Annotated in this window: 45 protein-coding genes and 1 riboswitch (1 of these 46 running past the window's edge); of the genes, 24 read left to right on the forward strand and 21 right to left on the reverse strand. The window is 35.1% G+C overall.

All coding sequences use genetic code 11. The annotated features are described in order from the left end of the window. The 3 genes from J3U14_RS10215 to J3U14_RS10225 form a co-directional block, all read right to left on the reverse strand. The coding region (locus tag J3U14_RS10215; protein ID WP_267369670.1) for an ESPR-type extended signal peptide-containing protein at positions 1-1,327 on the reverse strand (1,327 nt) is incomplete at its 3' end. 599 nt (positions 1,328-1,926) lie between these two features. Next, on the reverse strand, positions 1,927-2,820 hold the full coding sequence (locus J3U14_RS10220; RefSeq protein ID WP_267352165.1) for a hypothetical protein: 894 nt from the start codon (positions 2,818-2,820) through the stop codon (positions 1,927-1,929). A gap of 280 nt (positions 2,821-3,100) precedes the next feature. Then, the gene (locus J3U14_RS10225; protein ID WP_267352166.1) at positions 3,101-3,967 is read right to left on the reverse strand and encodes a YicC/YloC family endoribonuclease; all 867 of its coding nucleotides are present in this window, start codon (positions 3,965-3,967) and stop codon (positions 3,101-3,103) included. A 159-nt stretch (positions 3,968-4,126) separates the two neighbouring features. Between J3U14_RS10225 and rph the strand changes: the two genes are divergently transcribed. The 3 genes from rph (at position 4,127) to J3U14_RS10240 (ending at position 6,805) form a co-directional block, all read left to right on the forward strand. Continuing rightward, positions 4,127-4,843: a ribonuclease PH gene (rph, locus tag J3U14_RS10230; protein ID WP_220215281.1), complete on the forward strand. Its 717-nt coding sequence runs from the start codon at positions 4,127-4,129 to the stop codon at positions 4,841-4,843. A gap of 13 nt (positions 4,844-4,856) precedes the next feature. Then, positions 4,857-5,504 carry an orotate phosphoribosyltransferase gene (gene pyrE / locus J3U14_RS10235; RefSeq protein ID WP_267352167.1) on the forward strand — a complete coding sequence of 216 codons (648 nt, stop codon included), beginning with the start codon at positions 4,857-4,859 and terminating at the stop codon, positions 5,502-5,504. Positions 5,505-5,698: 194 nt separating this feature from the next. After that, positions 5,699-6,805, forward strand: coding sequence for an SIMPL domain-containing protein (locus J3U14_RS10240; protein WP_267352168.1), 1,107 nt, complete (start codon positions 5,699-5,701; stop codon positions 6,803-6,805). Positions 6,806-6,997: 192 nt separating this feature from the next. Here J3U14_RS10240 and J3U14_RS10245 read toward each other — a convergent pair whose 3' ends face one another. Further along, a complete protein-coding gene (locus J3U14_RS10245) occupies positions 6,998-7,702 on the reverse strand; it encodes a GntR family transcriptional regulator (RefSeq protein ID WP_267352169.1) in 705 nt (234 codons plus the stop codon). Positions 7,703-7,879: 177 nt separating this feature from the next. Here J3U14_RS10245 and J3U14_RS10250 point away from each other — a divergent pair, with 177 nt between their 5' ends. Together J3U14_RS10250 and J3U14_RS10255 are read left to right on the forward strand one after the other, a co-directional pair. Then, entirely contained in the window at positions 7,880-9,754 is a 1,875-nt protein-coding gene (locus tag J3U14_RS10250) for a glucose PTS transporter subunit IIA (protein WP_267352170.1), read from the forward strand. A gap of 14 nt (positions 9,755-9,768) precedes the next feature. Beyond that, entirely contained in the window at positions 9,769-11,205 is a 1,437-nt protein-coding gene (locus tag J3U14_RS10255) for a 6-phospho-beta-glucosidase (RefSeq protein WP_267352171.1), read from the forward strand. A gap of 91 nt (positions 11,206-11,296) precedes the next feature. On the opposite strand, the gene dinB is transcribed toward J3U14_RS10255, so the two are convergent. The 5 genes from dinB to thiB form a co-directional block, all read right to left on the reverse strand. Then, on the reverse strand, positions 11,297-12,352 hold the full coding sequence (gene dinB, locus J3U14_RS10260; RefSeq protein WP_267352172.1) for a DNA polymerase IV: 1,056 nt from the start codon (positions 12,350-12,352) through the stop codon (positions 11,297-11,299). Between the two features lie 81 nt (positions 12,353-12,433). Continuing rightward, positions 12,434-14,140 (reverse strand): phosphoethanolamine transferase CptA, encoded by a 1,707-nt coding sequence (gene cptA / locus J3U14_RS10265; RefSeq protein WP_267352173.1) that lies wholly within the window; start codon positions 14,138-14,140, stop codon positions 12,434-12,436. A 187-nt stretch (positions 14,141-14,327) separates the two neighbouring features. Continuing rightward, the gene (gene thiQ / locus J3U14_RS10270) at positions 14,328-14,987 is read right to left on the reverse strand and encodes a thiamine ABC transporter ATP-binding protein (RefSeq protein WP_267352174.1); all 660 of its coding nucleotides are present in this window, start codon (positions 14,985-14,987) and stop codon (positions 14,328-14,330) included. Positions 14,988-15,009: 22 nt separating this feature from the next. Then, positions 15,010-16,587, reverse strand: coding sequence for a thiamine/thiamine pyrophosphate ABC transporter permease (gene thiP, locus J3U14_RS10275; RefSeq protein ID WP_267352175.1), 1,578 nt, complete (start codon positions 16,585-16,587; stop codon positions 15,010-15,012). Positions 16,588-16,601: 14 nt separating this feature from the next. Next, positions 16,602-17,594: a thiamine ABC transporter substrate binding subunit gene (gene thiB / locus J3U14_RS10280; RefSeq protein WP_267352176.1), complete on the reverse strand. Its 993-nt coding sequence runs from the start codon at positions 17,592-17,594 to the stop codon at positions 16,602-16,604. Between the two features lie 40 nt (positions 17,595-17,634). After that, positions 17,635-17,737: riboswitch (TPP riboswitch) on the reverse strand. Between the two features lie 311 nt (positions 17,738-18,048). Here thiB and J3U14_RS10285 point away from each other — a divergent pair. The 3 genes from J3U14_RS10285 (at position 18,049) to argS (ending at position 25,946) form a co-directional block, all read left to right on the forward strand. Beyond that, positions 18,049-18,666, forward strand: coding sequence for a hypothetical protein (locus J3U14_RS10285; protein WP_267352177.1), 618 nt, complete (start codon positions 18,049-18,051; stop codon positions 18,664-18,666). 345 nt (positions 18,667-19,011) lie between these two features. Further along, positions 19,012-24,006, forward strand: a complete 4,995-nt coding sequence (locus J3U14_RS10290) for an AAA domain-containing protein (RefSeq protein ID WP_267352178.1) — start codon at positions 19,012-19,014, stop codon at positions 24,004-24,006. Between the two features lie 206 nt (positions 24,007-24,212). Next, a complete protein-coding gene (argS, locus tag J3U14_RS10295; protein ID WP_267352179.1) occupies positions 24,213-25,946 on the forward strand; it encodes an arginine--tRNA ligase in 1,734 nt (577 codons plus the stop codon). A 193-nt stretch (positions 25,947-26,139) separates the two neighbouring features. On the opposite strand, the gene J3U14_RS10300 is transcribed toward argS, so the two are convergent. After that, positions 26,140-26,430 (reverse strand): putative quinol monooxygenase, encoded by a 291-nt coding sequence (locus tag J3U14_RS10300; RefSeq protein WP_267352180.1) that lies wholly within the window; start codon positions 26,428-26,430, stop codon positions 26,140-26,142. 454 nt (positions 26,431-26,884) lie between these two features. On the opposite strand from J3U14_RS10300, the gene J3U14_RS10305 reads away from it, so the two are divergent. Beyond that, positions 26,885-27,901, forward strand: coding sequence for an amidohydrolase family protein (locus J3U14_RS10305; RefSeq protein ID WP_267352181.1), 1,017 nt, complete (start codon positions 26,885-26,887; stop codon positions 27,899-27,901). A gap of 144 nt (positions 27,902-28,045) precedes the next feature. Here the strand turns inward: J3U14_RS10305 and guaB are convergent, their stop codons facing one another. The 3 genes from guaB to ubiG all read right to left on the reverse strand — a co-directional run bounded on the left by guaB (position 28,046) and on the right by ubiG (position 31,941). Continuing rightward, entirely contained in the window at positions 28,046-29,512 is a 1,467-nt protein-coding gene (gene guaB, locus J3U14_RS10310; protein WP_220215297.1) for an IMP dehydrogenase, read from the reverse strand. A 162-nt stretch (positions 29,513-29,674) separates the two neighbouring features. After that, positions 29,675-30,997 (reverse strand): gluconate transporter, encoded by a 1,323-nt coding sequence (gntT, locus tag J3U14_RS10315; protein WP_267352182.1) that lies wholly within the window; start codon positions 30,995-30,997, stop codon positions 29,675-29,677. Positions 30,998-31,236: 239 nt separating this feature from the next. Further along, positions 31,237-31,941 (reverse strand): bifunctional 2-polyprenyl-6-hydroxyphenol methylase/3-demethylubiquinol 3-O-methyltransferase UbiG, encoded by a 705-nt coding sequence (gene ubiG, locus J3U14_RS10320; RefSeq protein WP_267352183.1) that lies wholly within the window; start codon positions 31,939-31,941, stop codon positions 31,237-31,239. 207 nt (positions 31,942-32,148) lie between these two features. Here ubiG and J3U14_RS10325 point away from each other — a divergent pair, with 207 nt between their 5' ends. The 9 genes from J3U14_RS10325 (at position 32,149) to J3U14_RS10365 (ending at position 43,612) form a co-directional block, all read left to right on the forward strand. Then, positions 32,149-32,445 carry a hypothetical protein gene (locus J3U14_RS10325; RefSeq protein WP_267369671.1) on the forward strand — a complete coding sequence of 99 codons (297 nt, stop codon included), beginning with the start codon at positions 32,149-32,151 and terminating at the stop codon, positions 32,443-32,445. Between the two features lie 190 nt (positions 32,446-32,635). Further along, positions 32,636-34,009, forward strand: a complete 1,374-nt coding sequence (locus J3U14_RS10330) for a sodium-dependent transporter (RefSeq protein ID WP_220215301.1) — start codon at positions 32,636-32,638, stop codon at positions 34,007-34,009. A 297-nt stretch (positions 34,010-34,306) separates the two neighbouring features. Then, on the forward strand, positions 34,307-36,181 hold the full coding sequence (gene htpG / locus J3U14_RS10335) for a molecular chaperone HtpG (RefSeq protein WP_267352184.1): 1,875 nt from the start codon (positions 34,307-34,309) through the stop codon (positions 36,179-36,181). Positions 36,182-36,360: 179 nt separating this feature from the next. Continuing rightward, positions 36,361-37,200, forward strand: a complete 840-nt coding sequence (gene licT, locus J3U14_RS10340; RefSeq protein ID WP_267352185.1) for a BglG family transcription antiterminator LicT — start codon at positions 36,361-36,363, stop codon at positions 37,198-37,200. A 186-nt stretch (positions 37,201-37,386) separates the two neighbouring features. After that, on the forward strand, positions 37,387-39,282 hold the full coding sequence (locus tag J3U14_RS10345; RefSeq protein WP_267352186.1) for a beta-glucoside-specific PTS transporter subunit IIABC: 1,896 nt from the start codon (positions 37,387-37,389) through the stop codon (positions 39,280-39,282). A 3-nt stretch (positions 39,283-39,285) separates the two neighbouring features. Continuing rightward, positions 39,286-40,680 (forward strand): glycoside hydrolase family 1 protein, encoded by a 1,395-nt coding sequence (locus J3U14_RS10350; protein WP_267352187.1) that lies wholly within the window; start codon positions 39,286-39,288, stop codon positions 40,678-40,680. 123 nt (positions 40,681-40,803) lie between these two features. Continuing rightward, entirely contained in the window at positions 40,804-42,144 is a 1,341-nt protein-coding gene (locus J3U14_RS10355; RefSeq protein ID WP_267352188.1) for an OprD family outer membrane porin, read from the forward strand. 26 nt (positions 42,145-42,170) lie between these two features. After that, positions 42,171-42,935: a histidine phosphatase family protein gene (locus tag J3U14_RS10360; protein WP_267352189.1), complete on the forward strand. Its 765-nt coding sequence runs from the start codon at positions 42,171-42,173 to the stop codon at positions 42,933-42,935. 137 nt (positions 42,936-43,072) lie between these two features. Further along, complete coding sequence (locus J3U14_RS10365) at positions 43,073-43,612, forward strand: methylated-DNA--[protein]-cysteine S-methyltransferase (protein ID WP_267352190.1); 540 nt, start codon at positions 43,073-43,075, stop codon at positions 43,610-43,612. A 125-nt stretch (positions 43,613-43,737) separates the two neighbouring features. On the opposite strand, the gene J3U14_RS10370 is transcribed toward J3U14_RS10365, so the two are convergent. Continuing rightward, positions 43,738-44,271, reverse strand: coding sequence for a hypothetical protein (locus J3U14_RS10370; RefSeq protein WP_267352191.1), 534 nt, complete (start codon positions 44,269-44,271; stop codon positions 43,738-43,740). Between the two features lie 413 nt (positions 44,272-44,684). After that, on the reverse strand, positions 44,685-45,014 hold the full coding sequence (locus J3U14_RS10375) for a nitrous oxide-stimulated promoter family protein (protein ID WP_267352192.1): 330 nt from the start codon (positions 45,012-45,014) through the stop codon (positions 44,685-44,687). A gap of 82 nt (positions 45,015-45,096) precedes the next feature. Between J3U14_RS10375 and J3U14_RS10380 the strand changes: the two genes are divergently transcribed. After that, the gene (locus tag J3U14_RS10380) at positions 45,097-45,918 is read left to right on the forward strand and encodes a shikimate 5-dehydrogenase (RefSeq protein ID WP_416380168.1); all 822 of its coding nucleotides are present in this window, start codon (positions 45,097-45,099) and stop codon (positions 45,916-45,918) included. Positions 45,919-45,975: 57 nt separating this feature from the next. Here the strand turns inward: J3U14_RS10380 and ycaO are convergent, their stop codons facing one another. After that, positions 45,976-47,742: a 30S ribosomal protein S12 methylthiotransferase accessory factor YcaO gene (ycaO, locus tag J3U14_RS10385; RefSeq protein WP_267352194.1), complete on the reverse strand. Its 1,767-nt coding sequence runs from the start codon at positions 47,740-47,742 to the stop codon at positions 45,976-45,978. 143 nt (positions 47,743-47,885) lie between these two features. On the opposite strand from ycaO, the gene J3U14_RS11745 reads away from it, so the two are divergent. Continuing rightward, complete coding sequence (locus J3U14_RS11745) at positions 47,886-48,173, forward strand: DUF4282 domain-containing protein (protein ID WP_267359269.1); 288 nt, start codon at positions 47,886-47,888, stop codon at positions 48,171-48,173. A 37-nt stretch (positions 48,174-48,210) separates the two neighbouring features. Here J3U14_RS11745 and tsaD read toward each other — a convergent pair whose 3' ends face one another. The 4 genes from tsaD to coaE are packed head-to-tail and all read right to left on the reverse strand — an operon-like array spanning position 48,211 to position 50,831. After that, a complete protein-coding gene (gene tsaD / locus J3U14_RS10390; RefSeq protein WP_267352195.1) occupies positions 48,211-49,233 on the reverse strand; it encodes a tRNA (adenosine(37)-N6)-threonylcarbamoyltransferase complex transferase subunit TsaD in 1,023 nt (340 codons plus the stop codon). Further along, positions 49,233-49,451, reverse strand: coding sequence for a DNA gyrase inhibitor YacG (yacG, locus tag J3U14_RS10395; protein ID WP_065557965.1), 219 nt, complete (start codon positions 49,449-49,451; stop codon positions 49,233-49,235). Before yacG ends, tsaD begins: the two co-directional genes overlap by 1 nt. 31 nt (positions 49,452-49,482) lie before the next feature. Further along, positions 49,483-50,220, reverse strand: a complete 738-nt coding sequence (gene zapD, locus J3U14_RS10400) for a cell division protein ZapD (RefSeq protein ID WP_267352196.1) — start codon at positions 50,218-50,220, stop codon at positions 49,483-49,485. A gap of 2 nt (positions 50,221-50,222) precedes the next feature. Then, positions 50,223-50,831 carry a dephospho-CoA kinase gene (coaE, locus tag J3U14_RS10405; protein WP_267352197.1) on the reverse strand — a complete coding sequence of 203 codons (609 nt, stop codon included), beginning with the start codon at positions 50,829-50,831 and terminating at the stop codon, positions 50,223-50,225. Between the two features lie 374 nt (positions 50,832-51,205). Here coaE and lexA point away from each other — a divergent pair, with 374 nt between their 5' ends. Continuing rightward, positions 51,206-51,829: a transcriptional repressor LexA gene (lexA, locus tag J3U14_RS10410; RefSeq protein ID WP_267352198.1), complete on the forward strand. Its 624-nt coding sequence runs from the start codon at positions 51,206-51,208 to the stop codon at positions 51,827-51,829. Between the two features lie 48 nt (positions 51,830-51,877). Further along, positions 51,878-52,243: a hypothetical protein gene (locus tag J3U14_RS10415; RefSeq protein ID WP_267352199.1), complete on the forward strand. Its 366-nt coding sequence runs from the start codon at positions 51,878-51,880 to the stop codon at positions 52,241-52,243. Positions 52,244-52,363: 120 nt separating this feature from the next. Here the strand turns inward: J3U14_RS10415 and ptrA are convergent, their stop codons facing one another. After that, positions 52,364-55,258: a pitrilysin gene (gene ptrA, locus J3U14_RS10420; RefSeq protein WP_267352200.1), complete on the reverse strand. Its 2,895-nt coding sequence runs from the start codon at positions 55,256-55,258 to the stop codon at positions 52,364-52,366. 327 nt (positions 55,259-55,585) lie between these two features. On the opposite strand from ptrA, the gene J3U14_RS10425 reads away from it, so the two are divergent. Continuing rightward, positions 55,586-56,776, forward strand: a complete 1,191-nt coding sequence (locus J3U14_RS10425) for a YaiO family outer membrane beta-barrel protein (protein WP_267352201.1) — start codon at positions 55,586-55,588, stop codon at positions 56,774-56,776. Next, on the forward strand, positions 56,764-57,671 hold the 5' portion of the coding sequence (locus J3U14_RS10430; protein ID WP_267352202.1) for a hypothetical protein. 16 nt of this gene lie beyond the right edge of the window; only the first 908 of its 924 coding nucleotides appear in the window; the start codon lies at positions 56,764-56,766; its stop codon lies off the right edge, out of view. The genes J3U14_RS10425 and J3U14_RS10430 overlap by 13 nt, the downstream gene beginning before the upstream one ends.

The raw sequence follows: 57,671 nt of genomic DNA on the forward strand, positions 1-57,671 counted from the left end.
TTTGATTATGATCTTCTAAATTAAGTGAACCTTTCTTATCAACGTTATAGTTAGATTTTTCGCTAAAGACATTCTCGGCTTTCGCATTCCAAGAACCACCAGTTATATTGGTGTTTCCTTCATAAGTATGTTTACCACTAATAAAGTTATCACCAGAGATTACATTGACATTGCCTTTTCCATTTGCTTTGCTATCAATATCCCAGCCTACTTGATAATCATTATTAGTATGATTGAAATTAAGCTCACCCGCTGGTAATGATGGATCTTGATTTGCAAAATGGATAACCGGCACATCAATTGCTCCCGCTTTTTGTGGCGCTTCATTTGGTTTACCACCAATATTTAATTTACCGCCCTCATTGATGGTTATACCATCATTTTCACCATTAGCGTTTTTAGTTGTGTTTATTTTGGCATCATTAGAAACCGTGATTTCACTTTTATTACCAATTGATATATCCTTAACCACATTCAATGCAGAATCAGTTCCATCAACAAATACTTTACCGCCATTTCTAACAACTAAAGTACCGTTGACTGTATCACCAATATTGGCTTTAGCACCATTTAAAATATTTAGCTCAGCATGACCCGTATTTACATTTTTTTCTGGCCCTACACGCATAGTGGCCGCATTTAATGTTGAATCCTTACCTATAACATTAAAAATTGCAGTACCATTTGCAAATCCAAGCAATAGCGTATTTTTTGCATCAAATAAGCCGCCCTCTATGACATCAACTTTGGCATTACCATTAGCGCCAACAAATACTTGAATTTTCGATTTTTGAATGAATGCGCTTCCTTTACCTTTCACTGTTAGGGTGGTATTAGAACCAGCTTCACTTCCTATACTTGGCGAAGCCCAAGCAGTATTAGTGAAAGTACCACCATTTGTGATTAATACATTCGCATCACCACCTTGGAAACCAAAGTATGCAACACCCTGAGCATTAATAAGATGTCCATTATCAAGAATTAATTCACCTGAATTTCCTGCGCCTCGACCAACTAAAATTCTTGCTAACGATAGCGTACCGCCATCACTAATCGTTAGACGTCCTTTTCCATTTATCCCTGATCCTAATGAATATTCCTCATTGGTTATTTGACCACTTTGAATTGTGCCAGTACCATTACCTTTGATTGTTTCATTCGAATTAATATGAATTGGTGCAGCTAATGCACTTTCAGACATAGCAGCTGTAATCATGATGGCTGCTGCAATTTTACTTACTGAAGATTTTGTTTTGCCTTTGGCTAGTTCCGATACTGCCAAGCTTATTCCTTGTCTATTTTTTAAAACTTTGTAGATTTTATTCATTTATTAAATTTCCTTGATTTTACGATATTAAACATAACCACTAGTCTTTTAGAAAGTTATGTAAAAATATTATTGATCGGATTAAATGATCAATCAATATTCAATCGATCGAAAATTTCTTATAAATATTGTAAGCATTATTTAATCTATTGTTTTTGTTTATTAAATATTAATTAATTCAATGAAAAAACAATGAAAAGTTTTGATGAGATAATTTTCAGATAAACGTAAAAACCGCTAATCTAATTTTCGCTTAAAAAGTGATAAACATTGGACCTATTTTGCACACCAAACTTCTCAATTTATAACGGTTGATAACTTGGCTAGCTGACATAGACAACGCAAATAAATTTTTAATAAAATTTCAATGGTAAGCCATTATTTTATTTTTTCTCTATAATATTTATTAAATTTTTTTAACATTTACAGCGCTATTTATTAAACGATTTTTATAACAACATTATTTTTTTAGATTTAACATTGGGAAGATAACATTTTCGATGTACTGAGTTGAGGAAATAGACTTCAGCTAAAATATGGGTTTTCAGGCACTCTTAAGAGTACCTGATTTTAAAAGAGAATAGTTAATCGTTGTGATGCTAGATTTTTGTTGAAAAAAGTTGATCTGTTTGGTGATCAAGATAAGCTTGATTGACAAGTATTCCATCATTCACACCTTCAACTTCAGGCCCTTTATCCGTTTGTTTTAACATTTTTTTCGTAATGGTTAAAATACTTTTTTGCTGACATTTTGGACATTGGCAATATTCATAATTTAGCATTGACATTTTATCGTCAGTCTTTTTAACGAGCAAATCCCGAATATCTTTTTGAAGTTCTACATTGGCTAATGCATCGGCATAATTACCTACACGACTATTATTAATATTGTTTTCTAATTCTTCACTAGACAAAGAATGGAAAAAATATTTTTTGTACCAAGTTTGGCAATCTTCACAAAAGGCATCTTCTATGAATAAAGCTGTTAAAATTGGGTAAAAGAAGACTAAGAATTCAATCAGATAAACGCCAGCTAATAACATCCCTGAAATTGAACCTTTTGATGAGCTACCTTTAGTAATCGTGATTTCACGATAAGGAATGATATCATCTATTAATAAAGTTATAGTATCAATAGGCGATAAAAACAGTGAAATCCAATTGGACAAATAATTAGTGTCAAATAACAAAACTTCAAAAGTAACCAAATTTGAATAATAGGCAAACAAGCAGATTAAAAAAGTCATTAATATATTGATTTTGACATTACGGATCTTCGCTAATTGAGATAAATTAGATTGCAACATGATTATCACATAACACATCCCCACAATAAGACCGATATCAATAAGAATTAGTGGAGAAAAATGAGAGATTATGGCATATACAACGCCAAGTAAAATAGCCACAAAAATACCCAGCAAAGTTAAAACAATCGTAGAGCCCAGATTGAATTTATTTGAAAATTGATAGTGTTCAGTTGAGGTGTTCATTATTTTTCCTTATATTTATAGATAAATCTACTTTGATTATTTCAATAGAAAAATTAGATAATTTATATTATTGACAGCAAGTGAAACCGTCATTATTTTCATAAAACATATCAAAGCTTTTTTGAGAGCGGCGTATTTTAGTATGAGTAAAAGGAAAGAAAAAGGGATTTTTTTAAATGTTGAAATCGAGCTATTTTTAAATTCATTAACTTCTCAATATTTTGATAATAAAATCAATTGATATTGAGAAGAATTACGTTGTTATATCTAATTAATAAAATTATTCGATATTTTGTACTTGTTCTCGAATTTGTTCTATTAAAACTTTTAATTCAATGGCACTAGCCGTGACATCGGCATTAATAGATTTTGAAGCAATGGTATTCGATTCACGGTTGAATTCTTGCATCATAAAATCAAGTCGACGTCCAACGGCTTCATTTTTCTTCAAAATTGCATAAGTTTCTTTAACGTGTGTCATTAGACGATCAAGCTCTTCAGCAACATCAATACGTTGAGCCATCATGACAATTTCTTGTTCAAACCTTGAGCTATCTAATTCGATATTGGCTTCAGCTAATTTAGTTTGTAGACGCTCTTTTTGCCATTCCAAAATCTGTGGCATCCATTGACGAATCTTTTCAACTTGTTCCGTTATCCCTTCAAGCCGTTGGATGATAAGCTCACCTAATGCTTTACCTTCACGTTCACGTACAGTAATAAATTCATCAATTGTCGAATCTAATATTGCTAAAAGTTCTTGCGATATGGTATCTAAATTTTGCTCTTTAGCTGATAATACACCTGGCCAACGTAAAACATCGATAGGATTGACTTCGCCGGATTTGTGCTCTGACTGAATCCAATTAGCTGCATTTAAAATTTGTTTAGCTAGATCTTGGTTTAAAGATAATTCTTGATGTTGAGCAGCAGGATCCAATTCAAAACGCAAATGGCATTCAATTTTACCCCGCGTTAAACGATGACGAAGCCGTTCACGAATAATAGGCTCAAGTGAGCGAAACTGTTCAGGCAAACGGATGTAAGTTTCTAAATAACGTTGGTTGACCGAACGAAGCTCCCAAGAAGCGGTCCCCCATGGTTGATTTACTTCTTTTCTGGCATAAGCGGTCATACTGGAAATCATAATGGCTTCCTAAATTTAGTAAAAAACTTGCTGGGCATTGTATCACAAATTCTGTATAATGCGCTCTTAGCTTAGGCTAAACATCAACCTTTTTCTTGTTGATGTCCTCCTAAATGGTAAATTCAAATAATTTTTTAAATATAACTGCTGGAGAAATGCATGCGCCCGTCAGGTCGATCTGCGGAACAAGTCCGCCCTATCAAAATTACCCGTCATTACACTAAGCATGCAGAAGGTTCTGTATTAGTAGAGTTCGGTGAAACAAAAGTACTGTGTAATGCAACTGTCGATGAAAGTGTTCCTCGTTTCTTAAAAGGTCAAAATCAAGGTTGGGTCACGGCTGAATATGGTATGTTGCCTCGTGCGACTAATTCAAGAACGCAACGGGAAGCGGCAAAAGGTAAACAAACAGGTCGCACAATGGAAATTCAACGATTAATTGCTCGTTCATTAAGAGCAATGATAGATCTTAAACTTTTAGGCGAATATACCATTACCTTAGACTGCGATGTCATTCAAGCTGACGGTGGTACAAGAACAGCTTCAATTACTGGCGCGTGTGTAGCGCTAAATGATGCGATAAATAAAATGATTGCCGAAGGTAAAGTTAAACAAAATCCGATTAAATCATTGGTCGCAGCGGTGTCTGTCGGTATTGTCGATGGTCAACCTGTATGTGATTTAGAATATATTGAAGATTCTAATGCTGAAACTGATATGAATGTAGTAATGACTGATGACGGACGAATTATTGAAGTTCAAGGAACAGCCGAAGGTGAACCTTTTAGTCATGACGAATTATTAAAATTATTAGAATTAGCTAAAAATGGCATTGCAACAATTATTGATGCACAAAGACAGGCCTTAAAAGATTAATTGGAGAGGATCGATGAAATCATACAAAAGTGAATTTATTGAATTTGCTTTAAATCGGCAAGCATTGAAATTTGGCGAATTCACCTTAAAATCAGGTCGAAAAAGTCCTTATTTTTTTAATGCGGGTTTGTTTAACACCGGTAAAGATTTAGCGCTTTTAGGTCGCTTTTACGCTGCTGCTTTATTAGATGCCAAGCTCGAATATGACGTAATTTTTGGTCCTGCTTATAAGGGGATTCCGATTGTATCATCAACTGTCGTTGCATTATCTGAACATCACAACGTTGATGTTCCTTACTGCTTTAATCGTAAAGAGGCAAAAGATCATGGTGAAGGAGGCAATTTAGTCGGCAGTTCGATTTATGAGCAACGTGTTATGCTGGTTGACGATGTTATTACTGCCGGAACCGCAATACGTGAATCGATGCAAATATTGGAAGATAATAAATCAAAATTAGCTGGCGTATTAATTTGCTTAGACCGACAAGAAAAAGGTCGTGCCGATCTTTCTGCAATTCAAGAAATTAAACAAACTTATCATTGCGAAGTGATTTCAATTATTACACTTGATGATTTGATCCAATATCTTTATCAAGATCCAACCAGACAAGATCAAGTAAAACTAGTTGAAGCTTATCGTGAGCAATATGGTATAAACTAAAGTAAACTCTTACACAATCAGCTAATGAAATAAAAGCGTTGAAAAACGCTTTTACATCTTTTTACAATCCCATACATTTTTTAGACATTTAATCTGCTTTTTATCTATAATCTAGATTAGATTTATTTAGCCTTTTATTAGCAATTCAACAAGTATTTTTATAAACAAATAAACCTTAACTGTAGGATAATAAGATGAAAAAAACAATTTTATTTGCCATGTTACTCAATATTGGTATCGCCTTTAATAGTTATGCTGCTAACTCAGTTAATCAAGAATTGAATGTCAATAATACTTATCTTCAATTACAAGAATTAAAATATGGCAAAAATTTAATACCTGTGGGAAAAGTTGAAGCCAAAATTTCTGAAACTGTCGTATTAAAACCTGACACAGTACAATTTTCTGTAACTTTACTAACTGATGCCGCAACACCTAACGATGCCTCAGATCTCAATGTAAATATAATGAAACAATTTAAAGATGAATTATTGAAGTTGGGCTTAACTGAAGACAATTTAGAGACAATTGGTTATCAAAACAATGTAAGAGAGATAAATCAAGAAAATAGTCAAGAAAATTCAAAATATCAAGCAAATATGAATATTGTTATAAAGATTGATAATAACGATAGCTTTGTTGATCTCAATAAAATATTAGATAAATATAATATCAATGATATTCATCAAGTAAAAAGCGATAAAGTTAAAAATCTCTATGCTTTCAATATTCGCGAAACAGCCCAAACTTTAAATAACGCCAAAGATAATCTTTATAAAAAATATTCAACCATTACCGATGAATTAAAAAAACTTCAATTAACTGATTTCACCATAACCAATTCAGATACGGATAAAATATCACCGGAAAGAATTACTGTAAAACAATATTATGTTCAGCATAATCTTATGGTCAAAACAACTAAGCTTGACCTTATTGGTAAAATTATTGCTAAAGCTCAAGAATTAAAAATGGTTGTCAATGATGATACTTATTACACCGTTTCGAAAGAAGCCGTTCAAAAAGCAGTTGAAGAGCATGAAGCAATATTATTAGCTAAACTTAAAAATAAAGTTGAAAGACTACTGGCGAAACAATATCTGTTAGGTGCACCAATACAACTTGATATAAGCGGTGGAGAATTTGATTTGCATTCCGAATACAATCCATCTCAACGTTATGCGAAAAGATTGTATGCTGATGGAAATATGAGGGCTGATGTTAATATTTATGCTCCAACAGAGTATAAAATAAATCTTGTTTTATCAGGTACTTTTGAAACACTTAAACCTATACAATAAACTTTGAAGATAAACCTATCATCAATTGAACACGCTCTCCTTAGTTAGCTCTTTAATTAAATGGTAAATAGTCGGAGAGCGTTTAAACCCGAATATACTTACCATTTTATTTATAATTTAAAGTATTTATTGTACAAATAGTTTACTACATCAATCATCCATTTTTTCAAGCTACTCTCTTAAAACTTCGATTCATTTAGAATGGCTCTGCACATAAAATTTAGCATTGTCGTAATGGTAGATAATTGTTGAAAAATCGAATGGTTCTCCTGCCGATGTATAAAATATCTCTTCAACACATAACGCCGGATCGCCTGCTTGTAAGCCTAAGTATTCCGCTATTTCAGCGTCTAATTTTATCGCTTTGAAATACTTATCTGAAAAACCAATGCTAATTTTACAGATATCTTTCACATAACTAAATATTGAATGCTCAGCAATTTCTTTATTCAAATATGAAACCAGTTTTTTGCGATAATAAGATTGTTCAAATCCATATATTTCGCCGTCCACATATCGCAAACGCTTGATGTAATAAATGTGTTCATCATCACTACATCTTAGATTTTCTTTTACTTTTTTGTCTGGTTCAATAACATCTACGTTAAATACTTGCGATGCACCAGGAAGATCATTTAAATCTACACTAAAGCCGTGACTCTCTAGAAAATTGAGATATCCACTTTTTTTAGGCTGTCTGACAAAAATACCACTACCTTGTATTTGATAGATTACGCCATGGCGTTCAAGTTGATTTAAGGCTTTAATAATGGTTGTCCGACTGACTTGATATTGGTTAATTAACCCTTCAATATTGGGTAATTGGGTATCTTTTGGCAATTTTTGTTGATAAATTGTTCGTTTAATTTTTTCTGCAACATCCTGATATTTTAACATTTATTTCCCTTCTCTGTTTTTTAGATAGGCATATCCCATTTTATACAGGTTATTTTAATATTAAAGCAAACAAATTTAAAATTAGATCTAGATCACAAACAATAAAATTGGTAATTAACAATTTTCAATTTGTCGATAAGATGAGCTAACTGTATTTTTTATAAGGAACTTTAAACAATGTCATCAAAGATTCGAGACTATAATAAGTTGGCTGTTGATATTTTGAATGAGCTGGGTGGTGAAGATAATATTGTCACAGTCGCTCGTTGTGCAACACGTTTACGTTTGGTAACCCAAAAAACACCCGAAAATGCTAAAGAAAATATTGCTAAATTCCCTGGCGTCATAACCGTTGTTGAAAAAGGTGGACAAATTCAGGTGGTGATTGGCACAAATGTCGATAAGGTCTACAATGCTTTTATACAATTAATTAAAACAGATAATAAAGTTGCAAGTTCCGAAAATAAAAATATATTAAATCTTATCATTGCAACTATGTCAGCCGTTTTTGCGCCTTTCGTTTATGTTTTAGCCGCATCGGGAATATTACAAGGGATTCTAATCTTAATTAAATTAGCCTTTCCTGATTTCGGAACGACAGGCACTTACCAAGTATTCAATTTCATTTCGTGGGCACCCTTCGCCTTTTTACCTATTTTTATTGCGATTACAGCATCACAACATTTTCGCTGTAATATTTATATCGCCGTGGCGTGTTGTGCAGCCTTGTTATCACCAACATGGGCTGAACTGGCTGCACTCATCAAATCAGGACAAGAAGTTAATTTATTTGGTTTGGCATTGTCTGAAACTATTTATACATCTACGGTTTTACCCCCTTTATTCTTAGTTTGGTTGTTATCTTATTTAGAACGATTTTTAGAGCCACGTTTACATAGCATCATCAAACCACTCCTGATGCCTCTTATTTGCTTAGTCATTATGGTTCCGCTTACTTTGCTTGCAATCGGTCCGCTGACTGCAAATGCTGCACATTATATTGCTAATGGGTATAACTGGATTGTTAATCTTGCACCATCTGTGGCAGGTGGATTAATCGGTGCAGTCTGGCAAGTATTTGTTATTTTCGGTGTTCATTGGGGAATCACACCCGTTATCATTGAAAATATTAATCAATACGGTCAAGATTCATTCCAAGCTTTCCAAACAATTGCTGTTATTGGTCAAGTGGGCGCGGCGTTAGGATTCTATATCAAAACCAAAAATAAAGATATGAAAGGGGTCTCTTTATCCGCATTTGTTACCGGTATTTTTGGTATTACTGAACCGGCTATATATGGTGTTAACTTACGTTTCAAAAAACCATTCATTTATGGCTGTGCATGTGCAGCAATAGGCGGAATTGTTGCTGGATTTTTTACACCTTATTACTATACCTATGCCGCTTTGCCGGGTCCGTTAACTATAGTTAATGCGATTAACCCTGAACACCCAGGATCATTTATTGGCGTATTACTCGGTTCAGCAATTGCCCTGTTTGGACCTGTATTATTGATACAAATTTTAGGGACGGGTGAAACAAAATTATCCTCAAACGATTCAATCGAAGATGATACGCCAAATGTTTTACTTGATGAGATTCAAATTACCAGCCCAATGACAGGGAAAGCGCTGCCACTGAGTGAAGTCCCTGATCCTGCCTTCGCGCAAAAGTTAATGGGAGAAGGTATCGCAATTGAGCCAACGGATAATCACGTTTATGCCCCTGATGATGCGCAAATTACTGCAGTATTTGAGCGTTCAAAGCATGCAATTGGTTTGACCTTAAATAATGGTGTAGAACTATTAATCCATTGTGGTATCGATACAGTTAATTTAACAAATAACGAATTTAATTATCATGTATCATTAAATCAACAAGTTAAAAAAGGTGATTTGCTTATCAGTTTTGATCCAGACGCAATTATAAAAGCGGGTTATCCATTAATCACCCCAATTATTATTGTTAATAGTACGCAGTATCAGCAAATCACTTTAACCGATAAAACAGACGTTACAACTCAAGATATCGTATTTGACATTAAGCAATAACAAGGAACACAGATATGAAGCAAAAAAATTTTTTATGGGGTGGTGCATTAGCTGCCCACCAATTTGAAGGCGGTTGGAATGAGGGCGGTAAAGGCCCAAGTGTCGTCGATGTTATGACAGCAGGTGCACACGGTGTGCCAAGACAAATTACGCAAGATATTGAAGCAGGAAAATTTTACCCAAACCATACCGCAATTGATTTTTATCACCATTATAAAGAGGATATTAAACTATTTGCGGATCTAGGACTTAAATGTCTTCGTACTTCGATTGCTTGGACAAGAATTTTCCCTAAAGGCGATGAACTGCAACCTAATGAAGAGGGATTACAGTTTTACGACGCGGTATTTGATGAATTAATTGCCAACGGAATTGAACCGGTCATTACCCTATCCCATTTTGAAATTCCTTTGCATATTGCTCGTGAATATGGGGGATTCCGTAATCGTAAAACGGTTGAGTTTTTTGAACGATTTGCGATCACCTGCTTTGAGCGTTATAAAAACAAAGTTAAATACTGGATGACATTTAACGAAATTAACAATCAAATGGATACGAGTAATCCTATTTTCTTTTGGACTAATTCTGGTGTACAAGTCAAAGCAGGCGAAAATCCGCAAGAAATCCTTTACCAAGTTGCTCATTACGAACTCTTAGCCAGTGCTAAAGCCGTGATCGCGGGTAAAAAAATCAACCCAGATTTTCAAATTGGCTGTATGATTTCTCATGTACCAATCTATCCATACTCATGTAATCCTGAAGATATGATGGCTTCAGAAATTGCAATGCATCAACGATTCTTTTTCCCTGATGTTCATGTCCGAGGTTATTACCCTGCTTATGCATTAAAAGAGTTTGAGCGTGAAGGTTATAAACTTGATATTACGCAAGAAGATTTAGCATGTTTGAAACAAGGCACAGTTGATTACATTGGGTTTAGTTACTACATGTCTACTGTCGTTAAAGCCGATGTCAAAAATGATAACCGTGACAATATCGTCAATGGTGCTTTACCAAATGCGGTTGAAAATCCTTATATTAAAAGCAGTGACTGGGGATGGCCAATTGACCCTGAAGGCTTACGCTATACATTAAACCGTTTATATGATCGCTATCAATTGCCGTTATTTATTGTAGAAAATGGTTTCGGGGCAATTGACCAACTTGAAAATGGTCATCAAATACATGACCAACCTCGAATTGAATATCTCGGTGCACATATCAAAGCAATGTTAACAGCAATGGACTATGACGGGGTCGATGTTATTGGGTATACCGCATGGGGAATTATAGATGTTGTATCCTTTACTACTGGCGAAATGAAAAAACGTTATGGTGTGATCTATGTTGATCGTGATAACGAAGGTAATGGTAGCATGAAACGGTATAAGAAGGATTCCTTTGATTGGTATAAACAAGTCATTCAGACCAACGGTGAAAACTTAAAATAACGACTTAGTTAAGCCAAACTTATTTATGGGGATTTTATGATATTTCAATCATCCCCATAAATTCAGCTTAACACCTTAGTGCTTTAAACAGCTAAAAAGGGAAGATTAACTGTTTGTCTAATTGTGGATCAATAAGGGTAACATGAAAGCCAATTAACCTAACCCCCCTATCATTTCGTCGTTCTTGCCAAACTTTGTACGCTTGTTCAATCAAATCTTGTTTATCCAACTTTGCCCAGACATGTTCTTGTGTCGTGAGTTGAAAATCATCAAATTTAAATTTTACCCCTTGTCGGGCAATCGATAAATCTGTTCTGACTTTACTTAATCGTTTTTCTAACTCATCATAAAGTGGATCGAGTTGCAGTAAACAGTCATCCCAAGTATGAATATCATCAACCAAAGTACGTTCAACACCCACTGATTTACGTTGCCTGTCATTACAGACTTCACGCTCATCAATGCCTTGACATCTTTCATAAAGCACTCGACCAAACTTACCAAATTGATTAAGTAATTTGGTTAAATCATACTTCACCACATCTCGACAAGTAAATAACCCTAGTTCAGCCAGTTTTTTTTCGGTGACTTTCCCCACCCCCGGAATCTTTTTAAGAGGGAGTTGCTGTATGAACGAATCAACTTCGTCAGGTGTAATCACATATTGACCGTTAGGCTTGTTCATATCTGAAGCAATTTTAGCTAAAAATTTAAGTGGCGCAACACCAGCTGACGCAGTTAAACCCAGTTCATTAAATATAGCTTGGCGAATGTCTTTGGCAATTAATGTTGCCGAACCATGGCAAAGTTGACAATCAGTCACATCTAAATAAGCTTCATCAAGTGATAAGGCCTCGATTGCTTGGGTATAACGCTGAAAAATTTGATGAATCTGGTTTGAAACTTCTTTATAAACAGCATGTCTACCCGGAATAACTTTAAGATTTGGACACAGTTTTACCGCTTGTGCCATTGACATAGCACTATGAATACCAAATTGTCGAGCAAGATAATTGGCTGTTGCAACAACACCTCTTTTTCGTGGGTCACCCCCAACAGCAATGGGGATATTACGGTATCGAGGGTTGTCCCGCATCTCAACTGCCGCATAAAAACAATCCATGTCAACATGAATGATTTTTCGCATAATCTGAATGATAGCATCTAAAATATAACTGTATAAATATACAATACCATACCTTAAATGCTTGTGCAATCAGGATATCAATTACTTAACCAATTTATCAAAATCCACTAAACCTTTTTTATCATAGGGATCGCCAATCCAACGTATTGATGGTTTAAAGTTAGGATTAACTAAACTTTTTTCAGGCTGATATAAATTGTAAGTTAAGCCCGCTAAATCAGACCAAGTGTGAATTAAATCTTGTGAGCTAAATTTGCGATCAACGTAAGCTTGATAATCATTAGGATGTGTTTTCAACCAACTTGGTGATTGCCAAAGTATAAAGGGAATGGTATACATCGGTTTGGTTGGTGCTTTTTCATTTCGTCCTAAGACATCATACGGTGGTGTTTGATAAACCTCTTCACCATGATCGGAAAAATACAACATAAAACCGTTATCATGGCTCTGTTTAAATGTATTAAACAATGTCGTTATTACATAATCATTATAGCTAATTGCATTATCATAGCTGTTGTAGACTTTGGCGTTATCATCGTCAATATTGAATGGAATGCCTGTCTTATCTTGAAAAACATTATATTCACTACTTTTCGGATAACGAAATTCATATTTCATATGCGTACCAAGTAAATGAATAACGATAAATTTCTTTTTAGCGGGATCGGTTAACACCTCTTTAAAAGGCTGAATCACAGCATCATCATATTGTCTGGCACTTTGGTTACGATCGTTATTCATATAATATTGTTTATCTGTTTGCTTAGAAAACATGGTTAACATCGTATTTCGTTTAGTCATTGTTTGTTGATTGGTAATCCAAAATGTTTTATACCCTGCTTGTTTCATAAGATGAATGAGTGAAGGTTGTGTTAAATACAAATCGGGATGCCGTTCATCGGCGAAAGTCAGGGCTTGTTCTAAAATTTCGATCGTATATGGTCTGGATGAGACAACATCGTTGAAAACCAATAAATTTGGATTTTCTTTTTTAAATTGTTCAATCATCGGGGTAGTATTGCGGTTATAACCATAAATTCCCATTCTTGTACGGGTAGTCGATTCCCCAATGATTAAGACTAATGTTCTTGGTGTCTCCCCATTACTATCTGTTAAATTTTCTAATGAAGGCAAAGATTGCAAATTATTCAAAATATTTTCCATATTAGAAAGTTGTGAACGGTATGCAATATAGCTGCTCATTAATTGCCAAGGTACTGTCGTTTCCATACGGCTTAATAAATGTGCTCCCGCTTTCTCTAAGGAGGTTTTTTTTACCATTACACTGATTACTAGTGGCATCAAAGCATAAATAGCAATCAATAGTGAAACCATCCACTTAGTTTTATTTTGGACATAAACCGGTTTTACTTGTTTCCAAAGAAATAGAGCCACTAAAATATAGACAACTAATACGGCAATCAATTTAAAACTCAAGTATTGCTGAATATATTCATTAGATTCATTGAAATTTGATTCAGCCATTATAAAAAAAACACTTTGTGAAAACTCCTGCCGATAAATCACAAAATACGCTAACGAAATTAAAGACAATCCGCCAACTATAATCCCATAAATGGCTGCAATTTTACGAGTATAATTAGGAAAAAATAACACCGGTATGAGCCAAATTAAGCTATAAATAATGGAATCTCTTAACCCAATAAAATTAGAGTGTCCCGACAGAGAAATATAGAGTTGCAAAGCGGATGAAAAATAGGTAAAAAATAATATAATCAAAAATAACGAGGAAAAACTAAATTTCTGATCTGCTTTCAAATTTTGCATAAATATCAATAAAGAATCATGATGAATAAGTTTTTATAAGATACATTGGGTAGATTAATAAAACCTTAAGCACTCACATTCGATATTGAAACTAACAAAAGCCAACGGTAATCATTAATGCTATGAAAGCAATATGAAGCATATTTTCAATGAATATACTGCTTAGCTAAAGATTAATTTTAGCGGATTAAATCGACTTCAAGCCTAATAGCTGAGCAACATGTTGATGTTCTGAACAGGTTAACTTTTTGGGTGAATGATTAAAAATAATCTGCCCTTCATCGACAACTAAACATCGTGAAAAATAGTACAATGATTCATCCAGATAATGGGACACCATCATTAATGTTAATTCAAATTCTTCACAGATTTGGTTAACTAATTCAAGCATTTCAAAACGTAATGATTGATCCAGCGCTGAAAAAGGCTCATCTAAAAGTAAAATCGGACGATGTTGAATTAGACACCGCGCTAAAGCAACCCGTTGACGTTGACCACCCGATAATTGTTCAGGATAACGTTGATTAAATCCTGTTAATCCAACTTTTTCTAAAATATCATCAATAATTTGCATTTGTGAAATATTCAGTTTTAAAGAAGGTTTTAATCCTAAAGCGATATTATCTTGAACCGTTAAATGGTCAAACAAATTATTATGTTGAAACAACATAGATACCGGGCGTTTTCCGGGAGTGACATTCGTCATATCTTGATCATCGAGTATTATTTTTCCTGAATCAGGTGAAATAAAACCGGCGATTAAACTCAATAATGAACTTTTACCCGCACCACTTGGCCCAACAATGACGACCCGTTCTTTTGCGGCAATACCAAAATTAAAAAACATTTTAAAATTATCATAATGATAATTAATATGATTGAGTGTGATCATCATCCACCAAAACCAATAAACTAAAAGAGATAATTAATAATATTGCCGCTGTGACACTACCATCTTGATAATGATAATGTGATAGCTGCTCATAGAGGTAATAAGGCAATGTGATGACTGACTGCCCACCAAATAGTGCGATAATGCCAAAATCCCCTAAAGATAAGATAGCCGAAAAAACAAAACTTTTTAACATTAATTTGTTTAACGCTTTATATTCAATCAAATAAAAATGGTTAACCCCGTCAATGCAAAGGGATTGGCTTAATAGCCAATAACGCTTAGTGACATCGAACATGGGGGTAGCCAGACTTTTAATGACAAAAGGTAATGCCATTAAAGCATTACACAATATTAATAAAATGCAGATAAACCAAGTATTACCTGCATACTGATAAAATAATATAAACAGTCCTGACGCTAAAATCATGCTGGGAATCGCTAAAATTAACGAACTGGCTAACATTAATCGATTACTCCACGTTACCTTTTGATAAATGAGCAATCGACTATTTGTCCAAAGAATAAATAGTGCCATTAACAGGGTTACGATGGCTGACCCCAATGCAATGAAAAGTGAAAACAGGGTTGCATGTTGAAAGGTTGGCGTAAACAGTGACAAACGGAAAAAATAAACACCATCAATCACGATATTTATCAAAGGAAGTAAAATAAATAATCCCCCCATAATAATCACGATTGAACTTAGCAAGGCAGCCAAGCCAGAAACAGGAAAACGGTAGTTTTGCTTTATAAAGCGCATTGTGACTTGTTTATTATTATTAAACTTTTGCATTATTCCCATAAAACCTACACAACAAAGCAATTGCAATAAGGAAAGCAAAACCGCTTGAATAAAATCAAAATCACGAATGGATTGATAAATTGCTACTTCAATGGTGGTATATTTGGGGCCACCGCCTAAAGCCAATACAATCGCAAAACTTGAAAAACAGAGCATAAAAATCAGCGAAGCCATAGGCAATATTTGCCGACGAAGATGTGGCCATTCAACCAATCGAAAAAAAGTGTAACCAGAAAAATTCAATTGAGCGGCTAGCTGTTTCTGTTCAACAGGCACACTCATCAGCGTACGGTAAAATAGACAACAAGCATAAGGAAAATTCAAAAATACGTGTGCTAATAAAATTCCTTGTAATCCATAAATTGACCATGAAAATGGCAAGCCGATATATCCAACAAAGATTGACAGTAATCCCTGTTGCCCATAAACGGATAAAAGCCCTGTCACAACAACCAGTGCAGGTAAAATAAACGTCACCGGCATTATTCGCAACAATAGACCTTTACCCCAAAACTCAACCATGGATAAAGCTTTTGCCATTAATATAGCCAAGAAAATAGAAAGACATGTTGATAGTGTGGCTTGATAAACAGTTATCCACAAAATATGTAATAAATAGCTGTCAATATAACTGTTTATCTCACCTGAAGTTATTGCGTAATAACCAATGGATAATAATGCACTACCCAGTACAACCATTATGCTACTGGAGGCAAGAATACCCGGTATTAACGTTCTAAAATTCAACATGTTAATGTCTATAATTACTTACTGATCGCTGATTGCCACTCACGAATCCAAGCTTTTTGTCCTTTTTCAACTTGCTCAGATCCAAATTCTAACGCCTTAGTGACAGGCTTTATTTGCTGATAAGCCTCAGGTAATGTCGTTTGAATTATCGGGTACATCACATTCTTTTCAGCAATCTGACGTTGTACTTCAGGTCTGAGTAAATACTGTAAAAACTGACGTGCTAACTCAGGTTGCTGACTGTATTTGATTATACCTGCTACTTCAACCTGACGGTAATGTCCTTCATCAAAAATGGCTGCCTCATAGCGAGGATCATTTTTCATAATATGAGCAATCGGCGATGTACTGTAGCTTAAAACAAAATCAGCTTCGCCTTTCAAAAACATACCATAAGATTCACTCCAGCCTTTGGTGACGGTTACTGTATTTTTAGCGATCTTTTTCCATACATTGGCAGCATCATCGCCATAGATATTTTTGATCCAAAACAGTAGACCTAGTCCTGGCGTACTGGTTCTTGGGTCTTGATAAATAATTCGCCAATTGCCTTTATTATCAACAAGTTGTTGCATACTATGGGGAGGATTTTTGATTTTATCTTTGTTATAAATAAAAGCAAAATAACCAAAATCATAAGGAAGAAAATCATTATCCCACCAATCAGTGTTAAGATTATCAGGTTTAATGATTTGATGAGGAATAACAATATTGGCTAACTTAGCTTGCTGTAAAATGTTATTGTCTAAGCCTAAAATAACATCGGCATTGGTCTTTTTCCCTTCGAGCCGGATCCGATTTAAAATAGATACACCATCCCCTAACGAAATGATATCCAACTGACAATCACACTCCGCTTCAAAACCTTGCTTAATGGCCTCACCTGGGCCCCACTCAGACATAAAAGAATTGTAACTATAAACGGTTAAAGTTGGCTTAGCATTGGCAGTATCAATCAAGAAAAAAGCTGAAAAAACAAAAAACAAAAGAAGATTCTTACGAAACATTTTGTCTCCAAAATAGTAAATAAAAGACAAAAGGTTTGAGCAGACACAATAACTCAAATCCCTCCGCTGGCATGATCCAGTTCAGGTTCGACGGGTTATGTTAACCAACATTCTCAGCCATTTGGGCACCCCGTTGAGAACGATAAATAGTTTAGTGTTTACCTCATTAATTGTAAACAGTTGTAATTGCGATAGCATGAATAATAACAAGCAAGTTTAATCACTGTTAAGGTAAAAAGGTAACGAATTAATGCTCCAAAATTAGATAATTTTAAAGCGATTTTAATTGTCTCTTATTATGATTATTACCTAAGTTTAATCACTGTTTAACGGATTGAGTATTCAAGAAATCTAAATAAAAATAAGTTATTAATTAAAAAAATAGTAGATGTTACTCAATTGCTTTGTATATAATAAAAACGTCAGTTATTTGATTTTTATTAAAGGATTAATTATGTCTCAATCTTTCAAGAGCCCTCGCTGGATGCGTGATTTAAATCGCTATCTAAATTCAAAACCTCAATTCGTTTTATCTGGAAACATTCATGATCGACAACAATCGAAAATTGATACTGAAACCATCATTTCCGAAACATTAGTCTTGTCGATTTATCGAATATTAAAAAATGCAAAATTTAATCACGTCTTATTGTGGAATTCAGATGTTGGATTCGAAGAAATTCAAACACCAGACTTACCCGCAATTAAAAGCGATACGTTGTTTAAACGCCTAAGATTAAATGCTGTTCCCAAAAAAGATTCCGCAAAAATAAATCATTTAAGTAACACGTTAGATCAACTAGTCAACTATGATCAACAGCCTGTTGCGTTGATAATTGATTATGAATCACATTTGTCTAAAAATCGTCATAATATGAGTTTTAGTGAGCATCAACTTTTTGCGCGTTCTTTAGCACTTTCACAACTTGAATACCCAAAACCTAAAGGTTCAAACGATCGATTATTTATAAATACCATTATTTGGCTAGTTGAAAAAGAAAGTAATTTACCCGATTGGTTACTCATTAATAACCCTAAGATTCGTCATATTCCTGTGACAGCATCCAGTTAAGCAATCCGTAAAAATATAAATGATGAATAACTAGAGTAGCTCGTTTTTTAAAAGATCATCGCACAAAGCCGGTTTACTTAAGAGGTCATAATGAATTCAAAATAGATTGATATTGATTTAATATAGATAACTTAAAAATCAATAAGAATTTTCGGGCTTTTTTTGAATTGTATATTTAACAAAATAATAGATGCCATTTGCTAACCCAAATCGGGCTAAAATGCGTGTTTTCTATCGACTGTATTAAAATTAGTCTTTATAAATAATCATTGTCATTCTACAATTCAATATAAATAAAAATGATAAAAATAACATCAACATTGAGTTGAATATAAGGAATACAAAATGGAGTTAGAGCGTCACTGTGGTCATTGCCAAACTGAACGATTCGATAATGAAATACTAAGTAAGCAAATGATCGATGATAAAACATATCATTATGACCTATTATCCGTTTCACTCAAAAATTCTATTGATACAAAACCATTAAAAAAATTTCAATTGATTAGTGAAACTATGCCTATTAAAGAGCATAAATCTAAACTAGGGTTATGGCAATTATCTATACGCGCCAATAATGTTCGCTTACGTGCATCAAATTTACAAATCAAATTGGATGAAAACCGACTAAAAACACTTCAAGTAGCCTGTTCTAAAAACCAATTAATGGTAATGTGGACTAAACGCTCATCTTGCTTTCCTGATGCCAATAATCTTGGATTATTATCATTAATGGAACGTAACAATATTAGTGAAGATGATCTAATCATTTTACTCAGTGCACAAGAAGATCAATTTAAAACGGCGAATAACGTCATCAATGAATGTAAACAATTAGCCAATGATTATAATATTGATATTTTAAGCGATGAAGAGTTAGCAAATTATTTTAAGCAACCTAGATTAAGACTATATCAACTATTGGATGAGCGAATAGAAGGATTTGCCGAACTGGGTCATGAAGAGCTTGATCAGTGGACACAGCAGTATCGTTTTGAAAAACGTATACCATTTTGTCGGCTCTTGGTTTTATTGAGCATTCCTAATGAACATTGGATTAAACCGCCATTAAAAAAATACTCATCTCGAATTATCGATTTCTTTCATAAAAAAGTATCAATGAGTATCTTGCAAGGCCCGTTAGTTAGGATGAACCTAGGTCGTTTTACACCACGTATTGATCTTAACTTATTAGGAACCGCATCTTTACCGTCAAATAAACTACTTGATCATATTCTTGCTCGACAACCTCGTCAGCAACAAATCGATATTAAAGCCGTATTCGAAACGAATGAACTTCTTGAAATTAAATTACGCAACTTATTTCGGACAACCACTATTTATCAACGGGATACGGGCATTGACAGTCTTTATATGGGCTTTCCTTTTTTAGTTTATCAAGAAACCAGTGGCAATCGGTTACCCAGAATAGCACCGTTATTACTTTGGCCCATAAAAATGAATGACGATATGGCATCAATGAAACGACTTACACTCGCCTTTGATCGTCAACGAGAAGAAATAAGAATTAATCCCGCACTTAAAGGGATTTTGGGCAAAACACTTTTTAATCAATGGAAACATGTTTTTGATGACTTATTATTACGTTCAACGTTAAATACCCTTGAGGTTATGAATGAATTAAAGTCGTTAGGACAAATTTTGTCGAGTCAAATCGATGATTTACCAACATCGTTTGAACCAGAAAAAGGTAAAATCTACTTTGCTTGTTCCGCTGTGTTATTTGATGCCAACTTTATAGGACAATCAATTGGTGAAGAACTCAGTCAATTAAAAAAACTCGACTACGACAACACAGCACTTGAAACCGCTCTAAAACTGAAATCCAATTCTCAAATCGATGATCAAATTGAAAAACCAGACGTACAAAATTGTTTTTTTTCGGTTGCCAGTGACCCAAGCCAAGAAAACGCTGTTTTACAAGCACGATTAGCGCCCGGTTTGTTAATTGAAGGCCCACCAGGAACCGGAAAAAGTCAAACCATTGTAAATATGGTTGGCGACGCAATTGGACGCCATAAAACGGTACTGATTGTTTGTCAGAAAAAAGCGGCCCTTGAAGTTGTTCATAAGCGTTTAACTGCCGAAGGCCTTGATACGCGCAGTATAATGATTAACGATATTAATGCTGATCGCTCCAAATTGATTAATAGTATTCGTCAACAGCTTGATTTGCTGGACAAAAACCTGCCTTCAGATAACTACATTAAAGCGCGCATCAAACTGGCAAAAACAGTAACAAAACTGGAAGCACAGCTCGATCAATATGATGAGGCATTATATACTCAACAGACCCACTTTGGTTTAAGTTATCGGGAGTTAATCGCTGATTTAATCACGATTGCCAACAATCCACCCAAATTAACCGTACCGGAATTAGGCAAAGTATTTCAGAATCTTGATGTCAAACAACTATCAATGATTAAAAATCAGTGTTCACCCTTACTTTCACTGTGGTTACCGGCAAAATTTGAACATAGTCCATTATCAGAATTAACAGAATTTTCAAATGATCCAATTACGATAAATTTATTTAATCAATCACTGACTCAATTTATTCAAGTTGAACACGTTAGAACAGCAAATCTTGATAACCAACCTATCCAATTTGATGTTGATGATCCCCTCCCTCATCAACAGTGGCTTAAAAAAGAGAGTGAAGCTTTTTTAAATATCACGGAAAATCTTCGGGAGCGGCTATTAAAATGGTTACCCTTGTTCAAAATTCAAAATATCCAAACAGGTAATTTAGAAGGTGATAGACTCATCAATGGGTTAAAATTTTTGCAAAATCAGCTATCTTATTTAAACTCAGAGGCTTGGTGCCACCTGTCTCAAAAATTTTGTTATTTAGAGCCAAAGATACTAGAAGATTTACTGAGTAAAGCAAGAAAACTCATAACCCCTAATGCTTGGTACAAATGCCTGAGTTTGCAACGCTATTTAGCAAAAAAAGGACTTTTTAACTTTTTAGCTATGCACGGTGAGGAAGCAAACATTAACCGCATTCCAATGCTTTATGAGTCGCTATTATTGGAGTCTGAATATCGGCCAATTCGCAAAACGTTACTGAGTATCTTTGTTGATTTGCAATTACCTCAACACAATTTAACGCTTAATCTTGATACCACTCAATACTTGATCGAGGAAACATTATCGGAACTTGAAGAAGTCAAAGCATGGGCTGATAAAATTCACCAAGCACCTTATAGTCAGTATGTGGAGCAATCATTATTGAAAAGTAGCGACGCTTTTCAAGATTTAATTAATGAATACGAAGCGGCCTTTGTTCGTTATCAATATCGTCAAGATTCAGAACAACATTTATCCTTGCTCAATCAATTTTTAAATGAAAACCTGTATCAAAACTGTTTACAGGCGATTGTTAAAAGTCAACCAACACCTTCAACTATTGACGCTATTTACCATGTTTTACCTTCATTAAAAGCGTATCAATCATTTCGTAAAGAAGCGATTCAATTATCTGAAACTGCACTTGAAGTATTGGCAAAACTAAGACCTTTTGAATCCGAACTAGCCTTATTAAGCCCAGAAAACCAACAATATCAATTTAGACAACTATTGGATTATGAAGCTAAAACGATTTGGAAATTGTACATCGAACAAGAAAACCCGATATTACAGATTGATCAGCAAGTTATCAATCAAACCATTGAACAGCTAAAATCTAACGACGAACAGCTGCATCAACTGAATAAACAGTTACTACTTAATAATATAAAATGTAATCAGATAGCTGATCCCAAAAGGTGGGAAGGAATAACAAGGCTAACAGGTCAACGCGCCAAACGATTACGTGAATTCATCGAGCAAGGTATACCGCTTGGATTAATGTTCTTAAGACCAATTTGGTTAATGAATCCCGACACCGCAAGTCGCTTATTGCCATTAAAAGCGGGATTATTTGATTTGGTCATCTATGACGAAGCCTCACAAATGCCCATTGAATACGCTATACCTACTCTTTATCGGGGCAAAATTGCCATAGTCAGTGGTGATGACAAACAGATGCCACCCACTACATTTTTTGGCGTACAAACAGACGCTGACATAGTCGAAGAGGCTGATGATGATACTATTCAAGCACTATCACAAGAAGTTAACGAAAATCCTCTACTCAATCGTTGGAATTTAAAAGAAATTATGGATTGTCCGGATTTATTACAACTTTCTCGCACTGTGTTGCCAACAACTTATTTACAAATTCATTACCGTTCCGCTTATCGTGAGCTGATTAACTATTCCAATACCGCTTTTTACCATAGCCAACTAAACGTACCTGTCAGACATTCAGCTAATATCATTAAGCAAATCAAACCACTTGAATATATTTGGGTAAATGGTCTATATGAAGATCAACGCAATTATAGTGAAGCAATAAAAGTTGTTGAAATGGTCGATAACATTTGGAAAAAAGATGCGACTCATCGTCCATCCATAGGCGTTGTAACCTTTAACAAAAAGCAGGCAGATTTGATTGAAAAGTGTTTTTATGAAAAAGCCAATTTAGATAAAAAATTTTCAGACATTTTTGAACAAGAAAATCAACGATTCGATCAGGGTGAAGATGTATCAATTTTTATCAAAAATGTTGAAAATGTGCAGGGCGATGAACGTGATGTTATCATCTTTTCAACGACATTTGGTCGTAATAAACAAGGTATTTTCAGGCGAAATTTTGGCATACTAGGGCAACAAGGTGGCGAAAGGCGCTTAAATGTAGCAATCACCCGAGCTCGCCAAAAAGTCATTTTGATCTCCTCAATGCCTATTGAAGATGTTTCTGATGCGCTAGCCAATAAACGTGCTCCAACCTCCCCTCGTGATTACCTACAATACTATTTAGCTTATTCTAAAGCATTATCTGAAGGTAATTTTACTTTTGCTGAATTATTACTTAACCTGATCGAACAGGCACATAAGCAATCTGATTTGCCAATACCAACACAACACGATGACGGACTGCTTGACGATGTAGAAACTTTTATTCGTTCGCTCAATTTATCCTATAGCCGCCACTCAGGCTGTGGCGTATTTACATTAGATTTTACTATTGAAGATCCGAGCACTAAACTTTATTGTATCGGCATTGAGTGCGATGCGCCAATTCACCCGTTATTATCCAATGCACGATATAGAAACATTTGGCGACAATCGGTATTATCTAGAACCATTCCGCATATATTTCGCCTATCTTCACGTAACTGGTATGAAAATAATGATCATGAAAAGCAACGACTACAACATTATATTGAAAATATATTGGGAACAAAGATCAAGCACACACTCAACGACTAGAATGTCAATCAAATTTTGACTCTGTTTATCACCAAATTGATCGATTAACATCGGTCATTTTTGTCAATCATGCTTTTGATTGAAAAATACCCTAATAGGAAATCAAAACCCTGTTAAACTAAAGTAAACGACATCATCTGAGCCGTGACAAGTGTTTACTTTATCGGTATTATATTGGGCATTTATGATAATTGATTAGGTTTAGTGTGAATATTCAACAATTACTAACTCAACGTGTTTCGCAAGCAATGATAATGGCCGGTGCTGATAATAACTGTGATGCCTTAATTAAACAATCAGCTAAAGTACAATTTGGCGATTATCAAGCTAATGGCATCATGGCAACCGCCAAAAAACTAGGAATGCCACCAAGAGCGTTGGCAGAAAAGGTTTTACAACATCTAGATATTGATGACATTGCCGAAAAAGTCGAAATTGCTGGCCCCGGTTTTATTAACATCTTTTTAAAAAATAGTTGGATTGCTCAACAAAATGAAGTTGCACTGAGTAGCGATAAACTGAATATTACCTTACCTGCAAAAGCACAAACGATTGTTGTAGACTACTCAGCACCGAATGTTGCCAAAGAGATGCATGTCGGTCATTTACGTTCAACAATCATCGGGGATGCCACTGTACGAGTTTTAACTTTTCTTGGTCATAATGTTATCCGTGCTAACCATGTCGGTGACTGGGGAACACAATTTGGGATGCTCATTGCTTATCTGGAAAAAATGCAAAATGAACATGCAAATGATATGCAACTATCCGATCTGGAATCGTTTTATCGAGCAGCCAAAAAACATTACGATGAAGACGAAGTTTTTGCTGAAAAAGCACGTAATTATGTTGTAAAACTGCAAGGTGGTGATGAATATTGTCGTGAAATGTGGCGAAAATTGGTCGATATTACCATGACGCAAAATATTGCGACTTACAAACGGTTAAATGTCACACTTTCCGTTGAAGACACCATGGGCGAAAGCATTTATAACAAAATGTTACCCGGCATTGTGGCAGACTTAAAACATAAAAAATTAGCGGTAGAAAGCGAAGGTGCAATCGTTGTATTTTTAGATGAATACAAAAATAAAGAAGGCGAACCAATGGGCGTGATTATTCAAAAACGCGACGGCGGTTACCTTTATGCAACAACCGATATCGCCTGTGCCAAATATCGTTATGAAACACTACATGCCGATCGCATACTTTATTATACCGACTCACGTCAGCATCAGCATTTAGAACAAGTTTGGACAATTGTACATAAAGCCAAATATGTGCCTGATTCTTTAAAACTCGAACACCATATGTTTGGTATGATGTTAGGAAAAGACGGTAAACCGTTTAAAACACGATCAGGTGATACGGTTAAATTAAATGATCTTTTAGATGAAGCGACCGAACGGGCAAAAGTCTTAATTCAAAGTAAAAATCCAGAACTCACTGAACAAGAGTTAGCCCAAGTCGTCGATGCCGTTGCAATTGGTGCGGTTAAATACGCTGATCTTTCTAAAAATCGTACCACTGATTATGTTTTTGATTGGGACAATATGCTCTCTTTTGAAGGTAATACGGCACCCTACTTACAATATGCTTATACTCGTGTGTTATCGGTATTTAGAAAATCCAATATTTCAGAAGATGACTTATCGGGAAGTATTATTTTAGAAACAGAAAAAGAACGCGCATTAGCCACTCGACTAATTCAATTTGATGAAACTATTTCAGTGTTAGCAAATGAAGGAACGCCTCACGTGCTTTGTGCTTATCTTTATGACATTGCAACGCTTTTTTCAAGTTTTTACGAAAACTGCCCTATTTTAACAGCTGAAAATGAAAACCTAAAATTAAGTCGCTTAAAACTGGCTTCTTTGACAGCTAAAACACTGAAAGTAGGATTAGATATGTTAGGCATAAAAACCGTTGAAAAAATGTAATTTCAACAGAATAGATGCCTGATGTTATAACGCCATTCATCACTTTATTAAATCGGTTGTCAACAAAAGTTTTGGCAACCGATTGACCTGATTAAACTGCTCCAAACTTTATCCCATCCGCGTTATTAATATAATATTTCTTGACCAATTTTCTTTCTCACACAATTTGGTTAATCGCTTGTTCGGTTTAATCTTATAACACAGGTTTCACAATACAAATTTCGAGTTTTTCGCAATGCTCTTTAGCAAATGCGGCGAATTCAATAAAATGTGGTGTATGATTGTGCAAATCAATTGCTTGTTTCGAAGCCCATGTTTCAATGACGACATAAACATCGGGATCATCGATGCTTTGATTAAGTTCATAACGAATACATCCCGCTTCTTTACGGCTTGCTTCAACAAGTTTTTTAAAAAGCGTTTGAAAAGCGGCATGATTTTCTGACTTGATTTTTAGCGTAGCAACAATATTTAACTGGCTCATAATAACCTCTTATCTTAGGCAAACTTTATCAACTTTATACTAACATAGGTTGTTTTAACATCAATAAAAAAGCATTATGGAAAATCTCATTTTTTTGACAATCGCTTATTGATAAAAATTAATCCGTTATCCTAATCATGTTACCCAAAATAAAACCAAAATTGTTAATGACCATCAAATGATGACAAGAAAATCTAAAAAATAATACTTTAACCATATCATTTATTTGCATATTTTCACTGTTATAATGCTTGATATTAATCAAGATAGGTTTAGAATTTCTGCTACTAAATAACCTGCTAGAGTCTTTAAACTATGAAGCCATGTGAATCAACAATCCAGATTTTAAACATTGTTGGTTCTATTTTTAATCCTCCTTTATGGAGGATTTTTTTTAGCTGTTATTTTTGAATTTTTAAACCAACTTTAGGTAATTTATTTGTAGAGGCATATTATGACAGACAACAAAAAGATGTTATTAACCAGTCGAGATCAAAGTTTAAAAGCATTTTTAATGAACAAAATCAAGCAAAATGGCGGTTGGGTTAATGCACATATGCACGCTGATCGTGCTTTTACAATTACCGTTGACAGTTTTGATGTGTACCAAAAACAGACATTGATTGAAAAATGGGATACGTTAGACAAAGTCAAAGCCGCCATGACCGAAGAAGACTATTATCGTCATTTTAGTATGGCTGTTGAACGAATGATTGAACAAGGTGTTAGTGCCATGGGATCATTTGTGGATATTGACCCTATCGCTGAAGAACGTGCAATCAAAGGCGCATTACGAGCACGAGAAACCTATAAAAACGATATCACCATTAAACTGGTGAATCAGACCTTAAAAGGCGTGATTGATAAAGAGGCTCGCTATTGGTTTGATAAAGGTGCCGATCTTGTCGATATTATTGGTGGCTTACCTCGCCGTGATGAACGTGATCATGGTGAAGGTATGGGACTTAAACATCTGGATGTATTAATGCAAACGGGCAAATCTTTAGGCAAAATGGTGCATGTTCATGTAGATCAATTTAATTCATCCGATGAGATAGAAACAGAGCAATTAACAGATAAAACCTTAGAACATTCAATGCATGGTCGTGTAGTGGCAATTCATAGTATTTCAATTACTGCCCATAGCTTAGAATATCGTCAAAAATTATACCAAAAAATGAAAGAAGCCCAAATGATGGTGATTGCCTGTCCGTTTGCGTGGATTGACAGTCCAAGGCGTGAAGAACAAGGCCCAACCCGTAACTCCTTAACCCCTGTCGATGAATTAGCCGCCGCTGGAATTCCTGTTGCGATTGGTACCGATAATGTCAGTGATTATATGCTCCCCTTTTCAACGGGTAATATGTGGGAAGAGCTAAAACTGCTTGTAACCGGATGTCGATATACCGATTTAGATAATGTGGTTAACGTCGCCACTCGGAATGGACGTAAAGTGCTGGGACTTGAGTAATTAACGCAAAACGTTATAAACCAAGTTTTTAAAGCAAACTATTCCCTTTAAAGATTAAAAATCCCAACAACGCTGAGATTGTTGGGATTTTTACTATTACTGAACAGCGTCAATGATTAACGACGCTTTAATATTGATAAAAAATTAAGATCCAGCTCGATAATTTGGTGGCTCTTTGGTTATTAGCACATCGTGAACATGGCTTTCTTTCATACCGGCACCGGTTATTCGATAAAATTTAGATTGAGTCCGTAACTCATCGATAGTGGCACAGCCAGTTAATCCCATACAAGAACGTAATCCTCCCATTTGTTGGTGAATGATTTCTTTTAATGGGCCTTTATAGGCAATACGGCCTTCAATACCTTCAGGAACTAATTTATCAGCGGCATTATCAGATTGGAAATAACGATCAGATGAACCTTTCGCCATTGCGCCAAGTGATCCCATACCTCGATAAGATTTATAAGCTCGACCTTGATATAATTCGATTTCACCAGGGGCTTCTTCTGTTCCAGCAAACATTGAGCCAACCATAACACATGATGCACCTGCGGCAATGGCTTTAGCAATGTCACCCGAAAAACGAATACCACCATCAGCAATAACAGGGATATTATGTCGTTGAGCCATTTCAACTGCATCCATAATGGCACTAATTTGTGGCACACCAACACCTGTCACAATACGCGTAGTACAGATAGAGCCTGGACCAATACCGACTTTAACTGCATTTACCCCTGCATCGATTAATGCTTTTGCACCTTCCGCAGTAGCAATATTCCCCCCAATAATTTGTAATTCCGGATACGCCTGCCTTGTCTGACGAATCCGCTCTAATACACCTTCTGAATGTCCATGAGATGAGTCAATCAATAAAACATCAACACCTGCTTCAACCAATGCCGCAATCCGTTCTTCATTGCCTGCACCAGCGCCCACCGCTGCCCCTACGCGCAAACGCCCTTTTTCATCTTTGCAAGCATGTGGTTTTTGTTCTGCTTTATTGTAGTCCTTAACCGTTATCATTCCTTTAAGGTGAAATTTGGAATCAACAACTAACACTTTTTCAACACGGTGTTCATGCATTTTTTTCAGCACAATTTCACGTTGTTCGCCCTCTTTTACCGTAACAAGTCGTTCTTTTGGTGTCATGACTGCCGTTACCGGTAACGATAAATCAGTCGCAAAACGAACATCTCGAGCGGTAATAATCCCGACTAACTCTTGAGATTGAGTAACCACAGGGAAACCGGCAAAACCATATTCTTTAGCAAGTTCGATAACATCTCGAATCGTGGCAGTAGGTAAAACGGTCACGGGATCTTGGACGATACCGCTTTCATGCTTTTTCACCCTTTTTACATGGTTAGCCTGAGCTTCGATTGACATATTTTTATGGATAAAACCAATTCCGCCTTCTTGCGCAAGGGCGATGGCTAAATCGGATTCAGTCACCGTATCCATTGCAGCTGACAGCATCGGAATATTGAGTTTAATTGTTTGGGTTAGCTGAGTAGAAATAACCGCAGTGTTGGGTAATACCGTGGAGTGGGCAGGAACTAATAACACATCATCAAATGTAAGTGCTTCTTTAACTATACGAGACATGACAATATTCACCATTGAGTTGAATTGTTGATAAAATATTGCCGATGTATTCTACTGACTTTTGCGATAAAAGACCAGCGGTATTTTGATTCTTGAAATAGTTTGAACAGTTATCCTTCTTATTATTTCATCAAAAATAATTATATCTCATACAAACTAACCTTATAAAAAAAGATTAATGATCAAACAGCCGATTAATCCACTGACAGATATCACTGTTTCGAGTAAAGACCATGATTTCAATGTTTCGGTAATGCTCAGATTAAAATATTCTTTAAATAACCAAAAGCCAGGATCATTTACATGCGAAAAAACGACACTACCCGCACCCGTTGCAATAACCATTAATTCTGGGCTAACACCCGTTGAAGCAATTAATGGGAAAACAATCCCACCTGCCGTTAGTGCTGCAACCGTTGCCGACCCTAAGGCTAATCTTAATAAGGCTGCAATTAGCCACGCCATAACAATGGGGGAAATAGTCGATCCATACATTATCTGTTCGATATAAACTTTCACGCCACTATCGACAAGAACTTGTTTAAATGCCCCACCACCACCAATAATCAATAACATCATTGCAATAATTTTAATTGAATCAACTAAGCTAGCATTGATGTCTGACATGCTACGGCCACGCAATAAACCAAAAGTGAATATGGCTATTAATACTGATATCAGCGTTGCAATGACTGGATCCCCAAAAAATTCAACATAGGGTAGCAACCAATGCCCATTATTTAACGTCATTTCACTTATGGCTCGGATTGACATTAATATAACTGGAATCAATGCGGTAATAAGACTGACACGAAAACTAGGCATCTGCTGTTCAGTAAATGTTTTAGTATTATATAAGCCTTCTTCAACAGGATGATTAATCGCACGAATAAAAGGTAATTTAGTTAAAATAGGCCCAGCTAGTATGACGGATGGAATACCTATAATTGTGCCATAAAGTAAGGTTTTTCCCATATCGGCTTTAAATATTTGTGCAATCGCTGTTGGTCCAGGATGAGGCGGTAAAAAACCATGTGTAACCGACAAAGCCGCCGCCATGGGAATACCAATATATAGCGGAGAGATACCTAAGGTTGCTGCTATAGTTAAAATTAAGGGTAACAATAAAACGAAACCAACCTCATAAAACAGAGCAAATCCAACAATAAATCCCGTAAGCGTCACTGCCCATTGAATCTTTTTATCGCCGAAAGTGGCAATGAGCGTTGTTGCTATCCGCTGTGCACCTCCACAATCGGCGAGTAATTTGCCTAACATTGCGCCAAATCCCATAATTAATGCTAAGCTGCCAAGCGTGCCACCGACACCATTTTTAATTGATTTGATGACCTCCATAACGGGCATCCCTTCCAGAACACCGACACTAAGTGCCACCAAAATTAATGCGATAAAACCATTAACTCGTAAAGGTAACATGAGAATCAATAACATCAAGACACCAAAAGCAATAATGATTAATGGCATAATCAACTCCTCTTAATCAACAACATCCAATCTGGTTAAATTGACACAGCTAGACTTAAATACTTTAAACATAATTAGTAAATTGCAAATCAATTAAGATTTGAACACATCGCATTTTATGGGTAAGTACGAATAAATTAACAATAAGTATTTACCCACATAGTATCGATATATGTGGGAATGTTAGAGGAAAATTTACACTATTTATTAGAAATGAGAATAAGATCACACTTTTAAATTTAAACTTCTTTTTGCGCCATTAAAATATAATTTACATCCACATTGTGACCTAATTTGAATTGATTTTTTAAAAGATGATATTCCATACCAATAATGCCTTTAACCGCTAATTTAGATTGCTCAACTAAGTCCATTAATTCTGAAGGTCGAATAAAGCGATTAAAATCATGTGTTCCTTTTGGGACAAGCCGAGCAATGTATTCAGCACCATAAATAAGTAATAACTTTGCTTTGGTATTTCGATTGATTGTCGATAAGAATAGTTTGCCACTGGGTTTTAGCAACTTAGCACAAGCATTAATGATGGAGAATGGATCGGGGACATGCTCTAATAACTCCATACAAGTAATCACATCATAATATTCTGATCGTTCTTCTGCATGCGCTTCAACGGTTTGTTTTTCGTAATCGATAGAAAGACCATTTTGCTCTGCATGCATTTTAGCAACGTTTAAAGACTCATCCGCCAGATCGATAGCGGTCACTTGCGCACCAAGTTTAGCAAGGCTTTCTGATAAGATGCCACCACCACACCCGACATCTAACACCTTTTTGCCAGTAAGAGATTCGCATTGCTGCAATATATAATCAACACGTAATGGATTAATGATATGTAAAGGTTTACATTGACCATTTGGATCCCACCATTGTGCGGCTAATTGTGAGAATTTATTTATTTCGTTAATATCGATATTTTGTGACATGCTGGCGTTTTTAAAGTGTAAAAAATGGGTTTTACTATATGCTAACTCCAATCAATTATCAATAAAATAGCTTACACTGCCCGCTTTTTATTAACAAAAAAATCCACTTAGTTTAAGCGTTCAAATGATATACTTTTTACCAATAAAAAATAGACAATTAATTTAATTCATAAAAACGGTATAAATATAATATAAGGAAGACAAATTATGATAATCGCGCTAAGAACAACTCGACCTAGTTTAATAAAAATAATGGATATACCAATTATAGGCAGTTTTATCATGTTTATTTTTGCACTGATTCCAATGTTTATTTTAATGATAACCGATGGTGCTTTTGGATACAGTTATCAAGATCTCCAAACAAATATAATATATTTTATAGTAGGCGTTTATAACTTCATTTTAGCCTTCTTTTTTGGTATCAGTATTTGGATTATGATATTACCTTCCTGGTTACTTTTTAACCTTATCGGTATATTGAAACTCATCGGTTGGATCTAATAATAATCGAATCATTTGATTCATTTCAATGATTGACGCCAATTCTAGTTAAATTTTTAAACAATATTGTCAATGACTGTAATGATTTCTTGTGAATAGTTTGATTTCATGGCATGATTTAAAGTTTTAATTAAGACATAATTTTACTAAACGCAAATTAAACTATTTATTAAGAATCAAAGGAAAATTCATGAGTACAGGTACTATGAAGAAAAGTCATTCCCAATGGAGCTCACGCATGGGATTCATGCTAGCAGCAGCTGGCTCTGCTGTGGGTTTAGGTAATATTTGGAAATTTCCCTATATGGCGGGTGAAATGGGTGGTTCAGCATTTGTGCTCACCTATTTACTCTTTATGTTTATCATAGGGCTACCTATCCTTGTTTTAGAATGGTTGATCGGGCGCCGAGGGCAAAAAAATCCGATTCATACCATGCAAGATGTGGCCGTTTCTGAAGGTCGTTCAAAATTATGGGGCTGGGTAGGGATAATTGGGGTACTTGGTTCATTCTTAATTCTCTCCTTTTATAGTGTGATTGGTGGCTGGGCAACAGATTACATCGTTCTAGCAGCGCAAGGCACATTTGAAGGTGCGAATGGTGGAATAACTGAAAATCTCTTTACTAATTTTCTGGGCGATGTAAATAGTTTATTAATCTGGCATACAGTATTTATGTTTGCAACGGCCTTTATTGTCGCTCTCGGCGTTGGAGCTGGCTTGGAACGTGGCTGTAAGATTATGATGCCTGGTTTAGGTATATTACTCTTAGTGCTGGTTGGGTATGCCGCATATGCCAGCGGTTCTTCTTTCTGGAAGGCTTGTGATTTCTTATTTACACCTAACTGGTCTGCCTTAAATGGCACGGCGATATTAGCTGCTTTAGGTCACGCATTTTTCAGTCTATCTTTAGGTATGGGAATTATGATGGCATACGGCTCGTATTTAGGGAAAGATGTCAATCTACTCTCAACAGCCCGAACAGTGGTCATTTTGGATGTGATTGTGGCGGTTTTATCAGGATTAGCAATATTCCCGCTTGTTTTTGCTAATGATTTACAACCGGGTTCTGGCCCTGGTCTCATCTTTGTGACACTACCAATTGCATTCGGCAATATGGCTGGCGGTTCAATTTTAGGCATATTATTCTTTATATTCTTAACGTTTGCTGCATTAACCTCGTCAATCTCATTATTAGAACCGACTGTAGAGTTACTCGAAGAAAAAACCCATATGGGACGCAAAACGGCAACCATTGTCACCAGTATTATTATTTGGGCTTTAGGTATTGCTTGTATTCTTTCATTTAATAAATGGGCAGATGTCACATTATTTGGTAAAAATATTTTTGATTTACTTGATTACTTAACCAGTAAAATCATGTTGCCAGTAACCGGTTTAGGTACCATTATTTTTGCTGCATGGATGATGAATCAAAAACGAATTCGTGAAGAACTTAATCTAAACGCTTTCTGGTTTAACATTTGGACAATCTTAACCCGTTTTATTATTCCAGTGGCAATTGTTGCTATTCTTGTTTTTGGATTTTTTCCAGAAGGGAAATAGTTAATTATCATCTGCAAAGCCTTGATATTTTCAAGGCTTTCTTCCCACCAAGCTAACAAAAAAACAGCAAACAATTACCAAAATTACTTAATCTCTATTGAAAACCTCATTTTCATTCCCATATAACAATACAACAATAAATCAAACTATTATGACAGTGTTATTCATTTAACAGTTATACCCTTTTGCAATCAAATCTGCTCTTGCAGACGTTGAAAGCATGGATAGCTTTATTAATTAAGGTTATCGGTATAAATTGTTAATTGAATCAGTTAAATATATTAGAGGAACTAGTCAATGAGTAAGCAAGGTACAGAAACTCGTGGATTTCAATCCGAAGTTAAACAAATTCTTCATTTAATGATACATTCTTTATATTCCAATAAAGAAATATTTTTACGAGAGTTAATTTCGAACGCATCCGATGCGGCTGATAAATTACGTTTTAAAGCACTTGAAAATCCTAGCCTTTATGCTGGTGATGCTGAGCTTGGCGTACGTATTTCTGTGAATAAAGAAGCAGGTACTTTAACCATTGCCGATAATGGTATCGGTATGACACGTGATGAAGTTATTGAAAATTTAGGTACGATTGCCAAATCGGGCACCAAAGCATTTTTGGAATCAATCGGTAGCGATCAAGCTAAAGACAGCCAACTAATTGGTCAATTTGGTGTTGGTTTTTACTCTGCATTTATTGTAGCAGATAAAGTCACCGTCAAAACTCGTGCTGCAACTGCTAACGCTGATGAAGCGGTTATGTGGGAATCGGCTGGCGAAGGTGAATATACGATTTCTGATGATAATAAAGAGACACGTGGTACTGAAATTATTTTACATCTAAAAGAAGATGAAAAAGAGTTTTTAGATGACTGGCGTTTACGCTCAATTATCAGTAAATATTCTGATCATATTTCACTCCCTGTTGAAGTACAAACCATCGACGAAGAAAGCAAAGACGTAAAATGGGAAAAAGTAAACAAGGCTCAAGCCCTTTGGACTCGGAGTAAATCTGAAATTACCGACGAAGAGTACAAAGAGTTTTATAAACATATTTCTCATGATTTTGCCGATCCACTCAGTTGGAGCCATAACCGAGTAGAAGGTAAACAAGAATACACCAGTTTACTTTATATTCCTTCAAAAGCGCCTTGGGATATGTGGAATCGTGATAACAAACACGGTCTAAAACTTTATGTACAACGTGTCTTTATTATGGATGATGCAGAGCAATTTATGCCAAACTATTTACGCTTTGTAAAAGGTTTAATTGACTCTAATGATCTTCCATTGAATGTATCACGTGAAATATTGCAAGATAACAAAATCACCCAAAGTTTACGCAATGCATGTACAAAACGTGTATTACAAATGTTAGAAAAACTGGCTAAAGATGATAAAGAACAATATCAACAGTTCTGGAGCGAATTTGGCTTAGTGTTAAAAGAAGGAACGGGTGAGGACTATGCTAACCGTGAAGCTATCGCGAAATTGCTCCGTTTTGCTTCTACACATTCGGATAGCAATGCGCAAACCATCTCCTTAGACGATTATATTAGTCGTATGCAAGAAGGTCAGGATAAGATCTACTACATTACCGCTGATAGTTATGGTGCGGCTAAAAATAGCCCACATTTGGAATTATTCAGCAAAAAAGGCATTGAAGTCTTACTATTATCTGATCGTGTTGATGAGTGGATGATGAGTAATTTAACTGAATTTGAAGGAAAACAGTTCCAATCAATCAGTAAATCTGACGAATCGATTGAAAAACTTGCCGATCAAAATAGCGAAGAACAAAAACAAGCAGAAAAAGAGCTTGAACCATTTATTGAACGTGTCAAAGCAGTGTTAGGTGATAAAGTAAAAGAAGTTAAATTAACGCATCGTTTAACCAATACACCTGCAATAGTGACTACTGCAGCGGATGAAATGACCACGCAAATGGCAAAACTTTTTGCGGCTGCCGGTCAAAAAGCGCCTGAAATCAAATATACGTTTGAGATCAACCCTGATCATAAGTTAGTAAAACGTATTGCTGATACACAAGACGAAACGGCATTTAGCGACTGGATTGAATTATTATTAGATCAAGCATTATTGGCAGAGAAAGGATCATTAAGTGATCCAAGTAAATTTATTCAAACCATGAATAAACTGCTTGCAGAATAATCAATAAATAGTAAAACCCGATATTAGATAGTAATATCGGGTTTTTTGTTAACTTTTATTTAAGTTAGGTAATCGAAATTTACTAAAAATATGATGCCTATCACATTTTCTTATATTTCTTCTTTTCATTTTCTACTGTCTATTCATAATACCTAAAGTTTTCAATCAGACGGTGACAGATGAAAGTTTATAAAATTCTTAATAACAATGTAGTCGTTACACTTGATTCCAAAGGCAATGAACTCATTGTCACTGGTCGTGGCATTGGATTTAAAAAACGTGAAGGAGACTTGATTGATCCTAAACTGATTGAAAAACAATTTTCCCTCAACAACCAAGAAACGCTACCAAGATTTGCTGAATTACTATCTGAAATACCCATTGAAATATTCACTACTTCAGAAATCATCATCAATCACGCCAAGCAAGTCCTGAATGGAAAACTGCAAGATAGTATTTACATTTCACTCACTGACCATATTCATTTTGCTATAGAGCGCCATAAACAAGGATTTGATATTCCAAATAGTTTTTTATGGGAAACAAAAAAACTTTATCCTAAAGAGTTTCAAGTTGGTTTATATGCTTTATTGGTCATCAAAAAACGTTTATCCATTGAGTTACCAGAAGATGAGGCGGGTTTTATTACCTTTCATATTATTAATGCTCAACTTAATGATACGATGCCCAATATTGTCAAAATGACGAAAATCATGCGTGAAATTCTTAATATCGTCAAATACCATTTTAATTTTGAGTATGATGAAGACTGTCTGTCTTATCAACGCTTTGTGACACACTTAAAATTCTTCTCACAACGCATTTTGAGTCAAACTCAACCGGTTCAACAAGATGCCTCATTATATGAATTAATTCGTAAAAAGTATGAGCAGGCATATCTATGCACAAAACAGATTGATCTCCATTTAATTCAACAATATCAACATCCACTTACCGATGATGAAAGTCTGTATTTAACCATTCATATCGAACGACTACGCACTGAGCTCAAAAAATAATGTGATGTAGTTCACAATTTGAACATATTAAAATGAGAAATCATATTCACTATCTTTTATTTATGCTAGCCTAAGCGAATAAATTTTGGATTGTTATTGCATAGCATTTTATGTTGTGTAAGCAAAACCTAATCACCTCAACTTGAGGTGGTTAGGTTTTTTTTTGCATTTAAAAAAGGATAAGGTATGAAAAACAAACAACTTGCCGAATCAATTATTGAATATGTTGGTGGTCAAGACAATATTATCAGTCTGGTACACTGTGCAACTCGTTTAAGATTTGCATTAAAAGATGATAATAAAGCCAATGCAGATATCCTCAAAAAACAAAAAGGGGTGATAACAGTTGTACAAAGTGGTGGACAATTTCAAGTTGTCATCGGTAATAATGTTGCAGATGTATATAACAATATTATGCAACTAACCAACATCAATGAGAAATCCAATGCCGAGGCACAACCAAATAAAAAATCAGGTTTTTTATCGAAATTAATTGATCTCGTTTCCGGCATTTTTATTCCTGTTCTAGTCGTAATAGTTGCCGGTGGGATTTTAAAAGGTTTAATCTCTTTATTACAAATTTTGGATATTGTCCGTGCACAAACACCAACCTATGAATTCTTGTATGCCATTGCTGATGCCCCACTCTATTATTTACCTATTATTTTAGGTTTTTCTGCGGTAAAAAAATTTGGTGGCAACCCCTATGTTGGAATGGCGATAGGTGGAGCCTTAGTTCATCCAAGTATCGCCAATATGATACCTAGCGGTCAATTTTCGTTAGAAACCGAAATGTTTTCAATACCAATACAATTAATTCCTTATGCATCATCTGTTTTCCCGATTATTTTGGCAGCTTGGTTCTATTCTTTACTAGAACGAACTTTCAATAGAATCATGCATGATTCATTTAAAAAATTTATCGCTCCCCTGCTCGGAATTCTTATCACTGTTCCATTAACTTTTGCGGTAATTGGTCCTGCGGTAACGTATGTCAGTAATGCTATCGCAAGTTGTATCATCTTCATGTATGAACTCAGTCCGGTTATAGCGTCCATGGTTTTAGCGGCACTTTGGCAAGTCATGGTAATATTTGGTATTCATTGGGGACTTGTTCCATTTGCCTTAAATAACTTATCAGTTTATCAAAATGACTTTATGTTACCGATTCTGTTCCCTGCTGTGTTCGCACAAGTTGGTGCCGTATTAGCGGTAAGATTTCGAGCCAAAGATCCTGAATTCAAAGCATTAGCAAGTTCGTCGGTATTATCCGGTATTTTTGGGGTAACCGAACCGGCAATTTATGGTGTCAATTTACCATTAAAAAGACCATTTGTTATTGGTTGTCTTGCAGCAACTGTAGGTGGAGGCATTGTTGGTTATTATCACAGCGTCATTTATTCATTTAGTTTTATTAATATTTTCTCCTTCTTACAACTCATTCCACCAACAGGTATAGATGAAAAATTTTATGCGGTCGTCGTTGGTTGTATTCTGTCATTCACTTTAGCGCTGATTGCAACCTATTTATTTGGTATGCCAAAAACAAAATCGACAGTTCAAGATGATGCTGCAGCAACAAACAATCCTAACCCTTCTAATCCGGTTAATCTGCATCCTGTCACGATTTTCAGTCCGTTAACAGGAAAAATAATACCATTAAATCAAGTCAATGATCCCACCTTTGCCAGCGAACTAATGGGTAAAGGCATTGCTATTATTCCAACAGAAGGGAAAGCTTATGCCCCTGATGACGGTGAAGTCGTATCACTGTTCAGAACCAAACACGCTATCGGATTTCAAACTGATTCTGGCGTGGAAATATTAATTCATATCGGGATCGATACGGTTAAATTAGACGGTCAACACTTTCAAGCACATGTTCAAGCCGGTAGCCAAGTCAAAAAAGGCGATTTACTCGTCAGTTTTGATATCGAGGCAATCAAACAAGCAGGCTTTGAAGTTACCACGCCGATCATCATTACTAACAGTGATGACTATCAGAAGATCCAGACTATTCATCAATCAGAAACTATTGAAAAGGGTGACGTTTTATTGACGTTATCAGCAAATAAGGAGTAACACATGTTAACACAATTTCCGAATGATTTTCTTTGGGGCGGAGCAATTGCTGCCAATCAAGTTGAAGGAGCCTATCGTGAAGATGGCAAAGGTTTATCTACATCAGATTGTACACCCAACGGTTTATTTGGTGACATCATCGATCGTAATAAAAACACAATTACCGGCATTAAAGATCGTGCCATTGATTTTTATCATCGCTATCCTGAAGATATCGCTTTATTTGCTGAAATGGGATTTTCGTGTTTAAGAACGTCAATTGCTTGGACTCGAATCTTTCCAAATGGTGATGAAGAACAACCAAATGAAAAAGGACTGGCGTTTTATGACAAACTGTTTGACGAAATGTTAAAACACAACATCACCCCACTTGTCACCTTATCGCATTACGAAATGCCCTACTACCTTGTCACACAATATGGTGGATGGGGAAATCGTAAAGTCATCGAATTTTTTACTCGTTATGCCAAAACCGTATTTGAGCGTTACAAGAATAAAGTGAAATATTGGTTAACTTTCAATGAAATCAATATGTCATTACACGAACCCTTTACCGGTGTCGGATTGGATAGACACAGTAATAAAGAACAGATCTATCAAGCCATTCATCATCAGTTAGTCGCCAGCAGTCAAGCGGTAAAACTATGTCATCAAATTATTCCAGATGCCAAAATAGGTAACATGTTATTAGGCGCTGTTGCTTATCCTTTAACACCTAAGCCTGAAGATGTTTGGGCTACACTTCAAGAAAACCATGGTTGGCTATTTTTTGGTGATGTTCAAGTTCGAGGTTATTACCCGACTTATATGAAACGTTTTTTCAGAGAAAACAATATTAATTTAACGATTACCGAACAAGATCGACAAGATCTTAAAGAAACGGTCGATTTTGTATCGTTCAGTTACTATATGAGTTGTTGCGCAACTTCAGATGAATCACAAAAAACAAAAGGCAATATTTTAGATATGGTACCAAATCCTTATCTAAAAGCATCGGAATGGGGTTGGCAAATCGATCCAACAGGCATCCGTTACCTGTTAAATATGCTTTATGAACGTTACCAAAAACCATTATTTATTGTTGAAAATGGTTTAGGCGCAAAAGATAAATTAGAAGCAGATGGCACGATAAATGATGATTATCGTATTAACTATATGAACGATCATCTTGTGGAAATTCGTGAAGCTATCGATGATGGTGTCGAAGTGATGGGGTATACCAGTTGGGGGCCAATCGATTTGATTAGTGCTTCAAAAGCCGAAGTAACTAAACGTTATGGATTTATCTACGTCGATTTAAACCAAGACGGTTCGGGAACGCTAAAACGCTATAAAAAGAAAAGTTTCTACTGGTATCAAGCGGTGATTGCATCAAAAGGCGAAATTTTAAAATCTTAACTTTTGTGTCACACCTAAAATTGGAAAGTTACTGCTTACAGCAGGCTAAACCTAAATAGCATTAGAGATAACTTCGCTTAACCGGCTATTTAGGTTTTTGATAATTAAAAAAAGGATATAAAAATGAAAATAAGATATTTAACCTTCGCATTATTTAATGTCATGTCTTATTCCGTTCTCGCAAACCCAATATCCAATAATCATTTACAACCTAGCATTATAGAGAATGCTTTTATTACCGATAGTAAACTTGATTTTTCTACCCGTAATCATTGGAAATATTTAAAAGAAAATGCCGCTCAACCAAAAGAAGTGCACAGTGCTTGGGGACAAGTTTTCACGTTCAATTATAAATCGGGTTATCTGTTTGATACACTTGGATTTGATGTCACTTATGACAATGCAATAAAACTGGGTGCAAGTGACTATTTTGCAACCCGTAATCTACTTTATAACCACGGTAAAGGTTATAGTAAACACAATGCGCATGGCTTTAATAAATTTACTCAGCGTTATATAAAAATAAAACTGGGTGAAGATAGGATAAATTTTAACGGTAAAGTGGGCTGGCATAGTGTGAAAGATTTAGGCATCATTAGCTCTTCACAACATTTAACACGAAACAGCTATCTCGGATTTAGTGGTATATTAAAATATGATGACTTTGCCTTTTCATTTGGTCGTTTAGACAGTGCCCTACCCCGTGAATCCGCCCAAAAAGTTCACTTTTTAACAAACGATCGTAAAAAAGTCATTGATCACATCTCAACAGTTGAAATGGCTTATAAAGATAGTGATACCAAAATCGACTATTCTTATGGTGTCGCCAAAGATTATTTAAGACGGCATGCAATTGAATTATCTTATAAACCCGTTAAAAATTTAACTTTGGGTTCACAATTTTATGGTAGCTATGCGATGAAAAATTATGATGCCATGAAACAAAATAGAAAAGAGTTCGATTCCCATGCATGGCACTATGCAACCGACATTGAATGGAAAGAAGAAGACTGGAGCATCAAAGTGGGGCTCGCCTATACCGATGCAAATAAACATAACGCTCTTGGGTATTATGGACGCCATATCGGTAAAAATAACCGTGGTCGTTTTAATGGACTTGCCGCCGCCGCAGCAGATTACATGCGCGATGGGGAACTTGTTTTCACCGCCGTATTAAATTATGATTTTATTAAGGATAATACCACTGGATTGTATATGAACTATGCTAAATTTAATTATAAGCATGACCGATTAAAAAATGGTGAAATCAATATTTTCAATATTTGGAAACCGAGTTCTGGCATGTTTAAAAATCTCTCGATTTTATCTAAATTTGGTTATGGATGGTCTTACAAAACGATGAGTGCCTCAGATGCGACACCAAACCTCAAACATGGAAGAGCACAACGTTCCCCAACCTTATCAGCGGAAACCGTTATCGATTATCGATTTAATTTATTTTAAAATTTTTGTTAAATAAAGGATAAAACATGAAAAAATCTATTCAATTTATTAGCCTACTTTTTGTTATGGTCATATCAATTTCACAAGCTTTTGCCAGTGAAGTGACAATCTATTTAACCCGTCATGGTAAAACCATGTTTAACAACGTTCATCGTGCTCAAGGATGGTCTGATACACCATTGATTCAGTCTGGTATAGAAGTTGCTGAACAATTAGGACAAGGGTTAAAAGATATCGAATTTATTACTGCCTATTCAAGTGACTTAGGCCGTGCACGACAAACTGCACGTATTATCTTAGAAAGTAAAGGTGATACGTTGGCAATTAATGAAATGGAAGCACTGCGTGAAGCCTGCTTTGGCGATTTTGAAGGCGATCTAGATCCCAATATGTGGACTCCTGCTGCGCAACATTTAGGATATCCTTCTGACAAGGATTTAATGGCTGATCTTGCCAAAGGTAAAATAACACTACAGAAAATGTTAGATGCCGTGGCAGCGGTTGAAAAATCAGGACAAGCAGAAAATTATCAGCAAGTTAAAAAACGAATGGAAGTCGCATTAAAAACCATTGCTGAATCAGCAAAAGCACAAGGTGGTGGTAATGTATTAGTTGTTTCACATGGTATTGCGATTATGTCTATGGTAGAAGATCTGCTTGATGCTCCAATCACCTCTCCATTAGGCAATGCCAGTGTTACCAAAATTCGTTATACCGATGAAGGTAAATTTATTGTCGAAAGTTTTGGCGATATGAGTTATGTCGAAAAAGGGAAACAAAGCACAAAATAACGTCTTAATTTTATTTGGCTTGCTTAGGTAAGCCAAATAACAAAATATAATCGGCAATATCAACAAAAAACTAGAAATTTAGTGAATAAACAAGCATAATTTAATTTTAATGTTGAGCTCCAAATTTTAAGGTTTATATGTTTTATTCAACCGATTACGTTTCACCATTAGGGTTAATTACGCTGGCAAGCCGAAACAATCAACTTGTTGCTGTATGGATTGAAGGACAAAAATATTTTGGTGATACCGTCAATGCTCCCCTTGAAAGCAAACCTAACTTACCCATCTTTAACCACACAAAAAAATGGTTTGATCACTACTTTTCAGGAAAAAATCCGGCTATCAATCAACTTGATTTAGCCCCGATTGGTACGTCTTTTCGTCATCAAGTTTGGGATATTCTTTGTAAAATTCCTTATGGTGAACTCATCACATATGGCGATATAGCTAAACAAATTGCGAAAACCAATCAACTTGCAAGTATGTCAAGCCAAGCTGTCGGCGGTGCAGTTGGGCGTAATCCACTATCCATTATTATTCCTTGTCATCGAGTCATTGGCAGTAACGGCAGTTTAACCGGTTATGCAGGTGGCATTGATAAAAAAATTAAACTTCTGCAACTAGAAGGCGTTGATACCCTAAAATTAACGATACCCACTAAAGGCACTGCACTTTAAAAAATTTAGGTTATCAAGGAAAGGTAAAAAATTCATTAAATGGTGCGACTTATTGACGGTATAAGATTTCGCTCTCTTTTTGAGCATACCGAGACAATGACTTATCAATATTTAGTTAAACTTGATTACAAATAGCCTTTATCTGATAAACAAATCCGCATTTTATTTTGAACTTCTAAACGATTGTAATCTAAATAATCCAAAATTCCTTCAGGATACTTTGAATTTGAATAACCGTAAACATCAAAATAGTGATGCAAACAACTATTCGGCTCGATATTCTTAAGTTGTATAAGATACAAAAAAGCAATATCTCCTTTAGTTAATTCATTTAATTTCAATTTGGTTGGTAAATAAACCCACTCTGTATTTTGGATATTATTTACCAGAATTTCCACCGTTTTTTTATCGTTTTTATTATTAACAAAAAAGAAATCAATATCAAAATCGTCAATACTACTGTTCCATGATAATTGTACATCTTTCTCAAAATAGATCGCTTCTATAATATCACGTTGCTGATTTGATGAATTTTTAGAATTACTTGGTCCAAATTCAAAGGATTTGGTGATACCAAAATCATTATATTGATACTCTTGGGCTTGAATAACAAACGACAAATGTGCTAATAATATAAAAATTATTGATATCTTCTTCATTATTAAATTACCTTAAAAAAGGGCTTTAGATATTTAAACTTTTTAATAGCTAATGAAATGATCACCGATAACTTTGATTGTGAGCGCATTCATTTGCGTATGGATCAAAAATGTTTAAATATTCATCATCCTTATGTTTTATGTCATTAAATAAAACAGATAATAGTTATTTATGACTATCTCTACTTTTAATTGTGAACACCCATTATCATAATGACGATATTTTACGAGTTATCTGAACAATATAATATAGTGTGCCATTATAACCAATTTTTACTTTTTAAAACAGACGGATATAAATTTAAACCTGTTTAATGGTAAATATGGATTTTAACGTTTTTTAATTTTTATAATAGCGCCTTCACATTTATCCTTTGTGACCTTAAATGATGTCGCAAAATTGATTGCGAAAATTATTGCTTAGTCAAATTTTTATAAAGATGTTTGAGGGCCATAATAGGATGATAAATCATCATTCTTGGGCCTGAGAAACGCATCACTTGCTTTATTTTTTGTTTATAATCTTTACGATAACAATGTTTTGGACAACGTTCACAGGTTGTTTTATCCTCACCAAATCGGCATAAGGTTAAGCGTTGCATTGCATATTTTAATAAATCATTACACTCATCACATAGCTGATTGTTAGGAACATGATGCTGTTTGTGGCAATAAAGATAAATCATTGTGCTAACAGTGGCTTTTTCTTGTTGTATGTTAGGGCCTGTATTATTTGCTACCATAATTCAATACGTCTAAATCGAGAAAGTGTTAAAATTAAAAAATAGATGAACATGATCACAAGGAACAATAAAAATGGCAAGAATTATCAATAAAAATACGATTGTTTGTATGTCATTGGCTGCCAGACCAAGCAATTTTGGAACTCGATTTCATAACTTTTTATATGAGAAACTCGATCTCAATTATCTTTATAAAGCTTTTACTACTAATAATTTAAAAGATGCAATATATGGCATTAAAGCGTTAGCAATTCGTGGCTGCGCCATTTCTATGCCTTATAAAGAAGCCTGCATTGAATTTCTTGATGAACTCGATGAATCCGTTAAATCTATCCATTCAGTTAACACTATTGTGAATACTGACTATCATTTGAAAGGCTATAACACAGACTATATCGCTGTTGCAAAACTGATTGCTTTACATCATATTGATAACACGACCCCATTTGTATTAAAAGGCAGTGGTGGTATGGCTAATGCCGTGATTGGCGCCTTTTTCGATGCAGGTTTTACCCAAGGAATTATTGCTGCACGTAATCAAGAAAAAGGAGAAGCGTTAGCAAAACGATACAATTATCGTTGGGTAAAAGATGAAATTGAAATTTCACCCGAACAAGCAAAATTGATAATTAATGTCACGCCTATCGGGATGCAGGGCGGAAATGAGGAAAATCATTTAGCTTTTCCAGACAGCATGATTAACCATGCAGATATTGTTTTTGATGTGGTTGCCATGCCGGTTGAAACACCTTTGATGAGTTATGCCAATCGATTAAACAAAATAAGGATTTCTGGCGCAGATGTTGCAGTTTTACAAGCCCTTGAACAGTTTTACTTATATACGGGAGTAAGACCGAGTGAAGAACTGGTTAAGCAAGCTGCCGACTTTGCCAGACAAGCTTAACGTTTAATTCATCCACCAATTTAATTGGGTGGATGAATTAATTAACTTTATAGCACTTTATTGCATAGCTTGATGCAATTTATGATACACAGCTAATAATTTTTGATGCATGGCAAATTGTTCAACATCATCATCAACTGATTTAGCGGTCACTAAAGCGTCTTTTAGACCGTAAAATGTTTTTTCGCCAAGGGCATATTGCCACATTTTATCAACACAAGCTTGACCATACATTTTATTAAAGGCCTTTTGATAATCACGGAATTGGCTTGCATCACGTTGAAGAATAAAATTCACCAACGTTTGTAAACAACGATAATCATGATTTCTTTCAGCTGACAAAATAGATTCATTCATTTCTATCGTCCAATCAATCCATAGTTTAGCCTGTTCTAAATCCTGAGCGGCTAATGCAAGCATTGCTTTTAGCTCACCAACTCGTAATGTTAACCAAGCATTATCTTTGCCTGTAGCGATACCAAGCAGTTCACGAATTCGTGCAAAATCATCTAATCCTTCTTCATCCAATTGTTCAATAATGGCAAGATATTGTTCAGCAGAATAGTTTTTTACTGGTAGTGATAAAATAAGATCACGAAGATGTATCGCCATGTTGTTATTGGCAATTAAAAGATCTTCAGGTGGATAAATTTCGGACATACCGACCGCCAATATACGGCAAGCATATACCCCTAAGTGCTCATAGTCCATAATTAATACTTCGGTATTTTGTTCATGGAAAATTGCCATAAGATTATTAAATTCTTGTTCGGTTGTTCCCGAAAAATCCCAATCTACAAATTCAAAATCGGCTTGTTGTTTAAATAAATCCCATGATATTAAACCACTTGAATCAATAAAATGGGTTTCTAAGTTACTTAAATCCGCAATTTCATCATTATCAAAACTTGGTGGTGAGAAAACATCAAGATCTTTTAAACTTCTGCCTTGTAATAGTTCGGTCACCGTTCTTTCTAGTGCAACACCAAAATTAGGGTGAGCACCAAAAGAAGCATAACAAGTGCCATTGTGAGGATTAAACAACACCACACAAATCACAGGATATTTACCGCCGAGAGACGCATCAAAACAATAAAGTGGAAATCCTTCATTTTCAAGTGATTCAATTGATGCTAACACACTTGGGTAGCGATCAATCACTTCTTTTGGAATCGTCGGTAAACTAATTGCTTCAGCAATAATTTTATTTTTAACGTAGCGTTCAAAAATTTCAGATAAACCTTGCACTCTGGCTTCATTACGTGTATTACCGGCTGACATACCATTTGAAGCATATAAATTAGCAATTAAGTTTACTGGAACATAAACAATTGTTTGATCTGTTTGAGAAACAAATGGTAAAGCACAAATACCACGTTCACGATTACTTGACTGTAAATCGATGAGATCGGTTGCGTTTAATTCTTGTTCTGGATCATAAAATTGTAATAATTTTTCCGATAACAGGCCTTCTGGCAAAGTATTATCCTCAGGCACTGCAAACCATTTTTCCGTTGGATAGTGAACAAAATTAGCCGTTGCTGCTTGTTTTCCCAAATAAAAATCGGAAAAGAAATAATTAGTTGATAACCGTTCAAAATATTCACCTAAAGCCGATGCAAGTGCGGCTTTTTTACTTGCGCCTTTACCATTAGCAAAGCATAAAGGACATTGGGTATTTTGTATATGAACTGACCAAACATTAGCAACGGGATTAAGCCAAGACGCCTCTTTAACGTCTAATTGATATTTAGCTAATTGTTGATGGAAATAGTGGATTGAATCTTCAAGGGCGGCATCTTTGCCAGTAATATAAGTTTTCATAAATATTTAATCTTTAATTGCATTGATTTCCTCTAAAAAATGTACTCTAATATACAACGATTATTTTAGATAATCATCCTATAGTTTAGCTTTTTATATGCTTTAATAACCTAAATTTATGTGAAACTACATTGGGGAAAGATATGAAAGATTTTAAACCTATAGATTTACTTTTCTTTAATCGTTTAATCATGCCAAGTATATTAACCATTCTGTACTGGTTATCGTTAGCTTGCGTCGTTCTGAGTTGTTTATTCAATATATTCCAAGGTAATTTTTTTTATGGATTGTTCTGTTTAATTAGCGGGGCTATTGTTACACGTATTGGCTTCGAATTAATCTGTGTGACTTTTAGTATCAATAGAAATCTAGAAAAACTCGTTGCAATGCAATCTGAAAACACCAATAAACTCACTAATTCAGATAATTAAACATGCTTTTTTCTAATCCAACTAAATATATCCAACACTAACTGTTGGATATATTTAAAGCCCATCGAGGATTTACCTCAATCGCCAGTTCATTACCTTCTTTAGATTGCAAATGAATCATACCAGCATAAGCTATCATCGCACCATTATCGGTACAAAACGCAACTCTAGGGTAAAAAACTTGTCCTTTTCGCTGTTGCATTAATTGTGTTAATTTGGCACGCAAAGGCTTATTGGCACTCACACCACCAGCAATGACTAAACGGTTAAATCCCGTATGATCAAGTGCTCGTCGGGATTTAATGACCAAAGTATCGACTAACGCATCTTCGAAAGCACGGGCAATATCGGCTTTGGTTTGTTCATCAATTGCATTATTTTGACTATGCTGATGAATGGTATTGGCTGTGGCTGTTTTAAGACCAGAAAAACTAAAATCAAAACCTGGTCTATCTGTCATCGGTCGAGGAAAATGGAATCGAGAAGATAAGCCTTGCTCAGCTAATTTTGATAATTTCGCTCCTCCAGGATAATCAATCCCTAGCAATTTAGCAGTTTTATCAAATGCTTCACCTGCTGCATCATCAATGGATTCGCCAAGTAACTGATATTCCCCTACTCCAGTCACACTGAAAAGTTGAGTGTGTCCCCCTGAAACTAGTAAAGCCACAAAAGGAAACGCTGGCGGATTATCTTCAAGCATAGGGGCAAGTAAATGACCTTCCATATGATTGACGGCAATCGCAGGCACATTCCACGCATAAGCGAGTGATCGCCCTATCGAGGCTCCCACCATTAATGCTCCAATTAATCCGGGCCCAGCCGTATAAGCCACACCATCAATATCGCGCGAAGTTAAATTAGCTTCTTTTAAGGCCGCTTGAATCAGTGGTACGGTTTTACGAATGTGATCACGTGATGCAAGTTCCGGTACCACTCCACCATAATCAGCATGTAACTTGACTTGTGAATAAAGTTGATTGGCAAGCAATCCATGTTGATCATCATAAATCGCCACCCCTGTTTCATCGCAAGATGTTTCAATACCCAAAATTTTCATTACTGATTACCTGAAGAGTTGAATTTATCATCTTCGCTCCAACGATCTTGTTCGCTTATCTCTTTATCAGCAATACGGTGTTCTTCCGTTGCCCAGTCACCGAGATCAATAAGTTGGCAACGTTTACTACAAAAAGGTCGATAAGGACTAACGTCTGACCATTCGACTTGTTTTTGACAAGTCGGACAATTTACAAAAGTGTGTGTTTGATTACTCATTTCAGTTTCTTCAAAATAGACTTTACCATAACTAACAACAAGCTAGTTCAAATTCAATCGAATCATGTGTTGTGTTTTCGCAAGATTCAAGGGGTAAAAAACGGATACTATACCGTGACATATGCCCCGATACTTGAGGATAAACATTTTTATCTAATGAAACACGAACACGAATTAAGTTAATTTCTCCGTTAGTTTCTTGAAAAAAATTGTTACTACAATGATATTTTTTAAACTCGCCCAGCTGTCTTATAAGTTGCATACAAGAAGATAATGCCTCATCTAATAAAGACAACTGTTGCAGCCAATTTCTTACCTGAAGGTTTCGTGTTTCTTGAGACAGTTTCAACCATAAATAAAAGAAAGGCAGATCAAAACTACAACACCCACCCGGAATGGTTAAACGTTGCCTTATTGACGTAATAAAACGGTCGTCTTTTAATGACTGCCCTAAACGAGCGGTTGCATTAAATTTGACTAAAAACGAATCGAATCGGAGGATTAAATCACTGATTAGATCCTTATCAACACCATCAATATTCATCCATGAAATCAGTTTTTGTTTTTGTGATTCAATTTCTTTAATGAGTTCCCCTCTGACATCACTACGCTCTATTATCTCAAGAAGTTCAGATAAGGCATGGAAAAAGAGCAGCGCATTATTTTCATTCAAATGGCAATGCGTATTAATTTGTTTTAATAAAAATTCTAATCGTAACCAAGTACGCATTTTTTCATTTAAAGGATGTTCAAAAATAATATTATTCATACTTATCCATTCTTAATTTTTGAATTTTTTAAATATTGTTGATGTAATTTACAAACCTGCTGTTTTAATGAATCTAAATCATCATTGTTAATAATAATATCATCAGCATACGACAAACGTTTGCCAGAACAAACCTGTGAAAATATCATTTTTCGGGCTAATGACTCAACAATATGATCACGATTCATAAGACGTTCTAATTGCAATGATTCAGGTATATCTATCATTAATACGCGATCAGCAAAATGATGTAAATTATTTTCAACAAGTAATGGTACCACCCAAATGACATAATCAGCAGTTTGCTTTTCAATTTGAGCTTGGGTTTCTTGCTGTATAATCGGATGTAATAAACTGTTCAACCAAAGACGTTCATGGTCATTATTAAAAATAATTTCTCTTAATTGACGACGATCCAATTCACCGTCAGGTAAGACAATTTCTTGACTAAAATGTTTAACAATTTGAGAAAATGCTAAGGTGCCACTTTTTACAATTTGGCGAGCAATAATATCAGCATCAATAATTGGAACCCCTAAATCAGCAAATAGATGTGCAATGGTACTTTTACCACTGGCAATTCCACCACTGAGTGCAACAACATAAGGCATGAGACAATTCCAATTAAAAAAACAATTTTGCGTAGTATATCATACTACTGACCTTCATTATATAACCTTAATCTCTGAAACAAAACAAGGAAAACACATCGTAAAACAGTCCAATCCAATATACAAAATTAAACGCACAATCATTTTTTATAACATTATGAATATATTTAAACTATTATCATTTATTGTTGATATACAGGTTAAAATTCAACCTCCGTTATTTTGTAACAAAAGTCAGATAACATTCACCTTAATAAACACAATTAAACCTTGTTGAGCAGAAATAAAATAAAAATCAATGAAAGAAAGGGTTGGCATTATTAACTTAGCTGTATATAATCACATATATCTGTATAAATAAACAGGAAAATCGAATGAGACCATTAACTGAACGCCAACAGCAAATTTATGATTTAATCAAAGATAATATTCAGACTACCGGAATGCCACCAACACGAGCAGAAATAGCTAAAATATTAGGTTTTCGTTCAGCTAATGCAGCAGAAGAGCATTTAAAAGCTTTAGCCAAAAAAGGCGCTATTGAAATGATTGCCGGCTCATCAAGAGGTATCCGCCTGTTACTTGAAAATCATGAAAAAAATGAAGCGGAAGGTCTACCGCTTATTGGTCAAGTAGCAGCCGGTTCACCGATTCTTGCTCAAGAACATATTGAAAGTTATTATCAAGTGGATCCCAATTTATTTAAACCCAATGCCGATTTTTTATTACGTGTACAGGGAATGTCAATGAAAGATATCGGTATATTGGATGGTGATCTACTGGCGGTGCATAAAACTCAGGATGTTAAAAATGGACAAGTTATTGTGGCACGAATTGAAGATGAAGTGACAGTTAAACGCTTATCTCGCCAAGGTCGATATGTACATTTGATTGCCGAAAATAGTGAATTTTCTCCGATTCTGGTTGATCTTGAACAACAAAATTTTGCTATTGAAGGCATAGCTGTGGGTATCATTCGCAATGGATCATGGTTGTAACTTAGTATAAAATAGTCACAAATTATAGCTAATTCAGGAGAAAATGGTATGTGGCTATTTTGGTTATTTGAAGCGTTAGGATTTGTTGCCGTTATTATCCTCATTTTTGTTTATTGCCGTTTTCGTAAACAAGGATTTTGGTCGTTTCTTTGGCGGCGTTTAAAATGGGTGGCTATTGCTATTCTTGTGGTTTGGCTTGCTATTGCAATATTGTGTCGAAATCACTTATTTAGTGCGGTTCACTGTTATTTTCGTGGTGAAAGTATGCATGCCAACACCAAATACTCAATCTATTTAAGTGAATGCCAAGTTGAAACGCCAAGTGGTAGTTACGTGCCAATCGAACGATCCCGAGCGATACCGGGTTCAAATGACCACCATAATGAAGATAATACTATTGATTATTACCATTAATATTCAATTTAACTAAAAATTCAGATAAAAAAATAAGGTAATTTCGGTGAAAATTACCTTATTTTTATTTCAGTTATGTGATTTTACATTCTGTTTTAACAAACCTTATTAACATCAAAATTATTTAGTCATTTCACTTAACAAAGAATGTTGTAAACTTGAAGCATTGTCAAAATCCGTCAACTCATTACCATTAATAGCTTGTGGTACTTTGGAACCTTCTAATGGTTTACCGAGTACCTGCGACGCTAGTACTAAACCTTTATGCTCCATAATAGAATGGGTATAAAAGTTAATCAAATCTTGTTGGGTAATTTTTTTCAATTGATTGATTTTTTTCTCACGTGAATCAAATTTAAAGCGTGATAAACGATAATCTGACAGATAAAGATTTAATTCTTCCTCTAGCGTTTGTGGCGGCATTGTCAATTCATTGAGCACGCCTTTTTTATATTGCTCAACATCTTGATCGGATAATTCTTTCAATTTACTTAACATATTAGGATAAAAATCTTGATAGCGTTTAAGTAAATAGTCAGGATCATACTGATTACTTTGAATTAAAAATCCTAATCCTGACGATTCACCTATGGTAAACGGAATGGTAAACACGGCATAACCAAGCTGCTCGTTACTGCGTAACTGCTCATAAAAAGAAGGTTCAATCATTTTGGTCAGCGTATAACTTAAAACTTGTCCCTCGATTTCACTATAATTCGCTGGAATATATCCAATCATTAAAGCATTGTCGCTCGAAGTTGCATGTTGCGTAATTTTTGCTGTCTGTGTCGATGTTATTTTTATCGTTGGTTTTGGTTCAAACTCGATATTCGCATCCAACGTTTTTTGTATTTCCTGATAAAGTTTGAGTGAATTATCGTTCGATATATTCCCTAAACTGATCATATAAGGAACGGATTTCGACAGTAACTTATCACGATAAGCCAATACATCATTCACACTGATATCTGCTGTTATTCGGCGTTTATCACTGCGTTCGAAGTAAGGAATATAAGATAAAGCTTTAACTGGTTGCATCGATAATAAATAACTATTAGCATGATCGGCGGCATCAAGTTTTTGAAGATACCAGGATTTCGCTAATGCTAAACTTTGCTCATCAATATTAACATTTCGATAGCTATTTAAGACAGCGGTTATCATATCTGGCAGATGTTGATTAAAGCCTGTTGCAGTGATCATTAGTCCATTATCACCCGAACATGATAAAGACATACCTGCGACACCAGCCTGAAATTCTAACTGCGCTAAATTTCGACTGACAATATAGTCAAGTAAGTAAAAAATGACCTGTGATTTTACATCTTTAAATGCCTCGTTATTGCGCAATGAAACCACTATGGCAGCTTTCGGATCTTGTTTAAAATATTGACTAGCTAAATGAATATGATTTCCCCGTTTGTTAAACTCAACGGCTGGTAATGGAGTTTCACTTTGCTTTACAATCGAAAAGTCATCGGGGATATAAGGATTGAGCGCTGGTAAGGTAAACGAGAAATCTTTACCTAACGCTGTCCAATTTAATTTTTCTTCTTTAGTAATGTTATCAATTTTGTAAGGCGCTTCAACAAAATAAGCGGTTTTATTGGTTGCTTGATTCGGTGAAATCGTCCATATTCGGGCATTATCGGCAGTTAAACTTTTTAGTCGGGCGATAATTGCAGACTTATCAAAATGCGTTGCAATATAATCTGAATTAAGAACATTTTGAATTGGATATAGCAACATCTGATCCGATAACCATTCAACATAGGACATATCCCGTTCAATATCTTGATATTTAAATCCTAAATCTAAGACTTTCTTAAACTCCTCATAATAAGCTTCGGTTACACCTTCTTTTTGAATTAACTGCAAATAATTAAAAATGGCGCCAATAACTTTATCTTTCTGGCTAAGCCCTGCATCGGTTAAACTGACATTAATACTAAAAATACCACTATTGCCATATCGATTTGGTGAAATCGAGGAGGATATACTTTCGATTAATCCTTGTTTTTGAAGTTGGTCAGATAATGTATTTTGGCTACTGTTACTAATTAAATAAGTGATATATTCATCACTTTTATCGGCAAATTTAGCTAAATTGTTTTCAATGGGAAATTGCAATAACAACAACTTTTTAGGTTGTGCAGGAATCATATAAATTTGTTTACCTAACGAATCCGACGTCATTGCCTGCTTATCAATTTTTGGCGCAATAGTATGGCGATTGGGAATCTTTCCATAGGTATCTTCGGCTAATTTTGCCAATTTATTTATCGATTGATTACTGTAAATGACCCCGACCATAATATTGGCAGAATAATAATCGTGATGAAAATTGACTAAGGCATCTTGTAGTTTACTGTCTGGCTTATCACTTAATGTTTCTAAGTTACCCCCTGAAAATTGTGATGCAGGATGTTCGGGATTAATGGTTTCAGCATCAACTTGTTCAATTCTAAAACCATCATTGGATCGTGCCATAGTCAATTCGGCATTAACGGCATTGCGTTCTTTATCGGCAAATTTAGGATCTAAGATAGGCTCGGCAATGGCATCAGCTAAATAATCCAATGCTTTATCAAAAGCACTATTTTCAACTTCAAAATAAAATGCGGTACGATGTGCGGCAGTACTTGCATTATAACTGCCGGTGTGACGGCTTAAAAATTTAGAAAAACTTGCTGGTTTAGGATACTTTTTTGAGCCCATAAGTACCATGTGCTCAGTATAATGCGCTAAGCCTTGCTGTGCTTTTGGATCTTGCAATGAACCAACCGGTAGTGCTAGTGAGCCAAGCGATTTGACTGCATTGGGATCAGACACCAGTAACACCTGCATTTTGTTTGGTAACTCAATCACTTCATATTGACGTTTATCTCGTTCACTTTGTTGTACCTTTTCCAATAATACAGGGTGAACAAGCTTATTATCAATTGCGCTAGAAGAGTTGGAAATAATGAATCCTAACGCAGTAAAAATAATCAATTTAATTTTCATCTTATTCATATAATTTTCCCATTTAAAAAACTATTATAGTCTTAATTCAACAATTAAAGGCAAAAAAACATAAATAAACAATAGCTATCAAACTAAACAAAACTACACCAAATATTTCTATTCTTTGTTATATGTATTTTATATAATCCACGCGTTTGGATAACCTAAACCATGTAATTAAAATTACATCATCCTGTGATATTACCTAAGATTTCTATTTTTTGCTGATTCAGAACAACTCATTGATTAATTTACATCATTTCAATAGTGCTTTGATTCATACACAAATAAAAATAAAAACATAGATTTTGAAATATATTGAATTAAGGTGGTTTTATGTCTTATAAGTTAGTCTTAATGCTAAGTTTTTTTGCCTACAGTTCTACTATATTAGCAAACCCAATTTATGGAAATAACGCAATCAAAGCAGAACAATTATTAAATGAAAGCATTGAAGCAAAAAAAATGCAAAATTTTAATCTCGCTGCGCAAAAATTAGAATCTGCGCTTGTACTATCACCAACTAATTCAGACATACTTGTCCAACTTGGATTTAACTATTATGCACTGAAAAACTTAGATCAAGCAAAACAAGCGTTTCACAAGGCTTTAGTCTTAGCCCCCAATTATGTCGATGCCCAATACGGATTGGTCAGCGTTGTGTTAGCACAAAATATTGATAATCCAAGTGAAGCTGAATTACTACTCAATCACTATTTAACGCAATCACCCAATGATACCCAATTGTTAACATTAAAAAAAACAATCACTGACATCAAAAAATCGATTCATTACTGGACACTCAATGTTGCTGGTACTCATAGTCATTTAACAAAATCTTATGCTGACTGGAACGAAATGGAGTTTGCGCTATCTTACAAACTATCTAAAACAAGTACGATTACAGGTCATGTTGCTCAATCTCATCGTTTTAATATGAATGATCAAAGAATTGGTACAACATTTTGGCATACGCTAAATGATCGTGCTTACGGCTACTTATCAGGCTTTACCGCGACGTCGAAAAAATTCTTTGCACGTTATACTTTAGCAAGTGGTGCTGACTATGTATTATTATCATCAACAAATAAATATTTTAATTCCCTTCATATCACATTGGATTTAAAGTTCGACCACTACAACGACGGAAATATTAAAAGTATTACGCCAGGGATTGAGCAATACTTCTTGAATGACCGATTATCAATTGCCGGTAAGTGGTACAATACTTATGATCAGGATAATAATCATACCAACGGTTTTCTAATTAAGCTAACCGCAACACCAATCGAAAAATTGCATCTATTTATCGGTTACTCAAATGCTCAAGAAACATCAGATCGTTCTAACCGCTATAATCATTCATTAATCAAGGCGAAAGCACATTTCGTTGGGCTAACGTATGATGTTTCTGACAGATTAAGTCTTCAATTTAACTACACTGCTGAAGGTCGAAAAGACACCAACCGCAACCGTAATTTGTACAACAAGAAAACATTAGGATGTGGTATAAAATGGACATTTTAATACGGTATATGAATATTTACAATGTCAGTATGATTTTTGCTGGTCTGATAATTGTTTTTATCACGTCAATAATTTATCTTGATCGAAGATATCATCGGAAAAGATTTAATGATTTAAAACTAAAATTAATCGATTTGATTGCACAAAAAAGTAAAGTAAACGCCTTTTATGCAAGCAAAATATCGAAATATGCATTAAATTCCGTTGACTTAATTGCCGCTTTTTTTGCTGAAAAACAGTTCAATGAGCTTGAACCGGTATTACCGCTGTTTGAAAATGAAGTATTTCAAAAAAAATTGCGCACTTTATTAAAAAAAGGAACGACGAAAGAACGCATTGATGCCGCAAACATGTTGTCTTACTACCCTTCCACACAAACCTTTGCGGCGTTGAAACATGCTTGTAAAAACCATAACCAAGAAGTTGCTGTTGCAGCAGCGCTGAGTTTAGCAATCAGTAATCCTAACGTGACTCTTGCTGAACTCATAATCTTATTGTCTAATTCAATATCGCAAAATGGTCTATTTTGTTTTTTACGATTAGTTCCATCCTATAAGCTTTTAGAGTTTGAAACCGAACTAGCAAATCAACAATTTAGCAAAATTGTTGATAATCTATCTAACATCTTAACCCAAATTTCTATAAATTATATCACGCCTTACGCTATGTTAGCCAAAGAAGATAGACGCGATTATATGCGGGCGTTTTATGAATCTTTAATCGATTTACAAAATAGTTCTTCCGGTATTATTCACAGCTGTTATCTACTTAATTTTATTAATGAATTCTGCTATCAAGAAAAGATATGTAGTATTGAAGAATTGATAACAGAATATTTTGATTTTACGACTAAGCGATTTGTCCATATCCTCGATAAAAACAACAATATTTTCAA

Source organism: Gilliamella sp. B3801, from assembly GCF_026536645.1.
Lineage (GTDB): Bacteria > Pseudomonadota > Gammaproteobacteria > Enterobacterales > Orbaceae > Gilliamella > Gilliamella apicola_I.

What these genes read in the sequence shown, in the direction of transcription:
- thiQ (WP_267352174.1), bottom strand. Translation starts at nt 14,987, where the DNA reads ATGTTTTTTAATTTTGGTATTGCCGCAAAAGAACGGGTCGTCATTGTT.
- pyrE (WP_267352167.1), top strand. Translation starts at nt 4,857, where the DNA reads ATGAAATCATACAAAAGTGAATTTATTGAATTTGCTTTAAATCGGCAA.
- J3U14_RS10245 (WP_267352169.1), bottom strand. Translation starts at nt 7,702, where the DNA reads ATGTTAAAATATCAGGATGTTGCAGAAAAAATTAAACGAACAATTTAT.
- thiP (WP_267352175.1), bottom strand. Translation starts at nt 16,587, where the DNA reads ATGTTGAATTTTAGAACGTTAATACCGGGTATTCTTGCCTCCAGTAGC.
- tsaD (WP_267352195.1), bottom strand. Translation starts at nt 49,233, where the DNA reads ATGAAAATTTTGGGTATTGAAACATCTTGCGATGAAACAGGGGTGGCG.
- J3U14_RS10225 (WP_267352166.1), bottom strand. Translation starts at nt 3,967, where the DNA reads ATGATTTCCAGTATGACCGCTTATGCCAGAAAAGAAGTAAATCAACCA.
- ubiG (WP_267352183.1), bottom strand. Translation starts at nt 31,941, where the DNA reads ATGTCACAAAATATCGATATTAACGAAATAAATAAATTCTCACAATTA.
- J3U14_RS10255 (WP_267352171.1), top strand. Translation starts at nt 9,769, where the DNA reads ATGAAGCAAAAAAATTTTTTATGGGGTGGTGCATTAGCTGCCCACCAA.
- yacG (WP_065557965.1), bottom strand. Translation starts at nt 49,451, where the DNA reads ATGAGTAATCAAACACACACTTTTGTAAATTGTCCGACTTGTCAAAAA.
- J3U14_RS10350 (WP_267352187.1), top strand. Translation starts at nt 39,286, where the DNA reads ATGTTAACACAATTTCCGAATGATTTTCTTTGGGGCGGAGCAATTGCT.
- J3U14_RS10300 (WP_267352180.1), bottom strand. Translation starts at nt 26,430, where the DNA reads ATGAGCCAGTTAAATATTGTTGCTACGCTAAAAATCAAGTCAGAAAAT.
- J3U14_RS10345 (WP_267352186.1), top strand. Translation starts at nt 37,387, where the DNA reads ATGAAAAACAAACAACTTGCCGAATCAATTATTGAATATGTTGGTGGT.
- guaB (WP_220215297.1), bottom strand. Translation starts at nt 29,512, where the DNA reads ATGTCTCGTATAGTTAAAGAAGCACTTACATTTGATGATGTGTTATTA.
- ptrA (WP_267352200.1), bottom strand. Translation starts at nt 55,258, where the DNA reads ATGAATAAGATGAAAATTAAATTGATTATTTTTACTGCGTTAGGATTC.
- J3U14_RS10305 (WP_267352181.1), top strand. Translation starts at nt 26,885, where the DNA reads ATGACAGACAACAAAAAGATGTTATTAACCAGTCGAGATCAAAGTTTA.
- J3U14_RS10220 (WP_267352165.1), bottom strand. Translation starts at nt 2,820, where the DNA reads ATGAACACCTCAACTGAACACTATCAATTTTCAAATAAATTCAATCTG.
- thiB (WP_267352176.1), bottom strand. Translation starts at nt 17,594, where the DNA reads ATGTTTCGTAAGAATCTTCTTTTGTTTTTTGTTTTTTCAGCTTTTTTC.
- J3U14_RS10415 (WP_267352199.1), top strand. Translation starts at nt 51,878, where the DNA reads ATGTGGCTATTTTGGTTATTTGAAGCGTTAGGATTTGTTGCCGTTATT.
- gntT (WP_267352182.1), bottom strand. Translation starts at nt 30,997, where the DNA reads ATGCCATTAATCATTATTGCTTTTGGTGTCTTGATGTTATTGATTCTC.
- ycaO (WP_267352194.1), bottom strand. Translation starts at nt 47,742, where the DNA reads ATGAAAACTTATATTACTGGCAAAGATGCCGCCCTTGAAGATTCAATC.
- J3U14_RS10365 (WP_267352190.1), top strand. Translation starts at nt 43,073, where the DNA reads ATGTTTTATTCAACCGATTACGTTTCACCATTAGGGTTAATTACGCTG.
- J3U14_RS10375 (WP_267352192.1), bottom strand. Translation starts at nt 45,014, where the DNA reads ATGGTAGCAAATAATACAGGCCCTAACATACAACAAGAAAAAGCCACT.
- lexA (WP_267352198.1), top strand. Translation starts at nt 51,206, where the DNA reads ATGAGACCATTAACTGAACGCCAACAGCAAATTTATGATTTAATCAAA.
- rph (WP_220215281.1), top strand. Translation starts at nt 4,127, where the DNA reads ATGCGCCCGTCAGGTCGATCTGCGGAACAAGTCCGCCCTATCAAAATT.
- dinB (WP_267352172.1), bottom strand. Translation starts at nt 12,352, where the DNA reads ATGCGAAAAATCATTCATGTTGACATGGATTGTTTTTATGCGGCAGTT.
- J3U14_RS10290 (WP_267352178.1), top strand. Translation starts at nt 19,012, where the DNA reads ATGGAGTTAGAGCGTCACTGTGGTCATTGCCAAACTGAACGATTCGAT.
- htpG (WP_267352184.1), top strand. Translation starts at nt 34,307, where the DNA reads ATGAGTAAGCAAGGTACAGAAACTCGTGGATTTCAATCCGAAGTTAAA.
- J3U14_RS10285 (WP_267352177.1), top strand. Translation starts at nt 18,049, where the DNA reads ATGTCTCAATCTTTCAAGAGCCCTCGCTGGATGCGTGATTTAAATCGC.
- J3U14_RS10355 (WP_267352188.1), top strand. Translation starts at nt 40,804, where the DNA reads ATGAAAATAAGATATTTAACCTTCGCATTATTTAATGTCATGTCTTAT.
- J3U14_RS10330 (WP_220215301.1), top strand. Translation starts at nt 32,636, where the DNA reads ATGAGTACAGGTACTATGAAGAAAAGTCATTCCCAATGGAGCTCACGC.
- J3U14_RS10325 (WP_267369671.1), top strand. Translation starts at nt 32,149, where the DNA reads ATGATAATCGCGCTAAGAACAACTCGACCTAGTTTAATAAAAATAATG.
- zapD (WP_267352196.1), bottom strand. Translation starts at nt 50,220, where the DNA reads ATGAATAATATTATTTTTGAACATCCTTTAAATGAAAAAATGCGTACT.
- cptA (WP_267352173.1), bottom strand. Translation starts at nt 14,140, where the DNA reads ATGCAAAATTTGAAAGCAGATCAGAAATTTAGTTTTTCCTCGTTATTT.
- J3U14_RS10370 (WP_267352191.1), bottom strand. Translation starts at nt 44,271, where the DNA reads ATGAAGAAGATATCAATAATTTTTATATTATTAGCACATTTGTCGTTT.
- coaE (WP_267352197.1), bottom strand. Translation starts at nt 50,831, where the DNA reads ATGCCTTATGTTGTTGCACTCAGTGGTGGAATTGCCAGTGGTAAAAGT.
- J3U14_RS10240 (WP_267352168.1), top strand. Translation starts at nt 5,699, where the DNA reads ATGAAAAAAACAATTTTATTTGCCATGTTACTCAATATTGGTATCGCC.
- J3U14_RS11745 (WP_267359269.1), top strand. Translation starts at nt 47,886, where the DNA reads ATGAAAGATTTTAAACCTATAGATTTACTTTTCTTTAATCGTTTAATC.
- licT (WP_267352185.1), top strand. Translation starts at nt 36,361, where the DNA reads ATGAAAGTTTATAAAATTCTTAATAACAATGTAGTCGTTACACTTGAT.
- J3U14_RS10360 (WP_267352189.1), top strand. Translation starts at nt 42,171, where the DNA reads ATGAAAAAATCTATTCAATTTATTAGCCTACTTTTTGTTATGGTCATA.
- J3U14_RS10425 (WP_267352201.1), top strand. Translation starts at nt 55,586, where the DNA reads ATGTCTTATAAGTTAGTCTTAATGCTAAGTTTTTTTGCCTACAGTTCT.
- J3U14_RS10250 (WP_267352170.1), top strand. Translation starts at nt 7,880, where the DNA reads ATGTCATCAAAGATTCGAGACTATAATAAGTTGGCTGTTGATATTTTG.